Raw genomic sequence first — 56,856 nt, forward strand, 5'->3', positions numbered from 1 at the left:
AGCGCGTCATCATGCACGCTCCTTCTGGGCGCGGCGCTCACGGCGACTGCCGGGGACCGCGTCATCCGTCCCGCCGTCCTCCGCGGCCTCGAGCGTTGCGAGGTCGTCGCCGTAGTGGCGGAGGAACAGCTCTTCGAGGGAGGGCGGAGCCACACGCAGGTCGCTGATGCCGAGCGCGGCGAGAGCGGGCAGGACGGTGGCCGTGCGGTCGCTGTCGACGGCGAGACGGATGCGCTCGCCCTGCGCGGTCGCGTCGTGCACGTCGGGGATGCGCTCGACCTGTTCGAGGGTCGCCCCGGAGGGCGTGAACGACACGTCGCTGCGGGTGAGATGGCGCAGTTCCTCGAGGGTGCCGGTCTCGACGATGCGGCCCGCGCGGATGATCGAGACGCGGTCGCACAGCTGCTCGACCTCGCTCATGATGTGGCTCGACAGCAGCACGGTCGCGCCGTTCGCGTGGGCGCGGGCGACTTCGCGCTGGAAGATGACCGCCATCAGCGGATCGAGTCCGCTCGTGGGCTCATCGAGGATGTAGAGGTCGGCCGGCACGGCGAACGCGGCGATGAGCGCGACTTTCTGGCGGTTGCCCTTCGAGTAGGCCCGTCCCTTCTTGCGGGGATCGAACTGGAAGGCCTCCATGAGCCGCTTCTTCTCGTGCTGGTACGCCGTGTCCTTCGTGCGGGCGCCCCGCAGCCGGGCGAGCAGATCGACGGCCTCGCCGCCGGAGAGGTTGGGCCAGACGCTGACGTCACCCGGCACGTAGGCGATGCGCCGGTGCAGCTCGACCGCGCGGTTCCAGGGGTCTTCGCCGAAGACCGTGGCCTCGCCGCCGGTGCGTCGCGCGAGGCCGAGGAGGATGCGGATCGTGGTCGACTTCCCCGCACCGTTCGGGCCGAGGAAGCCGTGCACACGGCCCTGCTCGACGGTCAGGTCGAGACCGTCGAGCGCGTGCACGTGCCCGTAGTGCTTGGTGAGGTTCTGGGTGGCGATGACGGTGGTCATGCGCGGGAGCGTACGCCCGATTCACAAAGTTGTGAATCCTGCGAAAACAACGCATGCGAAATCCTTACGGCCCCGCGTACAGTGGGCTGGTGCCGGAGTTCCCCTACAGTCGCCTGCGCCGCTGGCCCGACGTCGAGGCGGACAACCTCCAGGCGCATGACCCGACCGATCTGCTGCTCGTCGAGAGGGCGCTCGCGCTCGGTGCGGACGGGGCCGCGACCGTCGTGATCGGCGACGAATACGGGGCGATCACCCTGGCCCTGGTGCAGGCCGGGCTGCGTGGCATCCGGGTGCATCAGGACCTCGCGACCGGTCGTCGGGCCCTGCAGCGCAACGCCGAGGACCTCGGGCTCACGGGTTTCACCGCGCACGAACTCGACCAGTCCCTGCTCGCCGACGCCCGGCTCGTGCTGCTGCAACTGCCCAAGTCGCTCGCCGAGCTCGAGGAGATCGCGGATGCCGTCGCCCGGTGGGCCGCGCCCGATGCGGTGCTCGTCGCGGGTGGCCGCGTGAAGCACATGACACTCACCCAGAACGAGGTGCTGGGGCGCAGCTTCGCGCACGTGCAACCTCAGCGCGCGGAGCGGAAGTCGCGGCTGATCATCGCGTCCGAGCCGCTGCCGGTGCCCGCCGAGCCCCCGTTCCCGGTGACGGCGCAGCACGACGGGTTGACCCTGGTCGCGCATGGGGGAGCGTTCGCGGGCGCCCGCCTCGACATCGGCACGCGGGTGCTGTTGGACGTGCTCGGTGGGGAGGCGGTTCGACCCGCTTCGCCCGCTCGACGACCCGGGGATGAGGGCGACCGGTCGGAGAGCGAGGAGGCCGAGGGCCACGGAGCCGAGACGCCGCGGGTGCTCGACCTCGGCTGCGGCACCGGCGCGCTCGCTGTGTCGTACGCGCTCGCGCATCCTGACGCGCGGGTGACGGCGACCGATCGCTCCGCCGCCGCGGTGTCCTCCGCCCGGGCGACGGCCGCGGCGAACGGGGTCTCCGAGCGGGTCACGGTCACGCATGACGACGCCGGTTCCGCGCTGCCGGACGCATCCTTCGACATCGTGCTCCTCAACCCGCCGTTCCACCTCGGCGCGAGCGTGCACACCGGCGCCGCGACCCGTCTGTTCGAGGCCGCCGCGCGCCTGCTCCGACCCGGCGGGGAACTCCTCACGGTGTACAACTCGTCGCTCGGATACCGCCCCGAGCTCGCCCGCCTGATCGGCCCGACCACGCAGCTCCAGCGCACCCCGAAGTTCACGGTGACCCGCAGCGTCCGGGCCTCGGAAACGCCCGATTCCTGACCCTCGACCCGCCCGTGGAGGGATTGTTGAACGCCCGTGCAATCCCCCGGTCAGCGGGGGAAACTCGGGCCCTCATCCGCACCGGGATTTGCCCCTGATCGGCCATTTCGTTACGTTGGAATGCGGGCCTGACGGTCCGAAGACCAGTCCGCGGTCACGTCCTTCTTTCGATGAGCTGTGCTGCGAAGAGGCGTGGGCGTACGGTCGATACTCTCTGCGGCGGATCCGAAATCCGCCGTCAGCGCCGCCACAGCGATCATGTCGAACGGCCACGTGAGGATCACCCGGGCGTAACCGAAGCAGGCTCAGCCGCCCGAAGGCGAGCCGCGGGGGAAACGTGTCCGAAATCGCTCTCGAAGCGCGCAATCTGTACAAGGTTTTCGGTAAGAATCCGAGCACCGCCGTCCGTCGGTTGAAGGCCGGTGAGAGCCGCGCCGCCGTCGCTGACGCGGGCACCGCAGCCGTCATCGACGCCAGCTTCACCGTGAACCGCGGTGAGATCTTCGTCATCATGGGCCTGTCCGGATCGGGCAAGTCCACCATCATCCGCATGCTCAACGGGCTGCACGACGTCACCGACGGAACCGTCACGGTGAACGGCGACGCGATCACCGGCATCCCCGCCTCGCGACTGCGCGAGATCCGCCGTGACCGCATCTCGATGGTGTTCCAGCACTTCGCCCTGCTGCCGCACCGCACGGTCGCCGCGAACGTCGCCTACCCGCTCGAGCTCAAGGGCACTCCCAAGGCCGAGCGCCTGGCCAAGGCCGAGGAGATCCTGTCGCTGGTCGGACTCGAGGGACAGGGCGACAAGCTCCCCTCCGAGCTCTCCGGCGGCATGCAGCAGCGCGTCGGCATCGCCCGCGCGCTCGCCGCGGACAGCGACATCCTGCTGATGGACGAGGCGTTCAGCGCGCTCGACCCGCTCATCCGCCGCGAGATGCAGGAGCAGCTGCTCGAACTGCAGCAGAAGCTGCAGAAGACCATCGTCTTCATCACGCACGACCTGAACGAGGCCATGTTCCTCGGAGACCGCATCGCCGTGATGCGCGACGGCCGCATCGTGCAGATCGGCACGCCGGAGGACATCCTGATGGACCCGGCCAACGACTACGTCGAGCAGTTCGTGCAGGACGTCGACCGCGCCCGCGTGCTCACCGCCGCGAACGTGATGGAGCGCCCGCGCCCCGTCGTCCCGCACACCGCCGGCCCCCGTACGGCCCTGCGTCAGATGCGCGACGCCTACATGTCGGCCACCTACGTGGTCGGCCGCGACCGGCAGCTCGTCGGCGTGGTGACCGACCGCGACGCGGTCAAGCTCGTCCGTCAGGGCGCGACCACGCTCGACTCGATCATCAAGCCCGTGCTGCAGAGCGTCCGCGAGGACGACGTGCTGATGAACCTGTTCGTCCCCGCCGTCGAGTCGCCGCTGCCCCTCGCGGTGACGGATGCCGAGGGCCGCCTCACCGGCGTGATCCCGCGTGTGACGCTGCTCGCCGCCCTGGGCCCCGGCCCCGGTGCGACGGAGGAGATCCTCCTCCCGATGATGCCGATGCCGCAGGCCGAGATCGACGCCGTGCTCGATGACGGATGGACCGCCGAACCGGCGGATGCCACGACCACGGAGGAGGTGCGCTGATGGACGGTTTCCGCATCCCCGTCGGGACCTGGATCGAATCCGGCGTCGACTGGATCAAGGCGAACCTCGACGGTCTGCTCGACGTCATCTCGTTCGTCATGAGCTTCCTCGTCGACGGCCTCACCCGCATGCTGCTCACCCCGCACTTCGCGGTCATCATCGTGATCGCCGCGCTCATCGCATGGGTCGTGCGATCGTGGCAGCTCGCCATCGGCACCATCGTGTCGTTCGGGCTGATCGTTGCGATGGACCTCTGGGTCCCCGCGATGCAGACCCTCGCGCTCGTGCTCGTGGCCGCCGTGATCGCGGTGCTGATCGCGGTGCCGCTCGGCATCTGGTCGGCGCGCAACTCGACCGTGCGCGCGGTGCTCAAGCCCGTGCTCGACTTCATGCAGACCATGCCGGCCTTCGTGTACCTGATCCCGGCGATCGTGTTCTTCGGCATCGGCGTGGTCCCCGGCCTCGTCGCGACCGTGATCTTCGCGCTGCCTCCAGGCGTGCGCCTGACCGAGCTCGGCATCCGCGGCGTCGACTCCGAGACGGTCGAGGCCGGACAGGCGTTCGGTGCGAAGCCGGGCCAGATCCTGCGCGGCATCCAGCTCCCGCTCGCGATGCCGACCATCATGGCCGGCGTCAACCAGGTCATCATGCTCGCGCTGTCGATGGCGGTCATCGCCGGTATGGCCGGCGCGGACGGCCTCGGGAAGATGGTCGTCGAGGCGATCTCGACGATCAACATCCCCAAGGGTGTCGAGGCCGGACTCGGCGTCGTGCTGATCGCCGTCTTCCTCGACCGGGTCACCGCGGCACTGGGTGCCCCGGGCGAGAACCGCTCGTCGCTGCTCGGCATGATCGAGCGTCGCCGCACGCCGAAGGGCGGCGGCACGGCATCCACTCCTGCACCCGAGACCATCGAGCAGCAGGATGCCGCGGACGAGGCGGAGCGCGCCACGGTCGCACCGCGGCGCAACGCGGTCGGCGGCGGAGTGCACTGACTTTTCACCCCTACGAAACAACACACATACGGAACTGAGAGAGAGAAATCGCATGAAGAAGAAGATCCTGGCAATCACAGCGCTCGGTGCCGCAGCGGCACTCACCCTCGCGGGCTGCAGCGGCGACGGTGCAGGCGGCACGGGCGGCGGCGACGGCTCCGCCGAGGACAAGGGCACGATCACGCTGGGCTTCCTGCCCTCGTGGACCGACGGCCTGAGCACCGCGTACCTGCTGCAGGACCAGCTTGAGAAGATCGGCTACACGGTCGAGATGAAGACGCTCACCGAGGCCGGACCGCTGTACACCGGCCTCGCCCAGGGCGACGTCGACATGTACCCGTCGGCCTGGCCCGAGCTCACCCACGCCTCGTACATGGAGAAGTACGGCGACGACATCGAGGACCTGGGCGCGTACTACGAGAACGCCAAGCTCACCCTCGCGGTGCCGGAGTACTCCGAGCTGACCTCGATCGAGGACCTCAAGGGCAAGGGCGCCGACTTCGACGGCAAGATCTACGGCATCGAGCCGGGAGCGGGCCTGACCGCCCAGACCCAGAAGATGATGCCCGAGTACGGGCTCGACGGCGAGTACGAGCTCGTCACCTCGTCGACCGCGGCCATGCTCACCGAGCTGAAGACCGCGACCGACAAGCAGGAGGACATCGTCGTCACGCTGTGGCGTCCGTTCTGGGCCAACGACGCCTTCCCCGTGAAGGACCTCGAAGACCCGAAGGGTGCGATGGGCAAGGCCGAGGGCCTGCACTTCCTGGGCACCAAGGGCTTCGCCGACGAGTTCCCCGAGGCCGCCGAGCTGATCGAGAAGATCAAGCTCGACGACGAGCAGTACGGCGCGCTCGAGGACCTCGTGGTCAACGAGTACGGCGAGGGCAAGGAAGCGGATGCCGTCGACGAGTGGCTGAAGCAGTACGGCGACCAGTTCGACTGGACCGTCACCAGCTGATCGGACGGCGGGACGTCTCGTCTCGCTGCGCTCGCTCGACGACCGGGGCCCGGAGGGGTCCCGGTCGTCGTGCGTTGGGCGAGGGTTCCCGGTCGTCGAGCGAGGAGCGCAGCGACGAGACGAGACGCCCACGCCGGCCCGCGCTCAGAGGGGCAGCACGATCGCGGCGATCAGCCCGCCGCCCTTCCGCGCCCGCAGACGCACCTCGCCGCCGTGCGTCTTCGCGATGCTCTGCACGATCGCGAGCCCCAGGCCGGTGCCGTCCGGGCCGGCGGACGTGCGACTCGCATCGCCGCGGTAGAACGGCTCGGTGAGCAGCTCGACCGTGGCCGGCGCGATCACGGCCCCGGTGTTCTCCACCTCCACGATCGCGCGTCCGCGCTCCCGACGGGATCGCACCCACAGCTCGCCGCCCGGCACATTGTGGCGGATGCCGTTCTCGAGCAGGTTCCGGACGGCCCTCGCGAGCAGCACCGCGTCGCCGTCGACCGTGAGCTCGCGGAGGTTCGCGTGCACCTCGATCTCCTGCACGTCCAGCTCGTCGACCTGGTCCTCGATGAGGCCGCTGAGCTCCACGGGCTCGACCTCGTCCAGTCCGGTGCGGGCGCGGGCGAGGGCGAGCAGTGCCGTGATGAGGCGTTCGCTCTGCTCGGTGGCCCGCAGCGCGCGCTGCATGTTGGCGCGGAGGTCTTCCGGCACGGCCCCCTGTTCGAGGGGGATCTCCAGTGCGGTGCGGGTCGTGGTGAGCGGGGTGCGCAGCTCGTGCGACGCATTCGCCACGAAGCGGTCCTGGGCGGTGAAGGCGGACTGCAGCCGGTCGAGCATCCCGTCGATGGTGTCGCCGAGCTCCTTGATCTCGTCGTCGGGACCCGGGAGGTCCAGCCGCCGTCCGAGGTCGTGCGCGGAGATGTCGCGCGCGGTGGCGGTGACCTCTCCGATGCGGTCGAGCGACCGTCGCGCGAGCCAGAACGCGATCGCTCCGGCGACACCGGTGAAGGCCACGAGGACCACGACCGACCACAGCAGCAGTCCCCCGCCGACCTCGTCGGCGAGGAACGTGGACTGCTGCAGGACAGCGCCCTCGACCGCGTCCAGGGACAGCGTCCGCATCGGCGTGGCCGTCTGGAACTGGGCGGCGTCGGCGGTCTGGGCGAAGTAGCTGCATCCGGTGCTGATGGTCCCGTACACCAGGCCGCTGCTGTCGCTGAGGGGCGCGACGTCGCTCATGTCGGTCCCCGGGGTCGCGGCCGTCCCCTCGGCGATGCTCGTGAGCGACAGCGCCGGGACGCAGCTCGCGGCCGTGGTGTCGATGGCGGAGGCGAACAGCTGCTGCACCACCAGATACTGCACCGCGAGCAGGGCGGCGCCCGCGGCGATGAACACTCCGGCGATGATGATCACCAACCGGGTGCGGAAGCTCATCCGTCTCATGTCGTCCCCACTCGATAGCCGTGTCCGGCCGCGGACTGGATCACCTCGGGAGAGCCGAGCTTTCGGCGGAGCGTGTGCACCACGATCTTGACCACCCCGCGGGTGCGCTCCTGCGGCTCGTCCCAGACCTCGTCCAGCAGATCGTCCGAGCTGACGTAGCCGCCCTCCGCCGCCAGCAGCGTCTCCAGCACCCCGAACTCCTTGAGCGTGAGCCGGATCGGGGTGCCGTCGCGCTCGACGACGCGGCGCACGACGTCGAGGCGCACGCCCGCGAACTCCAGGACCGCGGTCGCGCGCGTGGAGCCTCCTCGACGGCCGAGCGCACGGAGGCGGGCCAGCAGCTCGAGGTAGGCGAAGGGCTTCGCGAGGTAGTCGTCGGCGCCGAGGTCGAGCCCTTCGACCCGGTCGTTGAGGGTGCCGGCCGCCGTGAGCATGAGGATACGGGCCGGATACTCCTGCGCCACGAGCGTGCGGCACACCGCGTCCCCGCTCAGTGCGGGCAGGTCGCGGTCGAGCACGATCACATCCACGTCGGTCGACGCGGCCGCCGTCAGGGCACTCGCGCCGTCACGGGCGACGTCCACGAGGTACCCCTCGCGGCGCAGGCCGTCGGCCAGTGTGTCGGCCAGGTCGGCCTCGTCCTCCACCAGCAGCAGTCGCATGGCACCTCCCGTATCCGAGGGTGCGCGTTCCGCGGTTAGTTTCCGGTTAGGCGCCGTCATACCCACAGCAAACCACCGCATCCGTAGAACTGACTGCACGTCGCGGATGAGCTGCGACCGCGAGAAAGGGAAAGTCATGTTCGACTCGAAAGCACGTCGTTCGCTGGCGGTGATGCCCGCTGTCGTGGCGCTCTTCGCGCTCGCCGCGTGCGCCGCACCCTCCGGAGACGACAAGGCGAAGGACGGCGCGAACGACGCGGCCGCCACGCGGTTCGTGACCTGCCTCACCGGTGAGGGTCAGACCGCGAAGATCGTCGAGGGCGGCCAGGTGGGGTTGCTGATGCCGGATGTCGCGGGGGGCGAGGGAGCCCTCGGCACGCTGAGCGACAGCACCGCGACGATGGGCGCGGGCGACGGCGAGGAGATGGCGATGTCGATGATCTTCTCGGACGACGACGGCACCTGGCTGGCGTCGACCGCGGCGTCGGGCTACCCGGAGGAGGGCGGTCAGCGCGCGGCCTGGGAGAAGTGCGAGGAGAAGGTCCCCGAGTTCACGCAGCCGGAGCCCGACATCTCGGCGTCGGGGTCGCAGACGCAGATGATCTCGCCGGAGGAGATCATCGAATCGGGGCTCGCGTTCGCCGCCTGCGCGCGGGACAACGGCTTCACGGACTTCGCCGACCCCGACGCGGACGGCATGCTCACGCTGCCCGTCGGCATGACGGAGGATGAGGCCCGCACGCTGCTCGAGGCCTGCGCCGACTCGGCGGGGGAGATGCCGCCCATGTTCACGCAGGAGAGCATCGAATCCGCCGACTTCGACTGGTTCGCGCTGATGGGCGAGTACTTCGAGGGCGCGTTCTCGGTCGCCACGGTGCTCCCGTCCGGGGGCGAGGAATGACCCGCCGCCTGACCAAGGTGCTGGCGCCGGTCGGGGTGCTGCTCGTGGCGGCGGCGGTGACGCTGGCGGTGCTGCAGCCGTGGAGCTCGGTGGCCCAGACGCCGGACGAGAAGGAGAAGCCGGTCACCGCCGAGGCCGAGCTCACCACGCTCACGTCCGACCTGCGGCTCAACGGCAGTCTCAGCTACGGGGCGTCCATCGCCCTGCCCGGCCGCGCCGGGACCATCACGCGTCTGCCGAAGGCCGGCGAGGTGATCGGCGTGGGGCAGGCCATCTACGAGGTCGACGGGAAGCCCGTGATCGCCATGCGCGGCGACCGGCCGTTCTGGCGGGACCTGGGCTACGGCGTGGAGGACGGCCCCGACGTGCGACAGCTGGAGCAGGCGCTGGCCGACCTCGGTTTCGGTACGGACATGACGGTGGACGACGAGTTCACGCGGGTCACCGAGGCCAACGTGAAGGCGTGGCAGAAGTCCCTCGGCGTGACGAAGGACGGCGTGGTGAAGCTCGGCGATGTCGTCGCGATCACGGCGGCGTCGGTTCGCGTCGAGTCGGTCACGGCCAAGCTCGGCGACCCGGCGGGAACGAGCCCGCTCACCTACACGAGCACCACGCTCCGGGTGGTCGCCAAGCTGACGGATGCCCAGGCGCGCGAGATCCTGCCGGCGACGCCGGTGACGGTGATCCTGCCCGACGGCACCGAGGCGCCGGCCACCGTGACGGCCGTCGACCCGGGCGGTCAGCCGACCGGGAAGGAGGGGGAGACCACACCGGCCACCGCGAACATCGAGTTCGACGACCCGGCCGTCGCGGAGGGCATCGGGCTGCGTGCGGTCAAGGTGGTGTTCGCGACCTCGGAGGTGAAGGACGCCCTCGTGGTGCCGGTCACCGCCCTCGTCGCGACGACCGACGGCGGCTACGCGGTCGACGTCCTGCGCAAGGGCGGCAAGGTCGAGCGCGTCGCCGTCGAGGTCGGTCTGATCGCCGACACCAAGGTGCAGGTCACCGGTGGTGACCTCGCCGCGGGCGACGCCGTGGTGGTGGCGCAATGACGCCGGACACCGTCGTCGAGCTCGTCGACGTCGTGAAGGAGTATCCCGGCAACCCGCCGCTGCGCGTGCTGCACGGCATGAGTCTGGCGATCGAGAGCGGCGAGCTGGTGGCCGTCGTGGGGGCATCAGGATCGGGGAAGAGCACGATGCTCTCGATCATGGGCACCCTCGACGACCCCACCAGCGGCACCGTGCTGATCGACGGGACGGATGCCGCGGCGCTGCCGGAGCGCGAGCGTGCGGTCCTGCGCGCTCGCCGCATCGGGTTCGTGTTCCAGCAGTTCTTCCTGCTGCCGGCGCTGAGCGCGGTCGACAACGTCGCGCTCGGACTCCTCTACTCCGGGGTGCCGGTCGCCGAGCGCGCGGTGCGTGCCGCGGCCGCCCTGGAACGTGTCGGCCTGGGCGCCCGCATGAAGCACCGGCCGGGGCAGCTCTCCGGCGGGGAGCAGCAGCGTGTGGCGATCGCGCGGGCGATCGTGGGGAGCCCGTCGGTGCTGTTCGCCGACGAGCCGACCGGAGCGCTCGACTCCACGACCGGCGAGCGCATCCTCGAGCTGCTCACCTCGATCGCCGATTCCGGGACCGCGGTCGTGATCATCACGCACGACGCGCACATCGCCGAGCGCACGCAGCGGCAGGTCAGCATCCACGACGGTCGCATCGTGAGCGACACGGGTGCGCGCGAGCGGGATGAGGTCGCGGCATGAGGCGCAGGGGGGAGCGGATGCCGCGGCTCAGCGTCGGCGACAGCATCCGCACCGCGCTCATCGGGCCGCGCAGCCGCAAGATGCGCACGGCCCTGTCGGCGCTCGGAGTGGCGGTCGGCATCGCGGCACTCACGGCCATCACCGGCATCGCCGCGTCGAATCAGGCGGAGCTTCTGGCGAAGCTCGACGCGCTCGGGGCGAACATGATCGTGGTGCAGCCCGGGTACGGGCCGGACAACAAGCCGGTCGCGCTGCCCGCATCGGCAGCCGGGATGATCGAGCGGGTCGACGGCGTCGAGGAGGTCGGGGTGCTGGAGAAGGTGCCGGACGGCACCGGGGTGTACCGCAACGACCTCATGCCGAAGAGTCAGGGCAACGGGCTGACCGCGTATGCCGCGAGCCCCGACTTCCTGTCGTCGGTCGAGGGGTCGGTGGCGAAGGGCGCCTGGTTCGACGAGACCGACCGTTCGCTGCCGGTGACCGTGCTCGGAGCGGCGGCCGCTGCGCGGATGGGCATCACGGAACCGGGGGTGCGGGTGTGGATCGGGGAGCAGTGGTACACCGTGATCGGGATCCTCGACTCGGCCGGTCTCGCCGAGTCGATCGACGCGAGCGCCTTCCTCGGCGACCACTGGGCGGCCGAGCACGTGTCGGCGAAGGGGGACGACACGATCGCCGCGATCTACGTGCGGATGGCCGATGGCGACACCGGGGAGAAGATCCGCGACGCGATCGCCCGTGCGGCGAATCCGTCGTCCCCGTATGTGCAGGTGACCGGGCTCGGCGACCTCGCCGGCGCACGGGACACCGCAGATGACTCGCTGTCCGGCCTCGCGGTCGGTCTCGCCGCGATCGCTCTGCTGGTCGGAGGGATCGGCATCGCCAACACCATGGTGGTGGCGGTGCTGGAGCGGCGCGGCGAGATCGGACTCCGGCGGGCGCTCGGCGCGCGTTCGGGGCAGATCGCGGGTCAGTTCGTGGCGGAGGCGATCGTGCTCGGCGGCCTGGGGGGCATCGCCGGGGTGATCTGCGGGGCGCTCGGCGTCGTCGCGTACGCCTCGATCCAGGGGCAGGCGGTGACGATCCCCCTGGTGGTGCTCGTCGGCGGCCCCGTCGTGGCGCTGGTGGTCGGAGTGATCGCGGGTCTGTACCCCGCGGTGAGCGCGGCACGGCTGTCGCCCACCGCGGCCCTGCGGACGGTCTGAGCCCCCGGGTTCGCCCTGATCGCGCGCGGGAGTATGTTCCGGTCGCACCTCCTGTCGCTTCTCGTCGTTGCGCCCAGGAAGTGCGACTGGAACGTGCGGCCGCGTGACGGAGGCACTACGGGGAGCAGAAGACGCGAAGACGAACGCCGCATTGCTGCGCGGCGCTCCACAGACCGGTGAGCAGGACATAAGCCTGGGTGGCATGCGGCGCCGGGTCGTCCTTCTCCAGTTCCGCGCGGAGTTTGCGGATCGACAGGGAAGCGCCTGCCACCACCCACACTTCACGTTGGTAGGAGTGGGATTGGATGCGGCTGTCGATTTCTTGCCAGACCTCGGCTCCGGTCCGGGTGGGCCCGCCCCAGGGGAGGCGAATACGCGGGGCCGTGCGCTGGGACTCCTTCCATTCCTTGCCCCAGTAGTCGGTGCGGGGCCGATCGACGTTCCCGAGGGTGAGGTATCGCAGATTCTTGATCGCCTGGCTCGCAACGACGTGGAACGCGCCGGCCGAGAGCTCGCTGCCGGTGGAGATCTTGGTCTTCTTGTTCTTCTTCTTGGTCGCCTTCGCGTGGATGAAGGCGACGGCGGCGTCGTCGTAGGCGATGAAATCCGCGATCTCGGCGGAAAGGTCCGTGCATATCAAGAACGTCGAGCCTGACGTGAACCGCTTCGGTACGAGGGTGTTCTCGATGATGCCGAATACCGAGTCGGTCGGCCAGTGCCCCGTGGGGTTCGGGTTGCCTTTCTCCTCCAACGCAGCGGCCAACGTCTGTTCGGACTCAAGGATCCCCAGGATGCCGTCGCCACCCGTGCGCCTATCCGCGAGGTCCCAGAAGTAGCCGTTCGAATAGACGGAGCCGGACGCTGTCGCCACTCGGAAGGCCTGCGTGAGGTTGATCGTCGCGAGGGTACCGCGACCATCCTCTGGGGCCAGGTCGGCGGTCAGATCGTCGAATTCCGGGGAGGAGACGCGGTAACGGCGTCTGCGCGCATCCCAAGAGATGAAAGCACGGATATCGGATCCGCCGACCGAGATCGAGAACCCGCCGTCGGGATCCACCGCACTCCCCGTCTCGTCGCTCAGGTGCGCTGCGGCGTCGGGTGTGACGGCGGTGGCCATCCACTCGGGATCCATGTCGAGGAGCACGTGGAGGGGCGTGGGGTCCTTCGGCGGCGAAGTCTCGGAGGCGTAGCGGTTCAGGGACGGCGCCGCATCCGCCGTACCGTTCAGTTCTCTCGCTCTCGCCGAAACCCAGGCGTGGAACGACTCGAAGGACGTGTCGGCACCGTTCTGACGATCGTGGATGCGGCTGTTCTTCGTGCCAACGTAGCGGGCGACGCGGGGCGATTCGGGCGCGTCGTCGGATACGACGGCCTGCGCGTTCGTCCACGCGTAGGCCGAGGCCCCGATCTCCGATGCCACGTTCCTCAGGTCCCTCGCTCGCAGGCTCCGTGAGCGGATGGCGTCACGGCTCAGATCCGAGTTGATGAGCGACACGCTCGTGACGGTAGCGTTCCCGGGCAGTGTCCGGTGGAGGCTCGCGACCTCCGGTCGACGGAACGCGGAGACGAGGCAACGCGGTGCTGCGCCTTCACTGTCGGCATAGAAGACGAACCCATCGTGCTGGATCAGTGTCGTGTATCCGACCCGCGTCTCGATGTGGGAGGCATTCGTCAACACGGGCGAATTGTTGAAGGAGACCCAGGCGATAACGCGGGAATTGGCGTATCCGTCAGGGGTGAACGGACCGTAGACCTGACGTTTCGCCTGCTGCCACTCCCCGACGATGGATTGGACGAGAGCATCGAATCCTGCGGATGTGAGGGGGGTGGAGGCGTCAGGAGCGGCTCGGTCTTCGTCGCGCCATACCCGAACGTTCGCCGCGTAGGCGAACTCTCTCCAGAGATCGGGGGAAGCGAAGTCGAGTCCGCGCCGGAACCGGCCGCCCCAATATGTGTTCTCCGGTTGGCTTCGGAGAAGATTGGACGTGAGCGTCGCGAAGGTCGTCGGCGCGGAGGTCGCTTTCTCGTCGTAGGCCTTGTAGCGTTCCCAGGCATCACGCGTGGCCGCGATGTCCGGAGCGAGTATGAGAGCGGGCGACGGTCCGTCGAGGGACGGGTTGCGGAGGACTCGACCGATTTGCTGGATCGTCGACCGGTCGTCCGTGAAGGGGTCATGGAGAGCCAGGATGCGGAGATCGGCGTCGTCGAATCCCTCGCGAAGCTTGAACTGGTGAACCCAGAAGCGGTGAAGGGGCCGTTTACGTCGCGGGGGGACGGCCGGCTTGAGGTCGGGGCTCCCCGATTTCTTGAACTGGTCATGGAAGCCGATCGCGGTCTCGCCGCGCGCGTGGAGCGCCTCGACGACTCTCTCTACGGCATCGCGTCGATCGCATCGGATCAGGACGCGTTCCTCTGGCGCGACCCCGCGGGCGGTCAGATCGCTGAGGAGCGCAGTCACGAACGCGGCCGGTTCGGTCTCGGGGCCGAGAGACGCGAATTCCGGAACACGGAGGATGCGCTCCTTCTCGGCTTCGCGGTGACGGAAGCGGTAGTGGTGCCCACTTGCGATGTCGAAGGATCGGTTGTCGTTGCGGAAGGCCGTCGCCGTGAGCAGGCACGTCTTCACTCCCATGCCGCGGATCGCCTGGGACCAGAGCGTGGAAGGCTCGTAGTGACACTCGTCGATGACGGCGTAGTCCACGTTGCGGAAGGCCTCACGCATCACTTCTGCGTCACGCCCACAGAGCTTCCATGCCGCGTGGGCCTTCGCGATGGTGCCGACCCAGATTCGTCGCTGCGCCGCCCCCTCGCGCAACCGGTCGAGCCACTCCGACGCCGTGGGGATCGCGACGACCGTCGTGCTCGCGGGAGGCGAGAGGCCGAGGCTGGTCCATTGGCGTCCCGACAGGTCATCGAGCAGCTGCCTGGACAGCGCCTTCCAGGGGGTCAGGACGACGACGTCGCGAGTGAGGACGCCCACGCGGGTGACCACGTCGGCGATGACGGCGGTCTTCCCTGTTCCGGTCGGCATGGACACGAGCGCCGAACCCGTCGCCTCCGAGTCCCCCAGGTATCGCTCGAAGGTCGAGGCGGCTCGGCGCTGGTGCGGCCAGAGGGGTAAGGTCGGCGGGTCCTCGAGAGCCAAGTCGTCGTCCACTTCTGTCGGGTCAGCGGGAGCTCGCCGGCCGGCTCCCCGTTGCATCCGTTCCGCTCATCATGTCGTCGAATCGCGATGCGAGCACGGGCGACACGCGTGAACACCGCCGAGCGTGGCGAAACGCCCCGACCGGGTCGAGTGACCCGGTCGGAGCGTCCCGTCTCGCTGGGCGAAGATCAGCTGACCTTCTTCCGGTAGGAGATGATCGCGAAGACGTAGGCGACCACGAGGATGCCGACGCACCAGGCGAGGGCGACCCAGATGTCGTTGCCGACGGGCTTCTCGGCGAACAGCGCCTGGATGGTGTTCACGATCGAGGTGACGGGCTGGTTGTCGGCGAACCACTGCACCGGCGCCGGCATCGTGTCGGTCGGCACGAACGCCGAGCTGATGAACGGCAGGAAGATCAGCGGGTACGAGAACGCGCTCGCGCCGTCGACGGTCTTGGCGTTCAGGCCCGCGATGATCGCCAGCCAGGTGAGTGCCAGGGTGAACAGCATCAGGATGCCGATCACGGCGAGCCAGGCCCAGAAGCTCGCTCCGGTGCGGAAGCCCATGAGGAATCCGACGCCGAAGATGATCGCCAGGGTGATGGCGTTCGCCGTCAGCGACGTGAGCACGTGCGCCCACAGGACGCTCGATCGGGCGATCGGCATGGAGTGGAACCGCTCGAAGATGCCGCTCTGCATGTCGGTGAACAGCCGGAACGCCGTGTAGGCGATACCGGATGCGATCGCGATGAGCAGGATGCCGGGGAGCAGGTAGTTCACGTAGTTCTCGGTGCCGGTGCTCTGCTGGAGTGCACCGCCGAAGACGTACACGAACAGGAGCATCAGCGCGATCGGGGTGACCGCCGTGGTGATGATCGTGTCGGGGCTGCGGAAGATGTGCCGCATGGAGCGGCCGGTGAGTGTCGCCGTGTCGGCGGCGAAGTGCGTGGTCATGCTGCGTCCTCCTTCTTTTCCGAGGCCTTGGGGCCGATGAGGGTGAGGAAGATCTCCTCGAGGGTGGGCTGCTTCTCGACGTACTCGACCTTCGCGGCCGGGAGCAGCTTCTTCAGGTCGGCGAGGGTGCCGTTGGCGATGATGCGGCCCTCGTGCAGGATGGCGATGCGGTCGGCCAGCTGCTCCGCCTCATCGAGGTACTGCGTGGTGAGCAGCACGGTCGTGCCGGTGTGCGCCAGCTCCTTGACCACGTCCCACACCTCGATGCGGGCTTCGGGGTCGAGGCCCGTGGTCGGCTCGTCGAGATAGATGACCTCGGGGTGTCCGACCAGGCTCATGGCGATGTCGAGCCGACGACGCATGCCGCCGGAGTAGGTGCCGACCTTGCGTGCGCCGGCATCCGTCAGGCGGAAGGTCGCCAGCAGGTCGTCGGCGACCTTGCCGGCGTCGGGCAGGTGCCGCAGCTTCGCGACGAGCACGAGGTTCTCGCGTCCGGTGAGGATCTCGTCGACCGCGGCGAACTGTCCCGTGAGGCTGATGCGCTCACGGACGCCGACCGGGTCGGTGGCGACATCCACACCCTGCACGGTCGCCGTACCGGCATCCGACTTCAGCAGGGTGGAGAGGATGCGCACGATCGTCGTCTTGCCGGCGCCGTTCGAGCCGAGGAGGGCGAAGATGCTGCCCTTCTCCACCTCGAAGTCGACGCCGCGCAGCACGTGCAGATCCTTGTAGGACTTCTCGATGCCCCGCACCGAGATGGCGGTGTTCGTCATGATTCGTTCTCCTTCTTCTTCGCGTCGTCGAACGCCTTGATGAGGCGTGCGCGCTCCTTGTCGATCCACTGCGTTCCGCCGTATGCGCGGGCGTACTCCTCGGCGTACTCGACGGGGTCGTCGCCGACGATCGAGCTCACCGGGGTTCCGTCGAGCGCGGCGCGCTCCCACAGGTCGGCGAGGTCGAGGAACATCGTGACGATGGTGTCGCCGTCGGTGATGCCGCCGTAGTACATGTAGTACCGGTACTGGGCGTTGGCGACCTCGCGGTAGGGCGAGGGGAGCGCGTCGATGCGGGCCTTCGCCTGCTTGTACTGCTTCTTCTGCTCGAGCGATCCGGTGAGCGCTTCGATCCACTTTGCGGCCATGATCAGTTCTCCTCGTTGTTCGTGTTCTTGCTGTCGGTGTTGTTCGTGTTCAGCTGTTCGATGTGCGTCCTGAGGAAGCTCCAGGTGTTCCAGAACTCCTCGAGCTCCTGCGTGCCCTGCGCGTTGAGGGTGTACACCTTGCGGGGCGGACCCTTCTCGCTCGGCACCTTCTCGACGTCGACCAGGCTCTTCTGCTCGATGCGTACGAGCAGGGCATAGATCGTGCCCTCGGCGATGTCGGTGAATCCGTGGTCGCGGATCCGTGTGGTGATCTCGTACCCGTATGCCGGCTGCTCGGCGAGGAGGGCCAGAACGATGCCCTCCAGAGTGCCCTTGAGCATCTCGGTCATCTGCTTGCCCATCGGTCTCTCCTCTCCTTCTCGGTTGAGTACTCAGTGTTGCTGGGTACCGGTACAAAGTAACACTGAGTACCGGTACTTAGCAACACCGAATACCAAACTTCTTTCAGAGAGTTCGGTGGCGAGCCGAGTCGGGGTTTCCGGGCGCGCGGAAGGGGCCGCCGGCGGACCGGCGGCGCGCGAGCCCGTTCGCTACGGGAACATGCGGCCGAGCAGCGACAGATCCTCGTCGCGCAGCGCCCGCGTGATCACGGCGGCGGTCGCCGGTGACATGTCCTTCTCCAGACGCTTCCACAGCCACCGCGCGGCACCCAGGTCTGCGGTGGCGACGGCGGTCGAGAACGCCGCCACGCCGTCGGAGTAGGCGATGGTCGAAGACCCGGGTTCGGCTTTGTACGGCGAGTAGATGTCGACGAACGGAAGCGTCGGATCCGGGCGCAGGTAGAGGACGTCCCCGGGTGCGATCGGCTCAAAGCCGCGCACATGGTTGAAGCTGCCCACGGTGACATAGTCGACGCAGAAGCGCTCGCCGATCGCGATGAGGCTGTCGCCGGCCTGCACTTCGTACGAGAAGATCTCTCCGTCGGCATCCAGGGTCACGGGTCCGCGCGCCAGCTCCGACTCGCCCATCTCGACGAGCTCGCCCAGGAGCTTGGCATGCATCGTTTCGCCGTCGTCGCTCCCGATGTTGATGAACGCGTTGGTGGTGCAGTCGCCGGGACCGCCGGCGGGAACGCTGATGCCGTCGCCGAGGGAGACGAGGTTCTCCCGGGCCGGATCCTCGGCGTCCGCGGCGCGACTCGTGGGGGTCGTGGAGGGCTCGGCGGCGGCGAAACGCTCCGATGCCCAGGAGGCGACACCGAACACTGCGGGCGCGGCGCTGACCACAGCGGGGGCGGCAGCAGCGACCAGCCCGGCGACGGCCACGACGACGACGGCGGTGGTGATCTTGGTGGAGCGTTTCATCCCCGTCAGCTTGGCATGCGCCGCACCGGGGCGCTAGGGCACGAGTCCGGTCAAGTGCGCAGGTACGCGAGCACGGCGAGCACACGCCGATGGCCGCTGTCGCTGGAGGCGAGGCCGAGCTTGCCGAAGATGTTGCCGATGTGCTTGCTCACCGCGGTCTCGGTGACGAACAGCCGCCCGGCGATGGTGGCGTTGTCGAGTCCCTCCGCCATGAGGCCCAGCACCTCGCGCTCGCGGGGTGTGAGCGTCTGCACCGGGTCGTCGGCGCGGCGGCGACTCATCAGCTGCGAGATGACCTCGGGATCCATCACCGTGCCGCCGGCGGCCACGCGGTGCAGGGCATCGACGAACGACGCGACCTTGCCGACGCGCTCCTTGAGCAGGTAGCCGAGGCCGTCGGCGCCGGCCGCCAGCAGCTCGCCCGCGTATCGATCCTCGACGTACGCCGACAGCACCAGCACCGGGAACCCGGGGCGGCGGGCGCGGGCTTCGGCCGCGGCCTTCAACCCCTCGCTCGTGAAGGTGGGCGGCATCCGCACATCGACCACCGCCGCGTCCGCCTGATCGAGGAGGTCGAGGAAGGCGTCGGCGTTGTCGACGGCCGCGACGACCTCGAATCCCTCGCTGCGCAGCAGCAGCGCCAGACCCTCCCGCAGCAGGGTGTCGTCTTCGGCGATCACGATCCGCATGGCAGCTCCGCTCTCAGGATGGTGGGTCCGCCGGTGGGACTCGTGAGGTTCAGTGTCCCCTCGAAGGCTTCGATGCGACGACGGATGCCGGCGACCCCGCCACCGGGACGCTCGACCGCGCCGCCCACGCCGTCATCCTCGACCGTGATGAGCAGGAGTTCGCCCTCGCGCTCGACCCGCACGGCCGCCCGCGTCGCCTCGCTGTACTTGCTGACGTTCGTGAGCGCCTCGGCGACGACGAAGTAGCTGGCGGACTCGACGGCCGCCGGCACGCGCCCCACCTGGGTCGTCTCGATCGTGCACGGGACGACGCTGCGCCCGGCGAGGGATGCCAGCGCCCCCTCGAGTCCGAGCTCGTCGAGGATCGGCGGATAGATGTCGTGCACGGTGCGGCGGAGTCCCGCGAGTGCATCGGTCGCGGCATCCTGCGCTCGCCGGAGAGGCTCGAGCACGTCGCCTCCGGTCTCCTGAGCACGCTCCGCGATCCCGAGCATCATGACCACGTTGACCAGGCGATTCTGCGCGCCGTCGTGCAGGTCGCGCTCGATGCGGCGGAGCTCGGCCGCATGCGCGTCGAGCGCGGCGGCGCGACTGAGGGTCAGGGCGTCGACGCGGGCGGCGAGGCGGGACTTCTCCGGTGTCGCGAGCAGGTTCGCCGAGACGAACGACACCAGGCGTGCGACGGCGGGGATCAGGAAGACCGAGAGGGCGGCGTAGACCGCCGCGAGCAGCGGCATCGTGGCCGCGAGTTCCCAGGACGTGACGGGGTAGACCGAACCGACGGGGTCATCGGCGGGGGCGAACTGCCAGTAGTAGGTGATGGCGAGGGTGTTGACCGCCGCGACGGGCAGCGAGATCGTCAGCAGTGAGACGAACAGCACGGGGAGTCCCTGCACCGCGAGCCACAGGACGTCGCGGCCGGTGGTGCGCGAGAACGCGAAGCGCAGACGGTCCTCGATGGTCGACGAGGGCGGAAGCGCACGGCCGATCGGCGCCAGCTCCTCGCCGCGGTAGGCGCCGACCCGGCGGCGGCTGAGATCCGTCCACCGGTGCAGGCTCTGCACGGCCTCGGGCATCAGCAGCACACCGCCGGTGATGATCATGAACGGGAGCAGGACGATTCCCAGGCAGAGGAACACCACGGACGCGATCGACACCACCGCCTCGACGGCCAGGTATCCCCACGCGCGCAGCCAGCGCCGCATCCGTCCGTCCTTCACTCCCACAGTCTGCCCGAGCGGCCCGGGCAGCGCGGTATAGCCAGCACCACCATCGATGCGGCAGAGAGCGGGATGGGATGCCGCGCCGGCCGTCCCTAGCGTCGAAGCATGACCTCCACACCACTTGCTCTCGCCGTCGATGCGGGGCCTTCCGAGGCGCTGCGCCTGCAGTCCGTCGTCAAGACCTACGGCGCAGGCAGCAACCGCGTCACCGCTCTGCGCGGTGTCAACCTCGCCATCGCGAAGGGCACGTTCACCGCGATCATGGGTCCGTCCGGCTCGGGTAAGAGCACGCTGCTGCACAGCGCTGCCGGACTCGACCGGCCGAGCAGTGGCTCCGTGCACCTGGGTGGCACGGAGATCTCGGGGCTCAAGGCCCGTCAGCTCACCGCGTTCCGCCGCGATCACGTGGGCTTCGTGTTCCAGGCGTACAACCTGCTGCCGGCCCTGAACGTCGAGGACAACATCACGTTGCCGCTGCGCCTCGGCAGCCGTCGGCTCGATCCGCAGTGGCTCGACTTCCTGCTCCACGCGGTCGGCCTGAGCGAGTTCCGGCGGCGGCGTCCCTCCGAGCTCTCCGGCGGTCAGCAGCAGCGCGTGGCGATCGCCCGCGCCCTGATCACCCGTCCGCACGTGGTGTTCGGCGACGAGCCGACCGGCGCACTCGACTCCCGCGCCGGGAAGCAGGTCCTCGACCTGCTCGCGCATACGGCGCGGGAGCTGAACCAGACGGTCGTGGTGGTGACGCATGACCCGGTGGTGGCGTCGCACGCCGACCGCGTGATCTTCCTCGCCGACGGGGCGTTCGCCGGATACCTCGACGGCGCCGACCCCGCGCAGATCAACGAGCGCATGAGCGCCCTCGGGGAGTGGTGATGGCCAAGCAGTTGGGTACCGGCCGGCTCGTCCGTGCGGATCTGCGCCACCACCGGGGAAGCTTCGTCGGCGTCGCGGTCGCAGTGTTCGTCGCGAGCGCGCTGGTGACCGGCCTCGGCGTCCTCGTCGAATCCGGCATGCGCGGCGGCCTGGCCCCCGAGCGCTATGCGGCGGTCGACGTCGTGGTCGGCGCGCCGCAGCAGGTGGATGTGCCGGAAGATCTGCCGGTGCCGCTCCGGGAGCGCGTGCCTCTGCCGGACGAGGCGCCGCGTGACGTCGCCGCCGTCCCGGGCGTCGACCGCGTCGTGATCGACGTGACGGTCCCACTCGGCGTGCACGGGGCGGATGCCGGAGCCGGGGAGTCCGCCCCGGTCGAGGCCCACCCGTGGGCGGCCACCGCGCTGACGGGCTTCGAGCTGCGTGAAGGCCGAGAGCCCGCGGCGGCGGACGAGGTCGTCGTCGGCGCGGGAAACGGTCATGCCGTGGGGGACACGGTCGTGCTCGCGCACGGCGGCATCCCGTCGGAGTACCGGGTGGTCGGCGAGGTCGCGGCGCCCGTCGCGCCCACCAGAGCGACGCCGGTGTTCCTGACCGAGCAGCGGATCCACGAGCTCGATCCGCACGACGGCGCCGCGCAGGCGCTCGGCGTGTTCACCGCGGATCCGGAGCGGACGGCGACCGCGATCGAGGAGGCTTTCCCCGGGCTGATCGCCCGCACGGGCGACGGCCGCGGCGACATCGAGTTCCTCGACTCCGGGGCAGCGCGGTCCACACTCGTCGCCATCGGCAGCGCCTTCGTCGGCACGTGCATCCTCGTCGCGATGTTCATCGTGGCGGGCACGCTGTCGTTGTCGGTGCAGTCGCGGCGTCGCGACTACGCACTGCTGCGGGCCGTCGGAGCGAGTCCTGCTCAGGTGCATTCGCTCGTCGCCCGCGAGGTGCTGACGGTCGCAGCGGCCGCCGTGCTGCTCGGTATCGTCCCCGGCTACCTCCTCTCAGGCATGCTGCAGTCCGCGTTCGTGGCCGGCGGTGTGATCCCGGGCGACTTCGCTCTGGCGGTGGGCCCGCTTCCCGCGGTGGGCGCGGTGCTGCTCGTGCTCGCGTCGGCCTGGGGTGCGGCCCGTATCGCCGCCGCTCGGGTCGCGAAGCTCGATCCGGTCGAGGCGCTGCGCGAGTCGGCGACGGGTGCACCCGCGATCGGTCTGCCGCGCATCATCACCGGGCTCATCCTGGCGGGCGCGGGTGTCTCTGTCTCGACCGTGCCTCTCGTCGTTCGCGGCCAGCTGGCTGCGGGCGCAGCTGCGGGTGCGGCCATGCTGCTGATCATCGCGCTCGCCGTGCTCGGCCCGTGGCTGGTGGCGTTGAGCGTGGGCGCGGTCGGCGCGGTACTGCGTCGACTGTCCTCCGCGGGGTTCCTCGCCTCGGCCAACGCCGTGGCGAACAGCCGACGCCTGGCGTCGGCGATCCTTCCCATCGCCCTCGGCATCGGGCTCGGGCTCGTGCAGATCGGGGCACCGTCGATCATCGCCGCGGAGGCGGCGACTCAGGCGAGCGCCGGAGTCATCGCCGACCTTCGCGTGACGGCGCCGACCGGGCTCGCATCCGAGGCCATCGACGTGATCCGCTCGACCCCGGGGGTGACGGAGGCGTCCGGCGTCGCGATGAGCACCGCGGTGCTCGACTCCCGCGACCTCGAGGGGAAGCTGGAGAGGGCGGAGCACGTGCTGCAGGGTATCGATCCGGACGAGGTGGGGAACAGTCTCGACCTGCGGGTACGAGAGGGCTCACTCACGGAGCTCGACGGTGTGACGACGGTGGCCGTGAGCACGGATGCCACCCAGTCGCTGGGCGTGGACCTCGGCGACACGGTCACCGGCCACCTCGGTGACGGCTCTCCGCTGCAGGCGACGGTGGTCGCGGTTTACGAGCGCGGGCTCGGCTTCGGCGATCTCACCATGGCCGCCGATGCGGTCCGGGCGCACACCACGGCGGGCCTCGACGCGTTCGCGCTCGTGGCGGTCGCTGACGGTGCCGCGGACGATGTGCGCGCCGCTCTGGGCGAGCTCGGCCTCGTCGTCACCGACGGGCCGGGCCAGAAGGCCGCAGGGGCCGGAGCGCAGTCGCAGCAGGGGTGGGTGAATCTCATCGCCCTGCTCGTGATCCTCGGCTACATCGCGATCGCCGTCGTCAACACCCTCGTGATGGCGACGGGCGAGCGGTCTCGTGAGCTGGCGCTGCTGCAGCTGATCGGCTCCTCCCGCGGTCAGGTGCGCGCGATGATGCGGATCGAGGCCGTGCTCGTTGCGGTCGTCGCGATGGTGTTCGGCGTCGTGGTCGCGATCCCTCCGCTCATCGGAGTGAGCATGGGCATCTCGGGGCAGCCGGTGCCTGCCCTCCCCGTGGTCGGGTCGCTCGCCATCATCCTGTCCATGGGGGCACTGGCGCTCGTGGCCCTGTGGATCGGGACGACGGCGACGATGCGCACCCGTCCGATCGACGAGATCGGCTCGCGCCAGTAGCGCTCCGGGCCGCCGTCGGCTACGTCTTTCGGACGTCGAGCACTCTTGTCGCGGCAGCCGTCGAGACGCTTCCCCCGTGAGTTGGGTTGTGCGCGCTTGACGTCTCGATCGCGATCACGGTCTCATCGCCTTCGGCTCCCGACGCGTCGGTGGCCGCAGATGCATCGTGGCGAATGCCAGCACGAAGAGTGAAGGAACGAAGAGACGATCGTCCGGCGCGTAGCCATTCGTGGAGGGCCACTCGGGCTCGGCGTCGTGAACGGGCCCGGCATCGCCCACGAAGTACGACAGGACCATGCCGATCGCAGCCAGGCCGAGAAGAGCGAGGAACCACGCCCCATGGTGGAACCACCACCGACGCGCCGACCGCACGATGCGCAGAGGAAGGCCGATCACGAACGCGGCAACCGTGACCAGGGCCGATCCGATGGCGAAACCGATGACCTGCAGCCCTTCCGTGTACCCGGATGCGGTGGTCGCCCAGAACGCGATCGCGATGTACGTGATCAGACCGGTGAGAAAGATCTGCGCCGCCACCAGGCCCCAGTCCCGGGCAGACATCGACGTCTCTTCCTGAACTGGCGCTCCGGGCTCCACGGACTCGAGCTGATTCTGGGCGGGCACAGTCGAATCGTAGAGGACAGGATGTCCGAGCAGAAGAACGATGCCCGCGCTCCGCAGGGGTGAAGAGCAGGGATGAAACCATCCGATGCCGCTCGTCGTTCCGCGGCGTCTACCTCCGGCGATCGTCCCGGTCCATGCCCCGTCGCCGCCACGGTCCGGTGATCCGCGCCCAGAGGCTCGGCGGCGCATCCTCGGCGTCGGACGGGGCGGGCAGCGCGACAGCGAACTGCACGAACTCCTCGGCGCCGTGATGCACCACCCGGTAGAGCGCGGTGCCGATCAGCACCCCGAGCGCGATCGACATGACGGAGATGAGGGCGGTGGCGAAGTCGGCGAGGCCGTTGTCGGTGGCGACGGCCTCGGTGAGCCCGACCAGTCCGGCGGCACCGGGCACCAGCAGCCAGAACGCCGGGAGGAACGTCAGCTGCGACGGAGCGCCGTGCCGGAGACCGGCGATCCAGAACACGACCGGAGTGACGGCGACGGCGCCGATGAACCCGCCGACGGTCGGGTCGATGAACTCGGTGCCCGCCCACTGGCCGACGTACGCGACGACCAGTGCGAGCAGCACCCAGCCGAAGGTCGAGGGCGGCGCGGAGAAATGCAGGTAGTTGCCGAGGGCGAAGATCAGGATGCCGATGGCGGGAACCCACCACGGCAGGAACGACGACGCGTCGAGCGGTTCGTAGGAATGCGACTCCACCCCCACGACTGCACCCGCGGCCAGGATGCCGAAGGCGAGCAGGGCGAGCTGCACGAAGCCGTAGACGAGTCGCGAGGCGCCGGAGATCATCTGCCCCGCGGCGAGCTCGACGGTCGCGGTCGTCAGCACACCGCCGGGGAGGAACGTCACCAGCGGCGCGATGAGCAGACGGATCGGGTCGCCGATCTCGATCACCTCGGCCAGGAGGAAGACCGCCGCCGCGCACACGAACGCCGCGGCGATGGGCAGGATCAGCTGCAGGGTCGGCGAGCGCACGAGCTTCAGCAGGCCGATCCCGAAGCCGAGGATGAACGCGACGATCACTCCCTGCCAGGTCGGGGCGAGCAGCAGCGCGAGACCGGTGGTGAGGATGGCGTGCCCGAGCGTGCGGGTGAACCAGCCGAGCCGCGGCTTCATCGCGCCGATCTCGTTCAGTCGTCGGATGCCGTCGATCGGCGGGACGGCCCCGGCACGCGCCCGGCCGATCAGCTCGTACAGTGCGGCGATCTGGTCGAAGCGGAACGACGCGTTCGTCGCGGAGCGGATCGCGACCCGGGACTCGTCCGACTCCCCCGTCTCCACGATGATGATCGTCGGCAGCACCACGAAGTCGGTGTCGTCGCCGCCGTTCGCCCGCGCGACGTCGGTGATGGTGTCGCGGATGCGGTCGACCGACTCGGCGGACGCGTTCATCCCCTGCGCCAGCCCGAGCAGGAACTGGCGCAGGGCGGAGCGGTCGACGACCTCGGTCATGTCACGCGAACAGGAACGACAGCGTCACCCCGACGATGATGGCGACGCCGATGTAGACGAGGTTCGGCAGCTGGAACGAGTGGTCGAAGACGAACTTGCCCATCTTCGTCGTCCCGGTCTGGTCGAACGCCACCGTGGCGACCTGGCTGCCGTTGGCCGGCAGCGTGTAGATGCCCATGGTCGCGGGCCAGAGGCCGACGAGGAGCGATGCCGGCAGTCCGATCGTGATGCCGATCGGCACGATGGCGTTCGTGGCACTCGACTGGCTCGTCGTGAGCATCGCGACCGCGAACAGCGCGAGCGCGAAGAGCAGCGCGCCGAGGAACGCCGACGATCCGGAGACCACCGAGCCGAGCCCGTCGACGATGAGCTTCTGGTTCGCCGCGACGAAGGTGTTGGCGAGCCACGCGATACCGAAGAGGGCGATGGCTCCGACGATGCCGGCGGGGAAGGTGGGCTGCTTGGGGACGTCAGCCGCCTTCACCTTGCAGAAGACGAAGATCAGGGCGGCGATGATGCCCATCGTCACCTCGATGATGACCGTGACGCTGAGCCGCACCGGGTCGCCCGCATCGTCGGTGCCGATCACCGGACGCAGGTTCTCGAACAGGCCGAAGAACACGATCACCGCGACGCCGGCGAGGAACAGTGCGGCGGACAGCACGGCGGTCGGCGCGAGCTTGTTCTCGTGGGCATCGACCGTCGGCGGCTTGATCTGGTGGTCGGCCAGGCGGCGCTGGAACTCCGGGTCTTCCTCGAGATCCTTGCCGTGGCGCATCATGACGAGCGCGGCGACGAAGAGACCGGCGATGGAGGCCGGCCACATGATGAGCAGCAGCCCGCCGAGGTCGACGCCCTGCGGAGCGAGCAGCACCACCATCGAGGCGGTGGCGGCGGAGACGGGCGAGCACAGGATGCCGACCTGCGAGGCGACGGCCGAGACCGAGAGCGCCCGCTCGGGACGGATCTTCTGCTGGTACGAGACGTCGTAGATCACGGGCAGCAGCGGGTAGAAGATGTTGCCCGTGCCGGCGCCGACCGTGAAGAGGAACGACATGGCCGGAGCGAGGAACACCACGGATTTCGGCTTGCGGCGGATGACCTTCGCGGCGACCGACACCATCCAGTCGATGCCGCCCGCCGCCTGCATGGTCGACGCCGCGGTGATCACGGTGATGACGATGAAGACCGCGTCGACCGGAGCGTTGCCCGGTGCCTCGCCGAAGAAGAAGATGAGGATGGCGACGCCGACCAGTCCCCAGACGCCCAGGCCGATCCCGCTCGTGCGGGTGCCCATGTAGATGGCGCCGATGACGATGATCAGCTGCGCGATGAGGATCCACACGTTGTCGTTCATGACGACGGTCCCTTCACGATCGGGGCGTTCCCGGTGAGCACGGTCGTGGGCAGCTCGGTCTCGACGATCTTCCCGTCGATGGCCTCGACCCGTAGCGCGAGCGCGTTCTCGACCGGGCTGATCGCGGTGACGAACTCGGAGTTCTCGAAGTGCAGCGACTGCAGGTTGCCGACTGCGTAGCCCGTGGAGAGCTCGCCGCTCAGCAGGGACGCGTGGAAGAGCGGGCGGCGCTGGTCCTCGGCGTCGTAGTGCGGGCAGAAGCTGCCGTGCAGGAACCCGAGTCCCTCCGGCAGGACCTGGAGGGTGGGGCCGTAGCTGTCGGTGGTGCCGCCCTCGAACCAGCAGATGCCGCCGGCGCTGCCGCCCGTGAAGACGACGTTCGAGTCGGGGTCCTCCCACATCTCGCGCATGATCTCGTCGAGGCCCTGGCGCTTCCAGACGTCGAGCATGTTCGCCGTATTGCCGCCGCCGACGTGGATCACGTCGAAGCCCTTCACGTAGCCCGCGAGATCGTCCACCGCCCGATGGAAGAGCGGCAGGTGGTGCGGCGCGCAGCGGTCGGAATCGTAGGTGGAGTAGAAGCTCACGATGTACGCGGCGTCATCGCCGGTCGCCGTGCCGACGAAGAGCACCCGGGGGCGCTCCTTGCCGGTGAGTTCGAGGATGTAATCGTGCGTCGGATCGTTCCGCCGCTCCATCATGGCCTTGCCGGCCCCGGTTGCCACCACGTGAGACATGCCCCCACCTCTCGACGACTGCGAATGCGCTCAACCTACTGGTGCGCCGCGGGCGGCGTCCAGAGCGAGTTCGCCCCGCGCGGGTGAGGGCTGCGGCGGCTGTCAGCCGTTCAGGCGCGCCGTCGCGATCAGGCCCTCGAGCAGTGCGGTGGTGCGTGCGCGCGGTCCTTCGGGACGGATGCCGAGGGCGGCCGCCAGCTCGAGCGCGAGGACGGCGTGACCGGTCGTGTTCGGGTGGAACGGGTCGTTCATCAGCCCCCACGGCACTCCGCCGGCACCGAGCTCGGCGAAGCGGGCGTACTGATCCACGAGGATCACGTCCTCGCTCGCCGCGACCTCGCGCACGGCGTCGGCGAACTCGCCGATCCGGGCGCGCTCCGGAGCGTTGCGCACATCGATCGCGGGCGGCGTCTGCAGCACCGGGACGGCGCCGATGGCCCGCACGCGGGCCACGAACTCCCGCAGCGACGCGGCGTAGTCGGACGCGGAGATGACCTCGCGCGGCCCGCCGTCCGAGGCGTCGTTCGTGCCGATCATGAGCGTCACGACATCGGGGTTCCAGTCCGCGACGCGGCGGTCCCAGTCGTCGAGGAGGTCGACGATGCGGTTGCCGCTGATGGCCGTGTTCAGCACGATGTCGCGCACGCGCTCCAGCTCGCCGCGGATCAGCTCGTGCAGGTGCTCCGGATAGCTGCGACCACCCTGGGTGTGCACGAGGCCGTGGGTGATGGAGTCGCCCGTGATGATCCAGTTCCGCGGCGCGGGGTCCGCGAGTGCGGCGGCGATGCGGCGGAGGTCGGAGACGGCGGATGCGGTGGCGGGGGATTCGGCGTTCGACACGGCTCCGAGCCTAGTGGCCGCGGTGCTTCTGCCGACGTATGCCGGAACGTCGATATGCGTGCAGAGATGGGCACGGGCGATGGGGAAGACGGCGGGTACTGTCGGTTCCTCATTGCCCGCGGCGCGTACCGCACCGCAGGCACCTCACAACTCATCACGTCGGCCACGGGGTCCACCCGGGGGCTGATCGAGGTACCCAAAATGAAGCTCTCCACACCGCCCGAGGCCGTCGAACTGCCGAAGTCTTCGGTGATGATCGTGTTCGGCACCCGGCCCGAGATCGTCAAGCTCGCCCCGCTGGTGCGCTGCCTCGGCGACGCCGCGTACGTCGTCCACACCGGCCAGCACTACGACCGCGGGATGTCGGAGGTGTTCCTGCACTCGTGCGGGATCGAGCGGGTGCATCGACGGCTCCGTGTCGGTGGTCTGCCGCGGGCGGCGCAGATCGGACGCGGCGCGGAGCAGATCGCGGAGGCGATCGCCCAGGTCGAGCCGCAGTACGTCGTCGTCCAGGGGGACACGAACGCGACGATCGCCGCCGCGCTCGCCGCGAACGCCGCCGGTGTGCGGCTCGGACACGTCGAAGCAGGGCTTCGCGCGGACGACCGCCGCATGCCGGAGGAGCACAACCGGGTGATGGTCGACCACATCGCCGATGACCTGTACGCCGCGACCGAGGCCAACCGTGACAACCTCCTCGCCGAGGGCATCGACGACGACCGCATCCTCGTCACGGGCAACCCCGTCGTCGAGGCCGTCCGGATGCAGCGGGCCGCCGCCGGGCCCGACCGCGACGAGCTCGAGCGACTCGGTCTCCGGTCGGCGCACTACGTGCTCGCGACGCTGCACCGGCAGGAGAACGTCGACACCCCGGACAACCTCCTCACCACGCTGCACGCGTTCAACGAGATCGCCGCGTCGGGGTGGCCGGTGATCTTCCCCGTGCATCCGCGTACGCGGGCGATGCTGACCGCGCTCGACGCCGAGCACCTGCTGGACGGCCTGGTCTCCGAGGAACCGTACACGTACGAGCGGTTCCTCGCCCTCGCGGCCAATGCCGCGCTGCTGGTCTCGGACTCCGGCGGTATCCAGGAGGAGGCCACGGTGCTCGGCCGCACGGTCCTCGTGGTCCGGGACTCGACCGAACGACCGGAGGCCCTGGGCTCCTTCACGCGCCTGGTCACGCCGCAGACGCTCGCGGGCGAGGCCGCCGCCGTGCTCTCCTCCGTGGAGAAGAACCTCGCCGGGCTGGTCGCCCTGCCCTCCCCGTTCGGCGATGGCCACGCGACGGAGCGCATCGCGGAGCACATCCGCTCCGCGATCACGGCCGAGGCCGCCTGATGTCCGTGTCGTCCGCCGCCCCTGCGCGCTGAGGCCGCCGTGCTCGCCATCGCCGGGACGTACTCGCTCCTCATCACCCTCGCGTTCATCGTCTACGTGATCCTGATCGTGGTCCCCTTCCTTCGCCGCACGCCCGACCCGGAAGGACCGGTCGATGCGTTCGAGTGGCACATGTTCGTGCCGTGCCGCGACGAGGAGGTCGTCATCGGGCGCACGATCCGCATGCTCCGCACCACGGTTCCGCAGGCCCATGTCTGGGTGATCGACGACGACAGCGACGACGGGACGGCGGCGATCGTGCAGGCGGCCGCCGACGCGGACACCTTCGTGCATCTCGTGCAGCGGCGTCGGCCGGAAGCCCGGACCGGAAAGGGCGATGCGCTCAACGCCGCGTACTTCGCGATGAACGCCTTCCTCCCCGCCGGCACCGACCGGTCGCGCGTCGTCGCCTGCGTGGTCGACGCCGACGGCGAGGTGGCCGAGAACATCCTCCGGCAGGCCGCCTCCCCGAAAGCGTTCGGGGATCCCGAGGTCGGCGCGGCGCAGGTCACCGTCTACATGAAGAACCGTGATGACCGCCGGCCCGTGGCGGGTGCCGGGCGTGCGAGGAACGCCTTCGGCCGCTTCCTCATCCGGATGCAGGACATGGAGTTCCGGGGCCAGATCGCCGCGGTCCAGGCGCTTCGCGGGTGGACGCAGACGGTGGGTCTCGGAGGGAACGGCCAGTTCACGCGCCTCTCCGTCCTGGACGACATCGCCGCGCGGTCCGATCGGCCCTGGCACGGCTCCCTCCTGGAGGACTACGAGCTGGGGATCCACATCCTGCTCGCGGGGCACAAGAACCGTCATCTGCACGACACGTACGTCGCTCAGGAGGCCCTGCACGACTTCCGGAGGTTCGCGGTGCAGCGCACCCGGTGGGCGCAGGGGAACATGCAGTGCATCCGCTACATCCCCGAGATCGTCCGCTCCCGGAAGCTCTCGATCGTCGGCGTCCTCGAGGTCTGCTACTACCTGCTGCTTCCGGTCTTCCAGGTCCTCGCCTGCGTCGCGGCGGTGACCCTCCTCATCGGCGCGACCGTGGGGCTCCTCACCGGGACGCTCGTCGTGCCGTTGACCTCCCTCCTGCTCTTCGTGGTCCTGTATCTCGTGCTGGGCATCGGCCCGTTCGTCGTGTGGGGGCCGATCTACCGCCGTCACAGCGAGCCCGGGATCGGGTTCTGGCGTGCCGTCCTCTGGGGGATCGGGGTGTGTGGCTGTACGACTACTACGTGTACGTGGCGGGAGCTCGCGCGGTCTATCGGATCGTACGCGGACGCAACGGGTGGGCGAAGACCCGGCGCAATGATGAGGTCGACGTGGCCGGCCTGGTCGCGAAGGACGCATGAGGGGCGCGTGGGATACGGTGGGCGGGTGAGCCCTGAGTCGGATAGACGCTAGATCGCGGGTGTGAGCGCACGTCGTGCGCTCCCCGCATCCTCGTCGACCTCTCTCACCTGCCGCTCGGCGCGCTCCGGAGCGCGTGCGGCTCTGCGCGTCTGGATGCACCATGCCGTTCCTCGTTCCCGTCCTCGCTCTGGCGATCTTCGCCCAGGGCACCAGCGAGTTCATGCTCGCCGGCCTTCTCCTCCCTCTGTCCGCCGATCTCGACGTCGATCCGTCCACCGCCGGCCTCCTGACCTCCGCCTTCGCGGTCGGCATGGTCGTCGGCGCCCCGCTGATGGCCGTTTTCGCCAGCCGGTGGCGTCCGCGGTCGGCCCTCGTGCTGCTGCTCGCGGCCTTCATCACCGCGCACGTGGTCGGCGCCGTCGCGTCATCGTTCGCGCTGCTCCTCGTCACTCGAATCCTCGCCGCGCTGGCCAACGCCGGCTTCCTGGCGATCGCCCTCGCCACCGTGCGGAGTGTCATCACCCCGGCGCAGACGACCCGCGCGGTCGCGGTCCTGCTCGGGGGCACGACGTTGGCGACGATCGTGGGGGTCCCGCCGGTGCGATGCTCGCCACGGCCTTCGGCTGGCGCTCCACCTTCTGGGCCGTCGTCGTGCTGTGCCTTCCCGCCGTCGTGGCGCTGCTCCTGGACCGGACGCTCGGCGCCGTTCCCCGTGCGCCGCAGGTCCATCTGCGTGGGGAGCTCGTGGAGCTGCGACGCCGCTCGGTATTGGTGGCCGTGGTGCTCGCCGTGCTCGTCAATGCGGCGACCTTCGGGGTCTTCACGTTCCTCGCCGTCATCGGGGCGGATGCCGGCATCGACGCATCCTGGATCCCGCTGCTGCTCGCCGTCTTCGGGGTCGGCGCCTTCCTGGGCGTGACGGCCACCGGGCGATGGGCCGCGCGCTTCGATCGCGCCTGGGTCGTGATCGGCTCCGTGGCGACCACCGCGGTCTGGGCGCTGTTCGGGCTCGCGGTCGGATCGGTCCCGGCGGTCTTCGTCGGTGCGCTGATCGGCGGGATGCTGTCGTTCGCGGTCGGCTCCTCGCTGATCGCGCGCATCGTCGGCCAGGCGTCGGGGGCGCCGGTGCTCGGCGGTGCCTATGCCACGGCGGCACTGAACCTCGGGGCGGTCGGCGGACCGGTGCTCGCCGGCATCGCGTACTCGGGCGCCGGCGCATCCGGCATCCTGTCCGTCGCGGCGATCCTCACCGCCCTCGCCGTGCTCCTCTCACCTCTGCTGCCACGAGGATGACCGCCCCGGGGCCGCGACGGATGCGAAAGACTGGGGGTATGACTTCGTCTGCACTCGACACGCTCCTGGCCCGCATCGTCGAAAGCGGCCTGCTCGAAGACCCCGTCGCCGAGAACGGCCTGGTGTACGGGCGTGCCAGCATCGACGCCGCCGGAACCGTCGTGAACGTGAACGTCGACCCCGAGCTCGAGGACGACGACGAGCACGGCGAGGATCTCGACCACGATGCCCTGATCGCGGCGCTCGCCCGCATCCTCTCGGTAAGCGAGTCTCGCTGGCGGGCCGTGATCGACGAGGTCGCGACCGACATCGACGATGCCGTCGAGGATGAGCCCGTGGTCGAGCAGATCGACCTGCGTGACGACCTCGAGGCCACCTCCGTCGTGGTGTTCGCCGATGCCGCGCTGCTCGCGTTCCTCGCGCCGAAGCAGTTCCCCGACTCGCGGATCCTCGTGCAGCTGGATGAGGAGCTGGAGGTCGAGGGCGTCGAGGTGCGGGATCTCGACGGCGTCGAGACCATCGAGTTCGACACCCTCGACGAGCTGCTCGACGAGATCAGCCGCGCCGACGAGAACTGATCGACGGCAGAAGCGGCGCGACGCCATGGTGACTCTCGCTCCCGATGCGGGCACGCGCATCGAGGACTACGCCCTTCTGAGCAACTGTCGCACGGCGGCGCTGGTCTCCACGGCGGGGAGCATCGACTGGCTGTGCCTGCCGCGGCTCGATTCGGCGTCGACGTTCGGGGCGGTGCTCGGCGACGAGTCGCACGGGCGATGGCTGCTGCGTCCGACGGATCAGGCGGCGGTGCGCACGCGGCGATACGACGGCGATACTTTCGTGCTCATCACCCGCTGGGAGAGTCCGGATGCCGTCGCCGAGGTGCACGACTTCATGCCGATCGGACTCGACCCGGATGCGACGATCCGGCGGACCGACCTGATCCGCCGGGTCGTCGGCATCCGCGGGACGATGACCTTCGAGCAGCGTCTGAGCATCCGTTTCGACTACGCCAGGGTGATGCCCTGGGTGCGCCAGGTCGGGACGGACGCCGAACCGTGCCTGGTCGCGATGGGCGGACCGGACGCCGTCGCCCTGCGCGGTGCGGCGCTGAAGGCCGTCGATCATCAGCACCGGGGCGAGGTGACGGTTGAGGCGGGTGAGGTGCGAGACCTGCAGCTCACCTGGTTCCCCTCGCATCTCGAGGTTCCGCCGACGCTCGACGTCGAGAAGGAGGTCGCCGAGACGAAGGCCTGGTGGCAGGAATGGGCGGAGCGGATCTCGCACGACGGCCCTCACCGGGATGAGGTGGTCAGGTCGCTGCTGATCCTGCGGGCGCTCACCAACCACGAGACGGGCGGTATCGCTGCGGCGGCGACCATGGCGCTGCCCGAGGAGATCGGGGGCGTGCGCAACTGGGACTACCGGTACGTCTGGCTGCGCGATGCCGCCCTCACCCTCGAGGCGTTGCTCGCCCACGGGTTCCTCGCGGTGGCGGGGCAGTGGCGCGAATGGCTGCTGCGGGCGGTCGCCGGGGACCCGGCCGATCTCCAGATCATGTACGGCCCGGCGGGAGAGCGGGACCTCCCGGAGCGCATCCTCCCCGGATTCCCGGGATACGAGGGTTCGGCGCCGGTGCGGATCGGCAACGGCGCGGCGGAGCAGTACCAGGCGGATGTCGTCGGGGAGGTGCTGGTGACGCTGTCGGCAGCGCGGGCGGCGGGACTCGACGAGTCGGCCTTCTCGTGGCCGCTGGAGCGGGAGCTGGTGCGGTTCGCCTCCGAACAGATCGAGCGCCCGGATCAGGGGCTGTGGGAGATCCGCGGGGAACCGCAGCTCTTCACGCACTCGCGGGTGATGATGTGGGCGGCGTTCGACCGAGCGGTGGTCGCGGTGGAGGAGTTCGGCCTCACCGGTCCCGTCGAACGGTGGCGCGGACTGCGCGACCGGATGCGCGAGGAGATCGACCGGCACGGCGTCGTCGACGGCCACTTCGTGCAGCACTACGGAACGACGGAGGTCGACGCGTCGCTGCTGCTCCTTCCGCAGGTGGGGTACTGCCCGCCGGACGACCCGCGCATGCTGGCGACGGTCGAGCGCATCGAGCAGACGTTGATGGCGGACGGGCTGGTGCGCCGCTACCGCACCGGTACCGGTATCGACGGCCTCTCCGGGTCTGAGGGTGCGTTCCTGGCGTGCTCGTTCTGGCTGGTCGAGCAGTACGCCGTGACCGGTCGGCTCGACGAGGCCCATGCGCTCATGGGGCGGCTGTGCGGGCTGGCGAATGACGTGGGCATGCTCTCCGAGGAGTACGACCCGGTGTCGGCGCGGCAGCTTGGCAACACCCCGCAGGCGTTCTCGCACCTCGCGCTGGTCCGCGCAGCCGATGCCCTGGCACGGACCGAGCACCGGTCGCGATGAGACCTCGCCGGTCGGGCGAGAGCCGCCGACCCGTCGCCCCAGACGGGGCGTCTGCTCCGAAGAACGACGCCCCCACCTGATTCCGCAGGTGGGGGCGCGACATCGTGCGGCCGGTCAGAGCCACTTCTTGTACTTGAACACCCCGAAAAGGCCGACGGCGAAGGCGGCCATCGCGCCGATGGCCATCGGGTAGCCGAAGGCCCAGTGCAGCTCGGGCATCACGTCGAAGTTCATCCCGTACACGGTGCCGACGAGCGTCGGGGCGAAGATGATGGCCGCCCACGAGGAGATCTTCTTGATCTCGTCGTTCTGTGCGAGACCGGCCTCGGTCTGACGGCGGGCGACCAGCGCCGAGTGCACGGTCAGCGCGTTCTCGAGGATCGCCCGGAAGGAGTCGATCTTCTCGTTGACGCGGATCGTGTGGTCGAGCACATCGCGCAGGGAGCGCTGCAGCTCCTCGTCGATGCGGTACTTCTCCGACCCGCGACGCAGCCACTCCAGCATCCCGTTCAGCGGGTGCACCGCACGCTGGAAGTTGATGACCTCGCGGGAGAGCTCGTAGATGCGACGCGAGAGCGCGCTGTCGTCGTCGCCGTCGCCGAAGAGCTGGTCCTCGATCTCGTCGATGTCGTTCAGCAGCCCGGCCACGATCGGCTCGTACCCGTCGACGACCTCATCGAGGATCGCGTAGAGCACGGCCTCCGGACCCATCGCGAGCAGCCCGGGGTTCGCCTCCATGCGGGCGCGCACGGCGGCGAGGTTGGGCGACTCGGCGTGCCGGATCGTCACCACGAAGTCGGGGCCGACGAACAGGTGCAGCTCGCCGAACTCGATCGACTCCTGCTCGTCGCGATAGCGGGCGGGCCGCAGCACCGCGAACAGGGTGTCTCCGTAGCGCTCCACCTTCGAGCGCTGGTGTCCGGAGAGCGCGTCCTCGACGGCGAGCGGATGCAGGTCGAACTCGCGAGCGACGGACGCCACTTCCTCAGGGCTCGGCCGGTACAGGCCGATCCACGCGATTCCCCCGGCAGCGTCCAGCATCCGGTAGGTCTCGTCCAGGTTCTTGGGGGTCTCCACGCGACGTCCGTGGACGTACACGCCGTTGTCGATGAGCGCCATGATGCGGCTCCGTTCTCGCAGGTGCACGGCAGCAGAGAGCTCCGTGCACGGATTCGTCAGGGGGCGGATGACGCCGCCGACGGCTGCGGAGAAGGACGTGCGAAAGCGGACCGGAAGGTCAACGCGCTAGCGCAGGGAGTCGCGACGCAGCGAAGGCGGCGTCGTAACTATCATCGGACATCGCCATCACCGCCTTTCGGGACTCTTCGGGGTCGAGCGACCCAACGGGTCAGCATACTCCTGCCACCTGGGCGCCGAGCACAGGATGACGAAGTCGCGGGGGGATCTTCGGGCGAGGTGTGACCTTCCGTGGGGCCGCGGACACTATGGAGTATGGAACCAGTGGATGATCGGGGCGTCTGGCAGCAGGTGCTCGCGGGAGACGGCGATGCCTTCGGTATCGTCTGGGATCGGCATCGGGATCGCGTCTTCCGTCGTCTGCTGTCGGCGGGAAACACTCCGTCCGATGCCGAGGATCTGACCGCCGCCGTGTTCCTGGAGCTCTGGCGGAAGCGGACCGGAGTGAGGTTCGTCGACGGATCCCTGCTGCCGTGGCTCCTGGTGACGGCCCAGAACGTGCACCGCAACGCGAGCCGCGCTCGCCGCCGCTACCGGAGCTTCCTCGAGCGGATCCCGCGCCCGGAGCACGCGCCCGACCCGGCGGAGCTGATCGCCGAGAAGGACTCCGCCCGCACCCGCCGGGTCCGCGAGGTGCTCGGCGCAGCCCGGGAGCAGGATCGCCACCTCGCGGTGCTGACCGCGCTCGAGGGGTTCACCATCCGGGAGGCGGCAGCAGCCATCGGGATCAGCGAGCCGGCCGCGAAGATGCGGCTGTCCCGGCTCCGTGCCCGTCTCTCATCTTCTTCCCCTGACCTGACGCCGACGGAAGGAAGCGCATCATGACTCCCTCGTTCTCCCCCGAGCGATCCGACGCCATCCGCGCGGAGCTGATCACCACGGCGGCACGTGCCCGGCCGGCCCGACGACGGGGCCTGTGGGCCGTGTCGCTCGTGCTCGCCGGATCCCTCGCCGGAGCCGGCATCTCCACGGCTGCCTTCGCAGCGAGCGGATCGTTCTCCGCGCGGCAGGCTCCCCAGGCTCCCGCCGGGCAGCCGGTCCCTGACCTCGGCGAAGCCGTCACGGCGCCGCCGGGGACCGTGCCGGGCAGTCCCGTGATCTCGGTCCTCGGCGACCCGCACAGCATTCCCGTCGATGGGGCCGTCACCTTCCCCCTCGACCACCGTCCGGAGGACGCGACGCACGTGCGGGTGACGCTCACGCTCACCGCGCCCGGAAAGGTCACCTGGGGCACCGACGCCGGCGGCGACAATCCGTCGTCGACCGCGTCCGCCGCCGATGTCGCGGCAGGGACCACCATGGCCTGGTACGACTTCCCGCTCGACGACACGACGCCGGATCTGACCTTCGCGACCTCGGGCGGGGCGACCGCGACCGCGACGATGCAGTACCTCACCTATGTGCCGACGTACCTCGGTGTGAACGAGCACGGCGAGACGTTCGGGGTCGAGGGCGGTCCGGACGGGGCGCCCGATCTCATCGCCGTATCGGGTGTCGGGGATGACGGGACCGCGGTCGAGGGATACGCCTGGGCCGCGGAGCTCGACGCCTTCTCGCCCGATCACCCGACCCTGCCGAACAACCCCGAGGAAGCTCTCGAGTGGCAGGCGGAACGCGATGAGAAGTATCCGACGGGCTGGGACATCCGCATCTACGAGAGCGACGGACGCACCGACGTCGGCACCTTCCACATCGGTTAGTCCGGGCTAGTCGAGGGCGACGACCTCGCCGCCGCGGGCCGCCGACGCCTGGGCGGCCTTGGCGATCTCGACCGTGCGGATGCCGACGCCGGCATCCGGCTGCGGCTGTCGACCGGCACGGACGGCGCGGACGAACTCGTCGAGCAGCAGCGCGTCGAGGTCGGCCCCGACCGGGTTCCAGGTCTCGCCGTGCGCATCGTGCCCGGCGACCCCCTTGGCGAAGGGGCTGACCGTGACCGTGCCGCGCTCGGCGACGACCTGCAGGGTGAGCCCGCCCCACGTGGCCGAGCTCATCGGCCAGCTCCAGGAGCAGTCGATCGTGGCGGTGACCCCACTCGGATACTGGATCGTGACGAGCCCGCCGGTCTCGACCTCGAGGTCACGCTCGGCGTGCAGGATGCTGTTGGAGACGGCGCGGACGGTCTGGGCTCGCTCGCCCAGCAGCTCGTCGAGCAGGTCGGCGCAGTGCACGACGTGGTCGACCAGGGCGCCCCCGCCCGCGAGCTCGGGGTCGGTGAACCAGGCCCGGTCCTGCGGGAGCTTGCCGTTGTTGATGCCCGTGACGCCGAGCACCCGTCCGAGGCGGCCGCTGCGCAGCTCGGCGATCGCGTCGCGCACGCTCGGCGCGAAGCGCACCGGGTACGCCACCATGAGGATCACACCGGCGCGCTCGCACGCCTCGCGCATGGCGATCGCGTCTTCGACCGTCGTCGCCAGCGGCTTCTCGCACAGCACGTGCACCCCGGCGGCGGCCGTGCGCTCGACGAGGGTGCGGTGGCGGGAGTTCTCGGCGGCGATGACGACCGCATCCGGCTTCCAGGCGAAGGCCTCGTCGTAGGTCTCGACATAGGCGACACCCAGCTCCGCGGCGAGGGCGGCACCGCGCGGTGCGTCGTCGGGGGCCGCGGCGCCGTCGGGGTCGGCGGCGATCAGCTCGATGCCCGGCGTCGCCTTCAGCGCGTGCACGTAGCTCAGGGCATGCGTGTGCGCGAACGACAGGACAGCGATCCGCAGCGGGGCGGGAGCGGTCATCGGGCGGCCTCCTCGGCGATGGCGGTGCAGCGTTCGGGGGAGGGGAGGGCGATCGGTGCACCGGCGGCGATCGAGGCATACGCGGCCTCGGCCACGGCGACGGCTTCGATCCCGTCCGCCGGGCTGACCCGGGCGTCGCGCCCCTCGCGCAGCGCCACGACGAAGTCGACGATCTCGGCGTAGTACGGGCTCTCCTGCGGCGACATCGGCGGCAGGTAGTCGGTGTCGCCCTCGGGGAGCACCGCGTCCGTGCGCTGCGCGTTGTCCTCGGCGCTGTCGTAGCGCAGCCGTCCCTCGGAGCCGGAGACCTCGACGCTCGTGCGGAACGGCATGCCGGGCGCGACCCAGCTGCCGTGGATGTGGCTGATGACGCCGTTGCGATGCGTGAGCACGAGGTGCGAGGTCACGGGCGCGGGCACCCGGTCATCGACGGTCGGCGGATTCTGCACCGCGTAGACCGTGGCGACCGGCCCGGCGAACCAGACCGCCTGGTCGATGTCGTGGATCATCAGGTCGCGGATGACGCCGCCGCCCGTGCTCTCCGAGAAGAACCACGGCGTCTGCGGTGCGGAGCCGGCGCGGCTGAACCGCTGTACCGCGAGCGTGCCCACGTGTCCCGCCTCGATGCCGGCCTTGATCTGGGCGTACTCGCCCATGTAGCGCACCACGTGGGCGGGGAAGAGCCGCACGCCGGCGTCTTCGGCAGCGCGCGCGACCGTGGCCGCGGCCTCGGCGGTCGCCGCGAGCGGCTTCTCGCAGATCACGTCGCGCCCCCGGGCGATCGCGCGCAGAGCGAAGTCGGCGTGCGTGCTGCTCGGCGTCACGATGTCGACGATGTCGACGAGCTCGATGAGGGCGTCGACATCGGCGACGAGCTCGAACCCGTACTCCTCCGCGATCTCCTCGGCTCCGGCGAGCGACGTCACGTACCCCTCGGCGCCGAGTGCGCGCCAGGCATCGGCGTGCACGCGCGAGATCCCGCCCGCGCCGATGAGTCCGACCTTCAACGTGCTCACTGCTTCTCCTCGGTGTTGTCGCTGGCAGTGTCGTCCGCCGCAGCGGGTTCGTGCGGCAGCGGGGTGATCGGCGGGGCCGGCATGTCCTCGATGCCGTAGATCTCGGCGGCGTGCCGCTGGAACGCATGCACCACGGCGCCGTGCGCCGCGGCCTCCGCGCCCAGGCGGGCCTCCGCGATCGGCACCTGGAACGGCAGGCCGAGGTGCGCGGGGAGCGCCGCCCGCAGCGGGTCGAGCAACTGCTCGTGCGCCGCGGAGAGCCCGCCGCCGATCACGATCATCGCCGGGTCGACCGTCATGGTCAGGGTCGCGATCCCGTGCGCGAGCTCGTCGATGAAGCCGTCGAGCTCCTGCTGGGCCGCGCCGTCGCCGCCGCGAGCCATCGCGAAGACCTCGGCGGCGGTCGCTGCGGTGCGCCACGAGATCTGCCCGGTCTCGGTGTTCAGCCCGCGGAAGGCCAGGCGGCCGATGTCGCCGGCGGCGTTGTGGATGCCGCGGCGCGGACGACCGCCGAGGATGAGTCCCATCGCGATGCGGTTGCCGACCGAGAGGTAGATGACGTCGTCCACGAGTTGCGCGACACCGAGGTGGTGCTCCGCGACCGCGGCCAGGCGCACGCCGTTGTCGACGGCGACGGGGCAGCCGAACGCCTGCCGCAGCTGCGAGCCGATGTCGATGCCCGACCACTCCGGGATCACGACCGACGTGGTCACCCGGCCGGAGTCGTCGACGATGCCGGGGAGCGAGACCCCGACCGCGCGCACCTTCGACGCCGGGATCGAGACCGCGGCGAGCGTGCGGCGCACATCGTCGATCACCGCGGCGAGCTTCGAGGCGCCGTCGGGCTGCGCGGCGACGCCGGAGTAGCTGCGCTGCGCGATCACGAGTCCGGCGAGATCCGCCAGCACGACGCGGACGCTGGCGACCCCGATGTCGACACCGACCACGGTCCCCGCAGCCGCATGGAAGGAGTAGCGGCGAGCCGGCCGCCCGGCGCCGCCGCCGTTCTGCACGGGGGCGTCGACGATGAGGCCGGATTCGCCCAGGGCGGTCACGGCGTTCTTGACGGAGGTGCGGGAGATCTCGAGCGAACGCGACAGGTCGTTGACGGTCGCGGGACCCGTGTCGCGCAGCTGCAGGGCGGATCGCGCAACGATCGAGAGTGGACTGGTCACGGCCATGTGCTGTCCCTTCTTCTTCTCCGTCGTCGGGTGCGATCAAATTAGCACACCGAATTCTCAGATCAAGCTTTGATGTTCTCGAACGGGAAACACGCCTGAAACAAGCCTCTGCGAACTTGTACTTGACGAATTATCCCATCCCAGTGTCATAATGAACCGTACTCAGCACGGTTCAAGCAAAGGAGCACCATGCGCGTCAGCAAGTTCATCGGCGTCGCCGCGGGAGTCGCGGCCGCCACCCTGTTGGCCGGATGTTCGGCCGGCGGAGGCAGCACCGCAGAGGGTGAGCAGGACATCACGGTCTGGCTCTACCCCGTCATCGCCGATGAGGCGGTGCACAAGGACTTCTGGGACTCGACGATCGCCGACTTCGAAAAGAAGAACGAGAACATCAACGTCACCTACGAGATCTTCCCGTGGGCGAACCGCGACGAGGCGCTCCAGACTGCGATCGCGGCGGGCAAGGGCCCGGATGTCGTCTACCTCGTCCCCGACCAGCTCGCGGCGTACCAGAAGTCGATCCTGCCGCTCGATGACCTGCTGAGCGAGGAGCGCCAGGGCGACCTGCTGCCCAACGTGAAGAAGTCGGTCACGCTCGACGGCGACATCCTCGGCGCCCCGATGCTCACCAGCGCCCAGCCCCTCATCTGCAACGCGGCCGCGTTCGAGGCCGCCGGCGTCACCGAGTACCCCGAGACCTGGGACGACATCGCCGAGATGGCCCCGAAGTTCACGGCGAAGGGCATGTACGCCCTGAACTACCCGGCCTCCGCCGAGAACACCCTGAACCTCACCTACTACCCCCTGCTCTGGCAGGCCGGTGGTGAGGTCTACACGAAGGACGGCGACGTCGGCTTCGACAGCAAGGCCGGCGTGAAGGCGCTCACGTTCCTGACCGACCTGGCCGAGGCGGGTGCCCTCGACCCCGAGGCGCTCACCACCAACGTCCCGCTCGAGCAGACGGCCGTCGCCCAGGGCAAGGTCGCCTGCACGTGGAACAACGCGGTCCCCGAGGTCCTGCCCTTCTGGGGCGAGGAGAACGTCAAGGTCCTCGCACCGTTGACCGAGAAGGAGACCGTGGCCTACGGCACGGTCGGCTCGCTCTCGGTGCTCAAGGGCTCCAAGTCGCAGGAGGCCGCGGCGAAGTTCGCCGAGTACGCCACCGGCGCCGAGGTCGTCGAGCCGTACCTGAAGGCGGCGGGCTACTTCTCCGCTCTCAGCACCACCGAGCCGCTCTACGCGGACGACCCGCTGCTCGGCGAGGTCGAGAAGTACGTCCCGGACACCACGGTCGGCGAGCTGAACGCGTCGTCGCGTGCGCTGATGGGTGTGCTGGCTCCCGAGATCCAGGCCGCTCTCCTCGGGGACAAGTCTCCGGAGGACGCGCTGAAGGATGCCGCGACCGCTGCGGCACCGCTCATCAAGAAGTAAGCAGCACCGGGGGCGTGCGGAGCCCGAACTCCGCACGCTCCCGTTCCCTTCACTCCCCCACGTGAGGAATCACTGATGACGACGGCAACCACGGCCGAGAGGCCCGCAGGGCGGGTCGCACGGGTGCTCGCACGGCGAGAGGCGCGGGTCGCCTTCCTGTTCGTGCTCCCCGCGTTCCTCCTCTTCATCGCCTTCCGCTTCGGCCCCAGCATCGTCGGCGTCGCCCTGAGTTTCTTCGACTACGACATCACCGGCGAGATCTCCTGGCGTGGCCTCGACCACTTCCAGCGCATGATCGCCGACCCGCTGTTCTGGCGGGCGATGGGCACCACGCTGATCTACACGGTGTTCGCGGTGCCGATCGCGCTCGTGCTCTCCACCGTGATGGCGCTCGGCGTGCGCCGCGCCTTCCGGGGTGCGCGCTTCTTCCGCTCGATCTTCTTCCTCCCCGTCATCACCTCGCTCGTGCTGGCCGGATCGATCTTCGTCTGGATCTTCTCCGCCAACGGTCCCTGGTCGGCGCTGATGACCCCGCTGGGTCTCGGCGGGTCCTGGCTGGGCAGCACCGTGCTCGTCATCCCGGCCATCATCGTCGTCGGCGTCTGGTCGCGGTTCGGCTACGGGATGATGATCCTCATCGCCGCGCTGCAGGACGTTCCGCGCGAGCTCGAGGAGGCCGCCCTGGTCGACGGTGCCAACGCCTGGCAGCGGTTCCGGTACATCATCCTCCCGGTGCTGCGCCCGACATTCTTCTTCCTCGCGGTGATCGAGACGACCGCCGCGTTCCAGGTCTTCGACGTCATCTACGTGATGACCCAGGGCGGGCCGGCGAACGCCAGCTACTCCCTCGTCTACATGCTGTACGACCAGGGCTTCCGCTACTTCGACTACGGCTATGCGGCCGCCATCGGTGTGGCCCTGTTCGTCATGACCCTCGTCGTCGCGCTCATCCAGCGCCTGGTGATCGGAAAGCAGAAATGACCGCTCTGTTGCAGCCTCCGACACAGCCGCCGACGCAGTCCCCGGTGATGCCGCCGAAGATGTCGACCAAGCAGCGCCGCGCCTACCGCGCGCTCCAGCCCACCGGGTGGGGGATCGTCGGCCGCTGGGTCTGGCTGAGCCTCGCCGGCCTCCTCAGCTTCTTCCCCTTCTACGCGATGGTCGTGCTGAGCCTGAAGCCCGGCATGGTCGTCGAGCTCCCCGGGTCCCTGCTGCCCTGGAAGGACATCTCCTTCGACGCCTACGAGCAGGTGCTCGCGGGACAGAACATCCTCGGCTGGCTCGGCAACACCCTCATCTACTCGCTCGTCTCGGTCGTCGCGGTGCTGTTCCTCTCGGCGCTCGCGGGCTACGCCTTCGCGAAGAAGCGCTTCCGCGGCAAGGAGGTGATGTTCTGGTCGTTCCTCGCGATGGTGATGGTCCCGTTCCACGTCACCCTCATCCCGACGTTCATCCTGATGGCGAACCTCGGCGGCGTCGACACGTACTGGGGTCTGATCCTGCCGTCGCTCGCGAACGCGCAGGCCGTGTTCCTGATGCGGCAGTTCATCTCCGGGCTGCCCGACGAGCTGTTCGAGGCCGCCCGCATCGACGGCGCCGGAGAGTTCCGCATCTTCCTGCGGATCGTGCTGCCGCTGTGCAAGCCGATCCTCGCGACCCTGGGCATCTTCGTCTTCCTGTGGCACTGGAACGACTTCCTGTGGCCGCTCATCATCGCGAAGTCCAACGCGATGTTCACACTCACCGTCGGCATCTCGTCGCTGCAGCAGCAGAACGTCCCGCTGAGCACCATGCTCGCCGGATCCGTCGTCGCGCTGCTGCCCATCTTCCTCGCGTACCTCATCGCTCAGCGGTACGTGCAGGAGGGCGTGGCCGGTACGGGCATCAAGGGCTGAGAAGAAGGGAAAGCACCACGTGACTCAGCACCAGTTCAGTTCAGAGGCGGAGCTCGAGGAGGCGCTCGCGACACCGAGCGCCGGCCTGATCGAAGACCTCTCCCGCGGCTCGGGCGACCTCGTGATCCTCGGGGCGGGCGGCAAGATGGGCCCGACCCTGGCGATGCTCGCACGGCGCGGGATGGATGCCGCCGGCCGTCAGGACGACGCGGTCTACGCCGTCTCCCGCTTCGGCGACGCCGCGATCCGCGAGCGCCTGGAGACCGCAGGGGTGAAGGTCGTCCCGTTCGACCTGATCGAGAACGACGACTTCTCCGCGCTGCCGGACGCCCCGAACGTGGTGTTCATGGTCGGCGCGAAGTTCGGCGCCGCGACCAACGCCTCCTGGGCGTGGGAGGTCAACGCTGCTCTGCCCGACCGCGTGGCCCGCCGCTACCGCGACAGCGCGATCTCGGTGCTGTCGACCGGCAACGTCTACCCCTTCCTCCCCGCCTCCTCAGGAGGAGCGGCCGAAGAGGTCCAGCCCGCGCCGATCGGCGAGTACGCGCAGTCGTGCCTCGGCCGGGAGCGCGTGTTCGAGTTCGGAGCGCAGGAGCGCGGCACGAAGGTCGCGATCATCCGCCTGAACTATGCGGTCGACCTGCGCTACGGCGTGCTCGCCGACATCGGCAGCGCCGTGCACGCGGGCGAGCCCGTGTCGGTCGCCACCGCCAACGTCAACGTGCTCTGGCAGGGCTACGCCAACGAGGTCGTCCTGCGCAGCCTCGTGCACGCCTCGCCCGCGCCGTTCACGATCAACCTGACCGGCCCAGAGCTGCTGAGCGTCGAGTCCATCGCCCGCCGCTTCGGCACGCTGTTCGACCGTGAGATCACGATCGTCGACGAGCCCCAGCCGACCGCGCTGCTCAGCGACGCACGCCGCTGCATGGCCCTGTTCGGCTACCCGTCCGTCTCGGCCGAGACGCTGATCGGTATGCAGGCCGACTGGATCGAGAAGGGCCTCCCCATGATCGCCAAGCCCACCAAGTGGGCCGTGCGGGACGGGAAGTTCTGATGCCCGTCCCCACCCTGCGACCGGAAGCCGCCGCGACCCTCGCCCGCGGTGCGGTGATCCCGGCGCACCCGCTCGCGCTCACCGCCGAGCGGCGCATCGACGAGCGTCGCCAGCGGGCCCTCTCCCGCTACTACCTCGACGCCGGCGCCGGAGGCCTCGCCGTCGGGGTGCACACCACCCAGTTCGAGATCCGCGATCCGGAGCACGCCCTGTTCGAGCCGGTGCTCGCGCTCGCGGCGGAGGAGATGGATGCCCGCGGCGATGCGCGTCTCGTGCGCATCGCCGGAGTGGCCGGTGACACCGCCCAGGCCGTGGCCGAAGCCGAGCTCGCACGCTCGCTGGGCTACGACGCCGTGCTGGTGAGTCCCCGCGTCGCGGGCGCCGACGAGCGTGCCCTGCTCGAACGCGCCCGCGCCGTCGGCGAGGTGCTGCCGCTCGTCGGCTTCTACCTGCAGACCGCGATCGGCGGCCCCGTGCTCGACCGCGAGTTCTGGCGCGAGTTCGCGTCCATCCCCGCGGTCGTCGCGGTCAAGGCCGCGCCCTTCGACCGCTACCGCACGCTCGAGCTGGTGCGCGGGGTCGCCGCGTCCGGCCGTGCCGATGAGATCGCCCTCTACACCGGCAACGACGATGCGATCGTGGCCGACCTGCTCTCCGAGTTCCACGTGGATTCGCCGTCGGGCGCGCGCACGCTGCGCTTCGTCGGGGGGCTGCTCGGCCAGTGGGCGGTCGGCACGCGTGCCGCGGTCACTCTGCTCGAACGCGCACAGCGCGCGATGGCCGGGGATGCCGAGGCCTACCGCGAGCTCGGGCTCCTCGCCTCCGACATGGTCGACGTCAACCAGGCCGTGTTCGACCCGGGCAACGACTTCCACGGCGTGATCGCCGGTGTGCACGAGGTGCTGCGTCAGCAGGGGCTGCTCGAGGGCACCTGGTGCCTCGACCCCGCGGAGGGCCTCTCGCCCGGGCAGGCCGAGGAGATCGAGCGGATGCGCCACGCGTACCCCTCCCTGAACGACGACGCCTTCATCGCCGAGAACCTCGAGGCCTGGCTGCGATGAGCGCCACGACGAGCGCCACGACCAGCGCACCGACCGTGGTCGCGGTCGTCTCGGAGGAGCTCTTCGCGGAGTTCTTCTCGACGGACGATGCCGCGCGGCTGCGGGCTGCCGCCGAGCGGTCGGGCGGGACGTTCGTGCGGGTCGACCGGCTCGCGGATGCCGCGCTCGCGGAGGCGCGGATCGTCGTCACGAGCTGGGGCGTGGGCCCCTTCGACGCCGCGGTGCTCGCGACGCTGCCGAAGCTCGAGCTGATCGCGCACACGGGCGCGACGATCAAACCCTTCGCGACCGATGAGCTGTTCGACCGCGGCGTCGTGGTCACCCAGGCCGGCGCGGGGATGGCGCGGTCCGTCGCGGAGGTGTCGCTGACCTTCACCCTCGCCCTGCTGCATCGGGTGCCGGAGATGCACAACGCGCTGCGGGCGGGCGACGGCTGGCACGACGCGGAGGCCGCGGGCGTGCAGCACGAGATCCTCGGATCGCCCATCGCCGTGATCGGTGCCTCGCGCACCGGACGCGCCTACCTCGAACTGATCCGTGCGCTCGGGGCCGAGCCGCTGCTGGTCGACCCCACCATCGACGCCGAGACCGCCACAGCTCTCGGCGCCGAACTCGTGCCGCTCGACGAGGCCCTGCGCCGTGCGCAGATCGTCGCCGTCCACGCCCCCACGCTCCCTGAGACGCACCACATGATCGGTCGCCGTGAGCTCGCCCTGATGCGCGACGGCGCGGGGCTCGTGAACACGGCGCGCTCCTGGCTGGTCGACGAGGCTGCGCTCCTCGAGGAGGTGCAGCGGGGCCGGCTCAGCGCCGCGGTCGACGTGTTCGACGAGGAGCCGTTCGCCGCCGACAGTCCTTTCCGTGCGCTCCCCGGCGTCCTGGTCACCCCGCACCGGGCGGCCGGCACGAGGCAGGGGCGGCTGCGTCAGGGGCGGATCGTCGCCGACGAGCTCGACGCCTTCATCGAGGGCCGACCGCTCTCGCACGCCGTCGACCGCGACCAGCTGTCCTCGATGGCATGACCGGGTCGGCGCCGTGGTGCTCGCTGATGCGCGCCGCCGGGGGAGCAGGGGACGAGCGGTGAGCGCGCCGACCGTCCGGGTGGCACGCACCGCGGACGTCGCCGGACTCACCGCACTGTGGGCGACGGCGTTCACGCCTCCGCTCCGTCCCGACCAGTGGCTCCTCGACGACGAGCGCCTCGCGCACACGTTCGTGGCCGAGGACGCGGAGGGTATCTGCGGCTCGATCCACGGCCTGCCCAAGCGACTGCGCGAAGACGGAGGCGGTGTCGCCGCGGTGCACGCGATCGGGAGCGTCGCGGTCGCCGAGCGCGCCCGGGGTCACGGCCTCGCGCGTCAGCTGGTCGCCGCGAGCCTGGACGCCGGGAGGGATGCCGGTGCCGACTGGGCGCTGCTGTTCACGGGCACACCGGACGTGTACCGCTCCAGCGGTTTCGAGACCTTCTCGATGCCCCGCACCCTGACCGGGCGCTGGGTGGCTCCGACGCTCGCCGGGGCGCCCGATCGGGTGGTGCGCGAGAGCGTCGGCCCCGGAGCGATGGGCCCGCTGCGAACGGTGTACGCGGACTCGCGTGAGGGACGGGTGGTCCTCGCGCCGGTGCGGAGCGACCGTGACTGGGCGATGGCGGAGGTGCGGCTGGGCGGCGCGACCCTGTACCGGCGGAGCGAGGGCTCGACGACGCTCGGCTACGCGGTCGCCGACATCGACGGCGAGGTCGGCACGCTCCTGGAGTGCGCCGTGACCCGCGACGCCGAGCACGCACCGGGTGTGCACGGCGACCTTCTCGCCGCCGTCGCCGCGGACTGGGCGACCGCCCAGGTGAGGTCCTGCGATCTGGCGGTCCCCGCCGTGCCGGAGGAGGAGCACGCCCTGCGGGCCTTCGCGCCCGACGCCGTGCGGCAGGACGATCGCACCGGGATGATCCGTCCGCTGCGGCGGGCGGCCCGACTGCACGGCATCCGCCATTTCACGGCGGCCGACTACTTCTGAGCATCCGCTCGGAGAACAGCACTGGGGTCTGGGGATCGATCGGAGGACGCGGTTCGGCCGGAAGGCCGACCGCCTGAACGCGGCGATGAAGCCGCAAGGAGGATGACCATGACCCAGCAGGAGAAGATCGAGACCGCGGCCCTGCGCAGCAGGCGCATGCTGCTCGCCGGATTCGGCGCGGCGGCGATCGGCGGTGTGGCCGCGGTGGGCGCCTCGTCGTCAGCGCAGGCCGCAGGACCCGTGGCGCCCCTGAGCTCCACGGGTTCGGCGAACGTCGCGAACGGCGGCACGGCGACGGACCTCGCGAAGCGCAAGGGTAAGGACGGCGACCTCGTGCACATGTCCGGTTACGCCGCGGCGGGCGACGGTGGCGCGGGCCTCTACCGCTTCGTCAAGAAGGGCGCCCCGGCGGCGAACGGCGGCACGGTGGTGGCAGGGCCCAAGGGCGGAGCATGGCTGCTCGTGCACGACGGGGTCGTCGACTTCCGGAAGTTCGGCGTCATGGACGCGACCGCGAACGCCGACGACGCGCTCGACGCGATGGTCGCCGACGCGAGCATCCACCGCATCGAGGCACACAGCGACCTCAACTTCGTGCGCCGCCACAGGTTCTCGCGGTCGCACATCGCGTTCGACTTCGGGGGCCACCTGATGACGACCGACGGCATCGAGAACGCCGGCAAGGACGACCCGTTCGCGGCCGTCATGTTCTTCCGCGGCGAGGTGACGGATGCCGTGCAGGAGGCGCGACTGAACGAGGTCGTGCCGGACCTCGGCGATGTCTTCCCGGTCGCGGATTCCTCCTTCTTCACCGTCGGCGACTGGTACGCCGCCGAGGTGAACGCGCTCTCCGGTCGCTGGGAGCGCGAGCTGCAGCGGCTGGTCCAGGTGACGCAGATCGTCGACGGCACGCACATCCGCATCAACTACAAGAACGGCTGGCCGCTCGGCAAGGACCGCACGATGACCTGGCGGCGGGTCGTGCCGGTGCAGGACGTGACGGTGTCGAACCTGGCCTTCCTCGGCACCGGCACCGACGAGTACACCGGCTCGCACCCGCTGGCGTTCGAGTACGCGGTGCGCTGCGACGTCGACCACATCGACGGCACCGGCACGTTCTGGCCGCTCATCCAGCGCCGGTGGAACACGTACTACTCGACCGTGAGCTGCACGCTCAAGAACCCCACCTCGGTCACCTGGGGCGGCGCCGGCTACCTGACGCAGCAGATCTACTGCCTGTACGGATACGTCGCGAACTGCCACACCGCGAACGCCCGACACCTCAACGACTTCACCGCGAGCGCGTACTGCCTGGTGGAGAACTGCCACGGCGACGGCGATGACCAGGGGCCGTTCGTCACGCACGGCCAGTACGAGCACGACCTCACCTACACCGGCAATTCGGGGCTCATGACCTTCGCGAACTCCGGCGCGGCCTGGGGTTCCGCGGCCAAGCGCATCACGGTGCGCAAGCACATCTGCTCGTGGTTCGTGGCGCGTGTGCGCATCACCGACCTCACCCTGGAGGACGTGCAGGTGATCGGCAAGCCCTCGCTCGAGGGGTCCGGGATGCTGTGGATCAACGCCGACGGTGCGCAGCTGCGCGGGTGCACGGCATCCGACACCCTCATCATCACCCAGTCGTCCGACAACTCGGCACGGCCGACCGTCATCGCGGACTCGCACTTCACGTTCGTCGCGCCGGGCGAGCTCACCAACGCCACGGTGAAGACGCCCGTCACGTTCGTCGACACGGTGCTCGACCGCGTGGGCGGCATGAAGATCGCGGGGTCGGGAGCGGTCACGTTCCGCGGGTCGACCCTCACCGCGGCGGATGACGCCGCGCCGATCGTGTCCTCCTCCGCGCACCTGCGGTTCGAGGGATCGACGCTCCGCAACGCCCGCATCGCGGCAGCTCGCGGCGAGCGCCAGGTGATCGAGATCGCTGGATCGGATGTCGCGATCAAGGGCGGCACGGGCATCGCGCGGACCGGCGACGGGGAGCTGCACCTCACCCTGACCGACACCACCTTCCGCGCCGACGGGGCCGCCACCCACGTCGCGGTCCCAAAGGGTGCGACCCACTACCGCGCGGTCGGCAACCGCTTCGAGGGCGGGAAGATCGAGCTCGCGGATGCCGCGTTCGGCACGGCATCCACCCTCCTGCACACCGGCAACGTCGAGTCCGCGGTCACGCGCACCGCCTTCCCCGCCGAGGGCGACCGCGTCGTCGACACGTCCAACCTCGTGCTCTGAGTCCCCCCTCCCCCCCGCCCCCCGTGCCGCCGAGTGCACGGGATGTCGCCGGGTGCACGGCTTCTCGACGCGAAGAGGCCGTGCACTCGTCGAGTACCCGTGCACTCGACGGCGCGACGGCGCGGCTCAGCGCGGGGGGAGGGCGACGAGGGCGGCGCTGCGTTGCCAGAGGGCCTCGGCGAGGGCGGGGTCGTTCACCTGGGGGTTGACCTTCGTGGTCAGCTGGCGCTCGTCGTAGTAGGCGCCGGAGAACCAGGTGTCGCCGGGCGTGCCGTCGATGAACCACCGCAGGGTGGCGCCGCCCTTGTCCGGGCCGATGAGCAGCAGGTGCTTGAGCGGAGTGCGGTAAAGCAGCCGCATGATGCTCGATGAATCCGAGGCGAAGTTCGTCTGCACGGTGCCGGGGTGGAAGGCCACCGCGTTCAGACCGTCGGCATGGAACCGGGTGTGCAGGCTCTTCGTGAACAGCACGTTCGCGAGCTTCGCGTCGCCGTAGGCCTTGTTCGGGCTGAAGCGGCGGGCGTTGTCGAGGTCGTCGACGTCGATGTGGCCGAACAGGCGGTGGGCGATGCTCGATGTGTTGATGACCGAGCCCTGTGCCGCCAGCAGGCGGGGGAGCAGCAGGTTGGTGAGCAGGAACGGCGCCAGGTGGTTGACCTGCATCGTCTTCTCGAACCCGTCGACGGTCGGGGTCCGGTCGCCGAAGATGCCGCCGGCGTTGTTCGCCAGCACATGGATGCCGTCGTCGCCGACAGCCGCGTCGAGCTTCCCGGCGAGCTCGCGCACCTCGTCGAGGCGCGCGAAATCGGCGGTGAACCACTCCGCCCCGGCCTCCTGGGCGACGGCACGGGTCTTCTCGACCGAGCGCCCGACGAGGATCAGGCGGTGCGGCGACGCGGCGAGCTGACGGGCGGCCGCGGCTCCGATCCCGTCGGACGCCCCGGTGAGGACGATCGTCTTCCCGGCCACGGGCGTGCTCACTCGGGTGCCGCGGAGGGCGTGATGCGCTCGACCGCCCGGGTCACGTGCTCGGCGATCACGGCCTGCGCCCGATCGGGGTCTCCGCTCGCGATGGCGTCCACGATCTGCTGGTGGCTGCGCACGTGCTCCTCCTGCTCATCGGGGTCCAGCGCGGAGTTGGCCGCATGGATGAACCCGGTGATGCGGCCGCGCAGCTGTCCGCTGACCTCGTCGAGGAAGCGGTGCTCGGCGAGGTCGGCGAGCGTCTCGTGGAAGAGGCGGTCCTGCCGCAGCACCTCGTCGATGTCACCGGGTGCCGCATCCGACATCGCCTGGATGATCGCGCCGAGCCGGGCAGCCGACTCCTCGTTCCAGCGCTCCTGCACCCGGATCGCCATGAACTGCTCGAGGACGATCCGCAGGCTCGAGATCTCCTCGAGATCCTGCGCGCTCAGCTGGGCGACACGGGCGCCGCGACGCGGTTCGCGCGTGATGAGCCGCTCCTCGGCGAGGCGGGTCAGCGCCTCGCGCACGGGGATGTGGCTCACGCCGAGGCGGTCGGCGAGCTTCCTCTCGACGAGGCGCTCCCCGGGGGCGAGTTCGCCGGAGTGGATGGCCGAACGCAGCTCGTCCGTGACCTGTTCGGCGATGTTCTGATCCGAGACGCTGCGCATTCGGGTGCCCTTCTCGATCTGCGGCGCGGTCAGCTCGTCGAGCGGGCGCGTGATCGTTCGCTCGATGCTATGGCAGATTTCTCCCGAGTGGCGGGATGACGACCCGCGGAGACGTGACGAGAACGTGATCGCATCCGCTCGATTCGCTCTAGACGTATCTGTGGTTTTGCTACATGCTATAGCGAAACCCTTACCTACCCGAACGCACCACCCGACCCTTGGAGGCACCCATGTCGCGTCGTCGTGTATTGCTCGGCGGAGCAGCGTTGCTCACCGCCGCGCTCCTCACCGCTGGCTGCAGCAGCACCCCGTCGAACTCGGACGGCCAGGCGCAGGAAGGCGGCACCCTGACCGTCGCCGCCGCGCAGGGCATTCCGCAGCTCAACCCCGCCATCCGCACCTTCGCCTGGGAGGAGGTGCTGTTCCCCCTGCTCTGGAACGGCCTGACCAAGACCGACGAGTCCGGGGAGATCGTCGGCGACCTCGCCGAGAAGTGGGAGGCCTCGCCCGACCAGAAGACCTGGACTTTCACGCTCCGCGACGGCGTCACCTTCTCCAACGGCGACGCGTTCACGGCCGAGGACGCGGTCGCCTCCTTCGAGTACTACCTCGACCCGGAGACCGCGACGCAGGAGAAGAACAAGATCGACATGGTCACGGATGTCACGGCATCCGACGACAAGACCGTCGTCATCACCCTCTCCGAGCCGATCGCGACCTTCGCCGCCGGCATCGTCTGGGTCAAGATGATCGACGTCGATGCGCTCGACACCATCGACAAGGAGCCGATCGGAACCGGCCCGTACATCGTCGACAAGTTCACGCCCGACGACAGCCTGACGCTGGTGCCGAACCCGGAGTACTTCGGCGAGGCCCCTGCGCTCGACGAGATCACCCTCGTCAAGGCCGCCGAGTCCACCGCCGCCGTCACCGGTCTGCGCTCGGGCGACATCGACGTGCTGTGGTCCGTTCCGCAGGGCGACGTCGCGGGGCTCGAGGGCGGCGGCGACATCGCGCTCGTCACGCCCGACAACCCGAGCCAGTGGCCGTCGTGGGAGGTCGACACGCAGTCCGCGCCGTTCAACGACGTGCGCGCCCGTCAGGCTCTCGCCTATGCGACCGACCGGGAGGCGATCCTCGAGGCCGCGTACTACGGGCAGGGCACCGTCTCGCCCACGAACAACGCGCTCGGCGAGGTCAACCCGTGGTTCGGCGGCGACCTGACCGACTACTCCTACGACCTCGACAAGGCGAAGGAGCTGTTCGCCGAGGCGGGCATCACCGAGGGTGACACGCTCACGTGGTGGGGCATCGCCGGGCAGTACCCGGAGTGGAACACGAGCGGCGAGATCCTGCAGGCGAGCCTGAAGGAGATCGGCATCACCCTCAAGATCGACAACAACGACATCGGCACCTGGGTCGACTCGTTCTACCCCGCGGGCAAGAGCTTCCCCGGGTACATCGTGCCGAACTTCCAGTCCACGCCCCCGGAGCCCGCGTACTCGCTGAACTTCTACCTCGAGGGCCGTTGCGAGTGCAACTGGGTCGACCCCGACTTCCAGACCGCCTTCGCCGACGCCGTGGCCGAGCCGGACGAGGCTGCCCGTGCCGAGAAGTGGGGCACCGTGCAGACGATCATCAACGAGCAGGTTCCGCTGATCGTGCCGCTGCAGTCCACGGTCGTCACGGCGACGAGCACCAAGGTCGACGGCGTCTGGGTCGAGGGCGGCGGCCAGCTGCACCTCGAGAACGCGCAGCTCAAGGGCTGACGTGGCTCTGTCCATCCTTCGGCGGGTGGCGATCAGCATCGCGATGCTGATCGCCACCTCGCTTCTCGTCTTCATGGTCCTCCGGCTCCTGCCGGGCGACCCCGTCATCACCCGCCTCGGCTCGATCCCGGGCGTGGATGCCGAGATGCTCCAGCGCCTCCGCGAGGAGGCCGGCCTCGACGCCCCCATCATCGAGCAGTACTTCCGCTGGATCGGCGGCGTCTTCACCGGCGACTTCGGACAGTCGTACTTCAACCAGTACTCGGTGTCCGAGCTCATCGCGCAGCGGCTTCCCGCCACGCTCGAGCTCACGCTGATCGGCATCCTGCTCGCCGTGGTCATCGCGACGCCCGCCGCCGTGATCGCCTCCCTGCGTCCGCTCGGCATCGTCGACCGCATCCTCACCGCGGTCTCCACCGCCGGCATGGCGCTGCCGCAGTTCCTGATCGGCATCGTGCTGATCGTGATCTTCGCCGTGCAGCTCAAGGTGCTCCCCGCACGCGGATACACCCCGTTCAGCGAGGACCCGGGCGACAACCTCGTGCGGATGATCCTCCCCGCCTTCACCCTCGCCTTCGCCGCCGCGCCGCTGCTCATGCGGTTCCTGCGGGCGTCGATGGTCGAGGTGCTCGACGCCCCGTACATCCGCACCGCCCGCGGCAAGGGCCAGTCGGCGAGCGGCGTCGTGATCGGCCACGCGCTGCGCAACGCGCTGATCCCCGGGCTCACGATGCTCGGCCTCATCGTCGGCTACACGCTCGGCGGCGTCGTCATCGTGGAGTACGTGTTCGGCGTCCCCGGGCTCGGCTCGCTCGCGATCGATGCGGTCTTCAAGCGCGACTACGCGGTGCTGCAGTCGGTCGTGCTGCTGATCTCCGCGATGTTCATCCTCACGACGCTCATCGTCGACCTCCTCTACGGCGTGCTCGATCCGCGTCTTCGTGCAAGGAGCAGCCGTGGCTGACACCCTCACCCTCGCCCTGCGCTCCGCCCGTCCGCGTCGCCGGGTCGCCCTCGCCTCGTGGATCCCGCTCGGTCTCCTCGCCGTGATCGTGCTGGCCTGCGTGCTCGCGCCGCTCATCGCGCCGTACGATCCGTCGGCGCAGTCGCCCGACCGGTTCGCCGCGCCCTCGCTCGCGCACCTGTTCGGCACCGACGAGCTCGGCCGCGACCTCTTCAGCCGCGTGCTCTACGGCGGACAGCTGACGATCTTCATCGCCGGAGGCGCCACCCTGGTCGCCATGGTGCTCGGCATCGCGTGGGGGATGGCGGCGGCGTTCGCGCGCGGCATCCTCGACGAGATCCTGATGCGTCTCGCCGACACCGTGATGGCGATCCCGCAGATCCTGTTCGCCCTGGTCTTCATCTCGGCGTTCGGGGCCGATCCGGTCAAGTTGGCCGTGATCATCGGTATCCTGCTCACCCCGACGACCGCGCGACTCGTGCGCTCCTCGGTGCTGAGCGAGCTGCAGGAGGACTACTTCACGGCCGCGGTGGCCTTCGGGTCGAGGCGCAGCCGCCTGCTGTTCGCCGAGGTGCTGCCGAACGCCCGCGGGCCGATCGTGGTGCAGGCGGCCATCAACGCCGCCAATGCCATCCTGCTCGAGGCCTCGATGAGCTTCGTCGGGCTGGGCATCGCGCCGCCCGAGGCGACCTGGGGCACCCTCGTGCAGCAGGGCTACCAGAAGATGTACCAGTCGATCGGCTACGTGCTGTTCCCCGCACTGTTCATCTTCGTCACCATCTGGCTGCTCAACGTGCTCGCCGATCAGTTCGGCGGCGATCGGAAGGGGAAGGGCCGATGACGGATGCCACGCCCGTCCTGCAGGTGCAGGACCTCACCGTCTCCTACGGCGACGCGATGCCGGTCAAGGGCATCAGCTTCTCGGTGCGGCCCGGTGAGCGGATCGGCCTGGTCGGCGAGTCCGGCTCCGGCAAGTCGCTCACGGCGCTGTCGATCATGCGGCTCAACGACGGCGCGAAGCTCGGCGGCAGCATCCGCCTGCGCGATCGGGAGCTGCTCACGCTGAGCAAACGGGAGATGACACGGGTGCGCGGCGGCGAGATCGCGATGGTCTACCAGGACCCGATGTCGTCGCTCAACCCGGTGCGCACGATCGGGCACCAGCTCGTGGAGGCGATCCGGCTGCATGACCGGGTGTCGAAGGAGGCCGCCCGCGCGCGGGCCGTCGAGCTGCTCACCGAGGTCGGAGTGCCGCTGCCCGAGGAGCGCCTGGCGCAGTACCCGCACGAGTTCTCCGGCGGAATGCGGCAGCGCGTCATGATCGCGATGGCCATGTCGTCGCGGCCCGCCGTGCTGATCGCCGACGAGCCGACCACCGCACTCGACGTCACCACGCAGTCGCGCATCATCGACCTGCTCGACCGCCTCGCCGATGAGCACGGCACCGCGGTCGTGCTCATCACGCACGACC

General features: G+C 69.6%; 52 protein-coding genes and 1 pseudogene (2 of these 53 cut by a window edge). 30 read left to right on the top strand and 23 right to left on the bottom strand.

Annotated features, from left to right (window positions below):
• Together MME74_RS00835 and MME74_RS00840 are read right to left on the bottom strand one after the other, a co-directional pair.
• On the bottom strand, positions 1-13 hold the start of the coding sequence (locus MME74_RS00835) for an ABC transporter permease (RefSeq protein ID WP_267416744.1). Its footprint begins 1,613 nt before the window's first position; 13 of the gene's 1,626 nt are visible here — the first part of the coding sequence; it begins with the start codon at positions 11-13; the stop codon falls past the left edge of the window.
• Positions 10-1,002 carry an ABC transporter ATP-binding protein gene (locus MME74_RS00840; protein ID WP_267416746.1) on the bottom strand — a complete coding sequence of 331 codons (993 nt, stop codon included), beginning with the start codon at positions 1,000-1,002 and terminating at the stop codon, positions 10-12. The genes MME74_RS00835 and MME74_RS00840 overlap by 4 nt, the downstream gene beginning before the upstream one ends.
• A gap of 89 nt (positions 1,003-1,091) precedes the next feature.
• On the opposite strand from MME74_RS00840, the gene MME74_RS00845 reads away from it, so the two are divergent.
• The 4 genes from MME74_RS00845 to MME74_RS00860 all read left to right on the top strand — a co-directional run bounded on the left by MME74_RS00845 (position 1,092) and on the right by MME74_RS00860 (position 5,892).
• Positions 1,092-2,297 carry a class I SAM-dependent methyltransferase gene (locus MME74_RS00845; protein ID WP_267416748.1) on the top strand — a complete coding sequence of 402 codons (1,206 nt, stop codon included), beginning with the start codon at positions 1,092-1,094 and terminating at the stop codon, positions 2,295-2,297.
• Positions 2,298-2,634: 337 nt separating this feature from the next.
• A complete protein-coding gene (locus MME74_RS00850) occupies positions 2,635-3,936 on the top strand; it encodes a quaternary amine ABC transporter ATP-binding protein (RefSeq protein WP_267416750.1) in 1,302 nt (433 codons plus the stop codon).
• On the top strand, positions 3,936-4,931 hold the full coding sequence (locus MME74_RS00855; RefSeq protein ID WP_267416751.1) for an ABC transporter permease: 996 nt from the start codon (positions 3,936-3,938) through the stop codon (positions 4,929-4,931). Before MME74_RS00850 ends, MME74_RS00855 begins: the two co-directional genes overlap by 1 nt.
• A 52-nt stretch (positions 4,932-4,983) precedes the next feature.
• Complete coding sequence (locus MME74_RS00860; RefSeq protein WP_267416752.1) at positions 4,984-5,892, top strand: glycine betaine ABC transporter substrate-binding protein; 909 nt, start codon at positions 4,984-4,986, stop codon at positions 5,890-5,892.
• A 144-nt stretch (positions 5,893-6,036) separates the two neighbouring features.
• On the opposite strand, the gene MME74_RS00865 is transcribed toward MME74_RS00860, so the two are convergent.
• Complete coding sequence (locus tag MME74_RS00865) at positions 6,037-7,314, bottom strand: sensor histidine kinase (protein ID WP_267416753.1); 1,278 nt, start codon at positions 7,312-7,314, stop codon at positions 6,037-6,039.
• A 5-nt stretch (positions 7,315-7,319) separates the two neighbouring features.
• The gene (locus MME74_RS00870) at positions 7,320-7,985 is read right to left on the bottom strand and encodes a response regulator transcription factor (protein ID WP_267416755.1); all 666 of its coding nucleotides are present in this window, start codon (positions 7,983-7,985) and stop codon (positions 7,320-7,322) included.
• 136 nt (positions 7,986-8,121) lie between these two features.
• Between MME74_RS00870 and MME74_RS00875 the strand changes: the two genes are divergently transcribed.
• Genes MME74_RS00875 through MME74_RS00890 form a run of 4 tightly spaced genes read left to right on the top strand, consistent with a single transcriptional unit; the run spans position 8,122 to position 11,850 of the window.
• Positions 8,122-8,886, top strand: coding sequence for a hypothetical protein (locus MME74_RS00875; RefSeq protein WP_267416756.1), 765 nt, complete (start codon positions 8,122-8,124; stop codon positions 8,884-8,886).
• Positions 8,883-9,938, top strand: a complete 1,056-nt coding sequence (locus MME74_RS00880) for a peptidoglycan-binding protein (protein WP_267416757.1) — start codon at positions 8,883-8,885, stop codon at positions 9,936-9,938. The genes MME74_RS00875 and MME74_RS00880 overlap by 4 nt, the downstream gene beginning before the upstream one ends.
• The gene (locus MME74_RS00885) at positions 9,935-10,645 is read left to right on the top strand and encodes an ABC transporter ATP-binding protein (RefSeq protein ID WP_267416758.1); all 711 of its coding nucleotides are present in this window, start codon (positions 9,935-9,937) and stop codon (positions 10,643-10,645) included. The genes MME74_RS00880 and MME74_RS00885 overlap by 4 nt, the downstream gene beginning before the upstream one ends.
• A complete protein-coding gene (locus MME74_RS00890) occupies positions 10,642-11,850 on the top strand; it encodes an ABC transporter permease (protein WP_267416759.1) in 1,209 nt (402 codons plus the stop codon). The genes MME74_RS00885 and MME74_RS00890 overlap by 4 nt, the downstream gene beginning before the upstream one ends.
• 115 nt (positions 11,851-11,965) lie before the next feature.
• Here the strand turns inward: MME74_RS00890 and MME74_RS00895 are convergent, their stop codons facing one another.
• From MME74_RS00895 to MME74_RS00930, 8 genes are all read right to left on the bottom strand, one after another.
• Entirely contained in the window at positions 11,966-15,007 is a 3,042-nt protein-coding gene (locus MME74_RS00895) for a DEAD/DEAH box helicase (RefSeq protein ID WP_267416760.1), read from the bottom strand.
• A 176-nt stretch (positions 15,008-15,183) separates the two neighbouring features.
• The gene (locus MME74_RS00900) at positions 15,184-15,951 is read right to left on the bottom strand and encodes an ABC transporter permease (protein ID WP_267416761.1); all 768 of its coding nucleotides are present in this window, start codon (positions 15,949-15,951) and stop codon (positions 15,184-15,186) included.
• Positions 15,948-16,727: an ABC transporter ATP-binding protein gene (locus tag MME74_RS00905; RefSeq protein ID WP_267416762.1), complete on the bottom strand. Its 780-nt coding sequence runs from the start codon at positions 16,725-16,727 to the stop codon at positions 15,948-15,950. The genes MME74_RS00900 and MME74_RS00905 overlap by 4 nt, the downstream gene beginning before the upstream one ends.
• On the bottom strand, positions 16,724-17,095 hold the full coding sequence (locus MME74_RS00910) for a DUF1048 domain-containing protein (RefSeq protein ID WP_267416763.1): 372 nt from the start codon (positions 17,093-17,095) through the stop codon (positions 16,724-16,726). The genes MME74_RS00905 and MME74_RS00910 overlap by 4 nt, the downstream gene beginning before the upstream one ends.
• A gap of 2 nt (positions 17,096-17,097) precedes the next feature.
• Positions 17,098-17,457: a PadR family transcriptional regulator gene (locus tag MME74_RS00915; protein WP_267416764.1), complete on the bottom strand. Its 360-nt coding sequence runs from the start codon at positions 17,455-17,457 to the stop codon at positions 17,098-17,100.
• A 189-nt stretch (positions 17,458-17,646) separates the two neighbouring features.
• Positions 17,647-18,420 carry a LysM peptidoglycan-binding domain-containing protein gene (locus MME74_RS00920; protein ID WP_267416765.1) on the bottom strand — a complete coding sequence of 258 codons (774 nt, stop codon included), beginning with the start codon at positions 18,418-18,420 and terminating at the stop codon, positions 17,647-17,649.
• Positions 18,421-18,470: 50 nt separating this feature from the next.
• A complete protein-coding gene (locus MME74_RS00925; protein ID WP_267416766.1) occupies positions 18,471-19,109 on the bottom strand; it encodes a response regulator in 639 nt (212 codons plus the stop codon).
• Complete coding sequence (locus MME74_RS00930; protein ID WP_267416767.1) at positions 19,097-20,329, bottom strand: sensor histidine kinase; 1,233 nt, start codon at positions 20,327-20,329, stop codon at positions 19,097-19,099. Before MME74_RS00930 ends, MME74_RS00925 begins: the two co-directional genes overlap by 13 nt.
• Positions 20,330-20,437: 108 nt before the next feature.
• Here MME74_RS00930 and MME74_RS00935 point away from each other — a divergent pair, with 108 nt between their 5' ends.
• Both MME74_RS00935 and MME74_RS00940 read left to right on the top strand, forming a co-directional pair.
• The gene (locus MME74_RS00935; RefSeq protein ID WP_267416768.1) at positions 20,438-21,205 is read left to right on the top strand and encodes an ABC transporter ATP-binding protein; all 768 of its coding nucleotides are present in this window, start codon (positions 20,438-20,440) and stop codon (positions 21,203-21,205) included.
• On the top strand, positions 21,205-23,724 hold the full coding sequence (locus tag MME74_RS00940) for an ABC transporter permease (protein WP_267416769.1): 2,520 nt from the start codon (positions 21,205-21,207) through the stop codon (positions 23,722-23,724). The genes MME74_RS00935 and MME74_RS00940 overlap by 1 nt, the downstream gene beginning before the upstream one ends.
• A gap of 114 nt (positions 23,725-23,838) precedes the next feature.
• Here MME74_RS00940 and MME74_RS00945 read toward each other — a convergent pair whose 3' ends face one another.
• The 5 genes from MME74_RS00945 to MME74_RS00965 form a co-directional block, all read right to left on the bottom strand.
• The gene (locus MME74_RS00945) at positions 23,839-24,348 is read right to left on the bottom strand and encodes a hypothetical protein (RefSeq protein ID WP_267416770.1); all 510 of its coding nucleotides are present in this window, start codon (positions 24,346-24,348) and stop codon (positions 23,839-23,841) included.
• A gap of 109 nt (positions 24,349-24,457) precedes the next feature.
• Entirely contained in the window at positions 24,458-25,804 is a 1,347-nt protein-coding gene (locus MME74_RS00950) for a threonine/serine ThrE exporter family protein (protein WP_267416771.1), read from the bottom strand.
• Between the two features lies 1 nt (position 25,805).
• On the bottom strand, positions 25,806-27,161 hold the full coding sequence (locus tag MME74_RS00955; protein WP_267416772.1) for an anaerobic C4-dicarboxylate transporter family protein: 1,356 nt from the start codon (positions 27,159-27,161) through the stop codon (positions 25,806-25,808).
• On the bottom strand, positions 27,158-27,898 hold the full coding sequence (locus MME74_RS00960) for a peptidase E (protein WP_267416773.1): 741 nt from the start codon (positions 27,896-27,898) through the stop codon (positions 27,158-27,160). The genes MME74_RS00955 and MME74_RS00960 overlap by 4 nt, the downstream gene beginning before the upstream one ends.
• Positions 27,899-28,000: 102 nt before the next feature.
• On the bottom strand, positions 28,001-28,738 hold the full coding sequence (locus tag MME74_RS00965) for an SGNH/GDSL hydrolase family protein (RefSeq protein WP_267416774.1): 738 nt from the start codon (positions 28,736-28,738) through the stop codon (positions 28,001-28,003).
• Positions 28,739-28,939: 201 nt separating this feature from the next.
• Between MME74_RS00965 and wecB the strand changes: the two genes are divergently transcribed.
• The 6 genes and pseudogenes from wecB to MME74_RS00995 all read left to right on the top strand — a co-directional run bounded on the left by wecB (position 28,940) and on the right by MME74_RS00995 (position 35,182).
• Positions 28,940-30,079 carry a non-hydrolyzing UDP-N-acetylglucosamine 2-epimerase gene (gene wecB / locus MME74_RS00970; protein WP_267416775.1) on the top strand — a complete coding sequence of 380 codons (1,140 nt, stop codon included), beginning with the start codon at positions 28,940-28,942 and terminating at the stop codon, positions 30,077-30,079.
• A 39-nt stretch (positions 30,080-30,118) separates the two neighbouring features.
• Positions 30,119-31,519: a glycosyltransferase gene (locus tag MME74_RS00975; protein WP_267416777.1), complete on the top strand. Its 1,401-nt coding sequence runs from the start codon at positions 30,119-30,121 to the stop codon at positions 31,517-31,519.
• A gap of 169 nt (positions 31,520-31,688) precedes the next feature.
• Positions 31,689-32,003, top strand: a pseudogene (locus MME74_RS00980) (MFS transporter); the annotation flags it as partial.
• A 68-nt stretch (positions 32,004-32,071) separates the two neighbouring features.
• Positions 32,072-32,761, top strand: coding sequence for an MFS transporter (locus tag MME74_RS00985; protein ID WP_267418617.1), 690 nt, complete (start codon positions 32,072-32,074; stop codon positions 32,759-32,761).
• A gap of 38 nt (positions 32,762-32,799) precedes the next feature.
• Positions 32,800-33,339, top strand: coding sequence for a cytochrome C5 (locus tag MME74_RS00990; RefSeq protein WP_267416778.1), 540 nt, complete (start codon positions 32,800-32,802; stop codon positions 33,337-33,339).
• Positions 33,340-33,364: 25 nt separating this feature from the next.
• A complete protein-coding gene (locus MME74_RS00995; protein WP_267416779.1) occupies positions 33,365-35,182 on the top strand; it encodes a glycoside hydrolase family 15 protein in 1,818 nt (605 codons plus the stop codon).
• Between the two features lie 114 nt (positions 35,183-35,296).
• Here the strand turns inward: MME74_RS00995 and MME74_RS01000 are convergent, their stop codons facing one another.
• Positions 35,297-36,301 carry a magnesium and cobalt transport protein CorA gene (locus tag MME74_RS01000; protein WP_267416780.1) on the bottom strand — a complete coding sequence of 335 codons (1,005 nt, stop codon included), beginning with the start codon at positions 36,299-36,301 and terminating at the stop codon, positions 35,297-35,299.
• A gap of 333 nt (positions 36,302-36,634) precedes the next feature.
• On the opposite strand from MME74_RS01000, the gene MME74_RS01005 reads away from it, so the two are divergent.
• Positions 36,635-37,204: an RNA polymerase sigma factor gene (locus tag MME74_RS01005; protein ID WP_267416781.1), complete on the top strand. Its 570-nt coding sequence runs from the start codon at positions 36,635-36,637 to the stop codon at positions 37,202-37,204.
• Entirely contained in the window at positions 37,201-38,079 is an 879-nt protein-coding gene (locus tag MME74_RS01010) for a hypothetical protein (RefSeq protein WP_267416782.1), read from the top strand. The genes MME74_RS01005 and MME74_RS01010 overlap by 4 nt, the downstream gene beginning before the upstream one ends.
• A 6-nt stretch (positions 38,080-38,085) precedes the next feature.
• On the opposite strand, the gene MME74_RS01015 is transcribed toward MME74_RS01010, so the two are convergent.
• The 3 genes from MME74_RS01015 to MME74_RS01025 are packed head-to-tail and all read right to left on the bottom strand — an operon-like array spanning position 38,086 to position 41,308.
• The gene (locus tag MME74_RS01015) at positions 38,086-39,111 is read right to left on the bottom strand and encodes a Gfo/Idh/MocA family protein (RefSeq protein WP_267416783.1); all 1,026 of its coding nucleotides are present in this window, start codon (positions 39,109-39,111) and stop codon (positions 38,086-38,088) included.
• Positions 39,108-40,127, bottom strand: a complete 1,020-nt coding sequence (locus tag MME74_RS01020) for a Gfo/Idh/MocA family protein (RefSeq protein ID WP_267416784.1) — start codon at positions 40,125-40,127, stop codon at positions 39,108-39,110. The genes MME74_RS01015 and MME74_RS01020 overlap by 4 nt, the downstream gene beginning before the upstream one ends.
• Entirely contained in the window at positions 40,124-41,308 is a 1,185-nt protein-coding gene (locus MME74_RS01025) for an ROK family protein (RefSeq protein WP_267416785.1), read from the bottom strand. The genes MME74_RS01020 and MME74_RS01025 overlap by 4 nt, the downstream gene beginning before the upstream one ends.
• 189 nt (positions 41,309-41,497) lie before the next feature.
• Here MME74_RS01025 and MME74_RS01030 point away from each other — a divergent pair, with 189 nt between their 5' ends.
• The 8 genes from MME74_RS01030 to MME74_RS01065 all read left to right on the top strand — a co-directional run bounded on the left by MME74_RS01030 (position 41,498) and on the right by MME74_RS01065 (position 51,018).
• Positions 41,498-42,739 (top strand): ABC transporter substrate-binding protein, encoded by a 1,242-nt coding sequence (locus MME74_RS01030; RefSeq protein WP_267416786.1) that lies wholly within the window; start codon positions 41,498-41,500, stop codon positions 42,737-42,739.
• Positions 42,740-42,814: 75 nt separating this feature from the next.
• On the top strand, positions 42,815-43,720 hold the full coding sequence (locus MME74_RS01035; RefSeq protein WP_267416787.1) for a carbohydrate ABC transporter permease: 906 nt from the start codon (positions 42,815-42,817) through the stop codon (positions 43,718-43,720).
• Positions 43,717-44,634, top strand: a complete 918-nt coding sequence (locus tag MME74_RS01040; protein WP_267416788.1) for a carbohydrate ABC transporter permease — start codon at positions 43,717-43,719, stop codon at positions 44,632-44,634. Before MME74_RS01035 ends, MME74_RS01040 begins: the two co-directional genes overlap by 4 nt.
• A gap of 19 nt (positions 44,635-44,653) precedes the next feature.
• Positions 44,654-45,688 (top strand): NAD-dependent epimerase/dehydratase family protein, encoded by a 1,035-nt coding sequence (locus tag MME74_RS01045; protein WP_267416789.1) that lies wholly within the window; start codon positions 44,654-44,656, stop codon positions 45,686-45,688.
• Complete coding sequence (locus tag MME74_RS01050; protein WP_267416790.1) at positions 45,688-46,749, top strand: dihydrodipicolinate synthase family protein; 1,062 nt, start codon at positions 45,688-45,690, stop codon at positions 46,747-46,749. Before MME74_RS01045 ends, MME74_RS01050 begins: the two co-directional genes overlap by 1 nt.
• Positions 46,746-47,771 (top strand): hydroxyacid dehydrogenase, encoded by a 1,026-nt coding sequence (locus MME74_RS01055; RefSeq protein WP_267416791.1) that lies wholly within the window; start codon positions 46,746-46,748, stop codon positions 47,769-47,771. The genes MME74_RS01050 and MME74_RS01055 overlap by 4 nt, the downstream gene beginning before the upstream one ends.
• Positions 47,772-47,829: 58 nt before the next feature.
• Positions 47,830-48,762 carry a GNAT family N-acetyltransferase gene (locus tag MME74_RS01060; RefSeq protein ID WP_267416792.1) on the top strand — a complete coding sequence of 311 codons (933 nt, stop codon included), beginning with the start codon at positions 47,830-47,832 and terminating at the stop codon, positions 48,760-48,762.
• A gap of 108 nt (positions 48,763-48,870) precedes the next feature.
• Positions 48,871-51,018 carry a peptidase C14 gene (locus MME74_RS01065; protein WP_267416793.1) on the top strand — a complete coding sequence of 716 codons (2,148 nt, stop codon included), beginning with the start codon at positions 48,871-48,873 and terminating at the stop codon, positions 51,016-51,018.
• Between the two features lie 126 nt (positions 51,019-51,144).
• Here MME74_RS01065 and MME74_RS01070 read toward each other — a convergent pair whose 3' ends face one another.
• On the bottom strand, positions 51,145-51,999 hold the full coding sequence (locus MME74_RS01070) for an SDR family NAD(P)-dependent oxidoreductase (RefSeq protein WP_267416794.1): 855 nt from the start codon (positions 51,997-51,999) through the stop codon (positions 51,145-51,147).
• Positions 51,996-52,652: a GntR family transcriptional regulator gene (locus MME74_RS01075; protein ID WP_267416795.1), complete on the bottom strand. Its 657-nt coding sequence runs from the start codon at positions 52,650-52,652 to the stop codon at positions 51,996-51,998. Before MME74_RS01075 ends, MME74_RS01070 begins: the two co-directional genes overlap by 4 nt.
• A gap of 230 nt (positions 52,653-52,882) precedes the next feature.
• On the opposite strand from MME74_RS01075, the gene MME74_RS01080 reads away from it, so the two are divergent.
• The 4 genes in view from MME74_RS01080 to MME74_RS01095 are tightly spaced (at most 25 nt apart) and all read left to right on the top strand, a layout consistent with a single transcriptional unit that may run on beyond the window.
• Positions 52,883-54,421, top strand: coding sequence for an ABC transporter substrate-binding protein (locus MME74_RS01080; protein WP_267416797.1), 1,539 nt, complete (start codon positions 52,883-52,885; stop codon positions 54,419-54,421).
• Between the two features lie 25 nt (positions 54,422-54,446).
• Positions 54,447-55,385, top strand: a complete 939-nt coding sequence (locus MME74_RS01085; protein ID WP_267416798.1) for an ABC transporter permease — start codon at positions 54,447-54,449, stop codon at positions 55,383-55,385.
• Positions 55,378-56,226 (top strand): ABC transporter permease, encoded by an 849-nt coding sequence (locus MME74_RS01090; protein WP_267416799.1) that lies wholly within the window; start codon positions 55,378-55,380, stop codon positions 56,224-56,226. Before MME74_RS01085 ends, MME74_RS01090 begins: the two co-directional genes overlap by 8 nt.
• A protein-coding gene (locus tag MME74_RS01095) for an ABC transporter ATP-binding protein (RefSeq protein ID WP_267416800.1) crosses the window boundary here: on the top strand, positions 56,223-56,856 show its 5' end (the start). 1,121 nt of this gene lie beyond the right edge of the window; only the first 634 of its 1,755 coding nucleotides appear in the window; the start codon lies at positions 56,223-56,225; its stop codon lies beyond the right edge, outside the window. The genes MME74_RS01090 and MME74_RS01095 overlap by 4 nt, the downstream gene beginning before the upstream one ends.

Source organism: Microbacterium oxydans (assembly GCF_026559675.1).
Classification (GTDB): Bacteria; Actinomycetota; Actinomycetes; order Actinomycetales; family Microbacteriaceae; genus Microbacterium; species Microbacterium oxydans_D.

What these genes read in the sequence shown, in the direction of transcription:
- MME74_RS00840 (WP_267416746.1), bottom strand. Translation starts at nt 1,002, where the DNA reads ATGACCACCGTCATCGCCACCCAGAACCTCACCAAGCACTACGGGCAC.
- MME74_RS00855 (WP_267416751.1), top strand. Translation starts at nt 3,936, where the DNA reads ATGGACGGTTTCCGCATCCCCGTCGGGACCTGGATCGAATCCGGCGTC.
- MME74_RS00860 (WP_267416752.1), top strand. Translation starts at nt 4,984, where the DNA reads ATGAAGAAGAAGATCCTGGCAATCACAGCGCTCGGTGCCGCAGCGGCA.
- MME74_RS00865 (WP_267416753.1), bottom strand. Translation starts at nt 7,314, where the DNA reads ATGAGCTTCCGCACCCGGTTGGTGATCATCATCGCCGGAGTGTTCATC.
- MME74_RS00870 (WP_267416755.1), bottom strand. Translation starts at nt 7,985, where the DNA reads ATGCGACTGCTGCTGGTGGAGGACGAGGCCGACCTGGCCGACACACTG.
- MME74_RS00875 (WP_267416756.1), top strand. Translation starts at nt 8,122, where the DNA reads ATGTTCGACTCGAAAGCACGTCGTTCGCTGGCGGTGATGCCCGCTGTC.
- MME74_RS00880 (WP_267416757.1), top strand. Translation starts at nt 8,883, where the DNA reads ATGACCCGCCGCCTGACCAAGGTGCTGGCGCCGGTCGGGGTGCTGCTC.
- MME74_RS00885 (WP_267416758.1), top strand. Translation starts at nt 9,935, where the DNA reads ATGACGCCGGACACCGTCGTCGAGCTCGTCGACGTCGTGAAGGAGTAT.
- MME74_RS00890 (WP_267416759.1), top strand. Translation starts at nt 10,642, where the DNA reads ATGAGGCGCAGGGGGGAGCGGATGCCGCGGCTCAGCGTCGGCGACAGC.
- MME74_RS00900 (WP_267416761.1), bottom strand. Translation starts at nt 15,951, where the DNA reads ATGACCACGCACTTCGCCGCCGACACGGCGACACTCACCGGCCGCTCC.
- MME74_RS00905 (WP_267416762.1), bottom strand. Translation starts at nt 16,727, where the DNA reads ATGACGAACACCGCCATCTCGGTGCGGGGCATCGAGAAGTCCTACAAG.
- MME74_RS00910 (WP_267416763.1), bottom strand. Translation starts at nt 17,095, where the DNA reads ATGGCCGCAAAGTGGATCGAAGCGCTCACCGGATCGCTCGAGCAGAAG.
- MME74_RS00915 (WP_267416764.1), bottom strand. Translation starts at nt 17,457, where the DNA reads ATGGGCAAGCAGATGACCGAGATGCTCAAGGGCACTCTGGAGGGCATC.
- MME74_RS00920 (WP_267416765.1), bottom strand. Translation starts at nt 18,420, where the DNA reads ATGAAACGCTCCACCAAGATCACCACCGCCGTCGTCGTCGTGGCCGTC.
- MME74_RS00925 (WP_267416766.1), bottom strand. Translation starts at nt 19,109, where the DNA reads ATGCGGATCGTGATCGCCGAAGACGACACCCTGCTGCGGGAGGGTCTG.
- MME74_RS00935 (WP_267416768.1), top strand. Translation starts at nt 20,438, where the DNA reads ATGACCTCCACACCACTTGCTCTCGCCGTCGATGCGGGGCCTTCCGAG.
- MME74_RS00940 (WP_267416769.1), top strand. Translation starts at nt 21,205, where the DNA reads ATGGCCAAGCAGTTGGGTACCGGCCGGCTCGTCCGTGCGGATCTGCGC.
- MME74_RS00950 (WP_267416771.1), bottom strand. Translation starts at nt 25,804, where the DNA reads ATGACCGAGGTCGTCGACCGCTCCGCCCTGCGCCAGTTCCTGCTCGGG.
- MME74_RS00955 (WP_267416772.1), bottom strand. Translation starts at nt 27,161, where the DNA reads ATGAACGACAACGTGTGGATCCTCATCGCGCAGCTGATCATCGTCATC.
- MME74_RS00960 (WP_267416773.1), bottom strand. Translation starts at nt 27,898, where the DNA reads ATGTCTCACGTGGTGGCAACCGGGGCCGGCAAGGCCATGATGGAGCGG.
- wecB (WP_267416775.1), top strand. Translation starts at nt 28,940, where the DNA reads ATGAAGCTCTCCACACCGCCCGAGGCCGTCGAACTGCCGAAGTCTTCG.
- MME74_RS00985 (WP_267418617.1), top strand. Translation starts at nt 32,072, where the DNA reads ATGCTCGCCACGGCCTTCGGCTGGCGCTCCACCTTCTGGGCCGTCGTC.
- MME74_RS00990 (WP_267416778.1), top strand. Translation starts at nt 32,800, where the DNA reads ATGACTTCGTCTGCACTCGACACGCTCCTGGCCCGCATCGTCGAAAGC.
- MME74_RS00995 (WP_267416779.1), top strand. Translation starts at nt 33,365, where the DNA reads ATGGTGACTCTCGCTCCCGATGCGGGCACGCGCATCGAGGACTACGCC.
- MME74_RS01000 (WP_267416780.1), bottom strand. Translation starts at nt 36,301, where the DNA reads ATGGCGCTCATCGACAACGGCGTGTACGTCCACGGACGTCGCGTGGAG.
- MME74_RS01005 (WP_267416781.1), top strand. Translation starts at nt 36,635, where the DNA reads ATGGAACCAGTGGATGATCGGGGCGTCTGGCAGCAGGTGCTCGCGGGA.
- MME74_RS01010 (WP_267416782.1), top strand. Translation starts at nt 37,201, where the DNA reads ATGACTCCCTCGTTCTCCCCCGAGCGATCCGACGCCATCCGCGCGGAG.
- MME74_RS01015 (WP_267416783.1), bottom strand. Translation starts at nt 39,111, where the DNA reads ATGACCGCTCCCGCCCCGCTGCGGATCGCTGTCCTGTCGTTCGCGCAC.
- MME74_RS01025 (WP_267416785.1), bottom strand. Translation starts at nt 41,308, where the DNA reads ATGGCCGTGACCAGTCCACTCTCGATCGTTGCGCGATCCGCCCTGCAG.
- MME74_RS01030 (WP_267416786.1), top strand. Translation starts at nt 41,498, where the DNA reads ATGCGCGTCAGCAAGTTCATCGGCGTCGCCGCGGGAGTCGCGGCCGCC.
- MME74_RS01035 (WP_267416787.1), top strand. Translation starts at nt 42,815, where the DNA reads ATGACGACGGCAACCACGGCCGAGAGGCCCGCAGGGCGGGTCGCACGG.
- MME74_RS01040 (WP_267416788.1), top strand. Translation starts at nt 43,717, where the DNA reads ATGACCGCTCTGTTGCAGCCTCCGACACAGCCGCCGACGCAGTCCCCG.
- MME74_RS01050 (WP_267416790.1), top strand. Translation starts at nt 45,688, where the DNA reads ATGCCCGTCCCCACCCTGCGACCGGAAGCCGCCGCGACCCTCGCCCGC.
- MME74_RS01055 (WP_267416791.1), top strand. Translation starts at nt 46,746, where the DNA reads ATGAGCGCCACGACGAGCGCCACGACCAGCGCACCGACCGTGGTCGCG.
- MME74_RS01065 (WP_267416793.1), top strand. Translation starts at nt 48,871, where the DNA reads ATGACCCAGCAGGAGAAGATCGAGACCGCGGCCCTGCGCAGCAGGCGC.
- MME74_RS01075 (WP_267416795.1), bottom strand. Translation starts at nt 52,652, where the DNA reads ATGCGCAGCGTCTCGGATCAGAACATCGCCGAACAGGTCACGGACGAG.
- MME74_RS01080 (WP_267416797.1), top strand. Translation starts at nt 52,883, where the DNA reads ATGTCGCGTCGTCGTGTATTGCTCGGCGGAGCAGCGTTGCTCACCGCC.